At 64.5% G+C, this 56,064-nt stretch carries 45 protein-coding genes; 22 read left to right on the top strand and 23 right to left on the bottom strand.

What is annotated here, in order from left to right:
- Positions 1 to 83: 83 nt before the first annotated feature.
- The 7 genes from JW929_09620 to JW929_09590 form a co-directional block, all read right to left on the bottom strand.
- A complete protein-coding gene (locus JW929_09620; GenBank protein ID MBN1439655.1) occupies positions 84 to 143 on the bottom strand; it encodes a hypothetical protein in 60 nt (19 codons plus the stop codon).
- Between the two features lie 167 nt (positions 144 to 310).
- Complete coding sequence (locus tag JW929_09615; protein MBN1439654.1) at positions 311 to 805, bottom strand: GTP-binding protein; 495 nt, start codon at positions 803 to 805, stop codon at positions 311 to 313.
- A gap of 33 nt (positions 806 to 838) precedes the next feature.
- Complete coding sequence (locus tag JW929_09610) at positions 839 to 1,567, bottom strand: hypothetical protein (GenBank protein ID MBN1439653.1); 729 nt, start codon at positions 1,565 to 1,567, stop codon at positions 839 to 841.
- Positions 1,568 to 1,668: 101 nt separating this feature from the next.
- On the bottom strand, positions 1,669 to 2,172 hold the full coding sequence (locus JW929_09605; GenBank protein MBN1439652.1) for an N-acetyltransferase: 504 nt from the start codon (positions 2,170 to 2,172) through the stop codon (positions 1,669 to 1,671).
- 34 nt (positions 2,173 to 2,206) lie between these two features.
- Positions 2,207 to 2,983, bottom strand: coding sequence for a hypothetical protein (locus tag JW929_09600; protein ID MBN1439651.1), 777 nt, complete (start codon positions 2,981 to 2,983; stop codon positions 2,207 to 2,209).
- Positions 2,980 to 3,594 (bottom strand): sigma-70 family RNA polymerase sigma factor, encoded by a 615-nt coding sequence (locus JW929_09595; GenBank protein MBN1439650.1) that lies wholly within the window; start codon positions 3,592 to 3,594, stop codon positions 2,980 to 2,982. Before JW929_09595 ends, JW929_09600 begins: the two co-directional genes overlap by 4 nt.
- Before the next feature lie 170 nt (positions 3,595 to 3,764).
- On the bottom strand, positions 3,765 to 4,334 hold the full coding sequence (locus JW929_09590) for a hypothetical protein (GenBank protein MBN1439649.1): 570 nt from the start codon (positions 4,332 to 4,334) through the stop codon (positions 3,765 to 3,767).
- Positions 4,335 to 4,850: 516 nt separating this feature from the next.
- Between JW929_09590 and JW929_09585 the strand changes: the two genes are divergently transcribed.
- The 16 genes from JW929_09585 to JW929_09510 all read left to right on the top strand — a co-directional run bounded on the left by JW929_09585 (position 4,851) and on the right by JW929_09510 (position 25,130).
- The gene (locus JW929_09585; protein ID MBN1439648.1) at positions 4,851 to 5,609 is read left to right on the top strand and encodes a YebC/PmpR family DNA-binding transcriptional regulator; all 759 of its coding nucleotides are present in this window, start codon (positions 4,851 to 4,853) and stop codon (positions 5,607 to 5,609) included.
- Positions 5,610 to 5,621: 12 nt separating this feature from the next.
- Positions 5,622 to 6,116 carry a crossover junction endodeoxyribonuclease RuvC gene (gene ruvC / locus JW929_09580; protein ID MBN1439647.1) on the top strand — a complete coding sequence of 165 codons (495 nt, stop codon included), beginning with the start codon at positions 5,622 to 5,624 and terminating at the stop codon, positions 6,114 to 6,116.
- Positions 6,113 to 6,691: a Holliday junction branch migration protein RuvA gene (gene ruvA / locus JW929_09575; GenBank protein ID MBN1439646.1), complete on the top strand. Its 579-nt coding sequence runs from the start codon at positions 6,113 to 6,115 to the stop codon at positions 6,689 to 6,691. The genes ruvC and ruvA overlap by 4 nt, the downstream gene beginning before the upstream one ends.
- Positions 6,692 to 6,942: 251 nt before the next feature.
- On the top strand, positions 6,943 to 8,013 hold the full coding sequence (locus JW929_09570; GenBank protein ID MBN1439645.1) for a M42 family metallopeptidase: 1,071 nt from the start codon (positions 6,943 to 6,945) through the stop codon (positions 8,011 to 8,013).
- Between the two features lie 8 nt (positions 8,014 to 8,021).
- Positions 8,022 to 9,683 (top strand): F0F1 ATP synthase subunit alpha, encoded by a 1,662-nt coding sequence (locus tag JW929_09565; GenBank protein MBN1439644.1) that lies wholly within the window; start codon positions 8,022 to 8,024, stop codon positions 9,681 to 9,683.
- A 4-nt stretch (positions 9,684 to 9,687) separates the two neighbouring features.
- Positions 9,688 to 10,614, top strand: coding sequence for an ATP synthase F1 subunit gamma (gene atpG / locus JW929_09560; protein MBN1439643.1), 927 nt, complete (start codon positions 9,688 to 9,690; stop codon positions 10,612 to 10,614).
- 47 nt (positions 10,615 to 10,661) lie between these two features.
- Positions 10,662 to 12,056: a F0F1 ATP synthase subunit beta gene (atpD, locus tag JW929_09555; protein ID MBN1439642.1), complete on the top strand. Its 1,395-nt coding sequence runs from the start codon at positions 10,662 to 10,664 to the stop codon at positions 12,054 to 12,056.
- 95 nt (positions 12,057 to 12,151) lie between these two features.
- A complete protein-coding gene (gene atpC / locus JW929_09550) occupies positions 12,152 to 12,562 on the top strand; it encodes an ATP synthase F1 subunit epsilon (protein ID MBN1439641.1) in 411 nt (136 codons plus the stop codon).
- Between the two features lie 3,249 nt (positions 12,563 to 15,811).
- On the top strand, positions 15,812 to 16,054 hold the full coding sequence (locus JW929_09545; GenBank protein MBN1439640.1) for a response regulator transcription factor: 243 nt from the start codon (positions 15,812 to 15,814) through the stop codon (positions 16,052 to 16,054).
- A 326-nt stretch (positions 16,055 to 16,380) separates the two neighbouring features.
- Positions 16,381 to 17,325 (top strand): ATP-binding cassette domain-containing protein, encoded by a 945-nt coding sequence (locus JW929_09540; protein ID MBN1439639.1) that lies wholly within the window; start codon positions 16,381 to 16,383, stop codon positions 17,323 to 17,325.
- Between the two features lie 96 nt (positions 17,326 to 17,421).
- Positions 17,422 to 18,672 (top strand): ABC transporter permease, encoded by a 1,251-nt coding sequence (locus JW929_09535; GenBank protein MBN1439638.1) that lies wholly within the window; start codon positions 17,422 to 17,424, stop codon positions 18,670 to 18,672.
- A 193-nt stretch (positions 18,673 to 18,865) separates the two neighbouring features.
- Positions 18,866 to 20,062 (top strand): ABC transporter permease, encoded by a 1,197-nt coding sequence (locus JW929_09530; protein MBN1439637.1) that lies wholly within the window; start codon positions 18,866 to 18,868, stop codon positions 20,060 to 20,062.
- 98 nt (positions 20,063 to 20,160) lie between these two features.
- Positions 20,161 to 20,847 (top strand): diphthine--ammonia ligase, encoded by a 687-nt coding sequence (locus JW929_09525; protein MBN1439636.1) that lies wholly within the window; start codon positions 20,161 to 20,163, stop codon positions 20,845 to 20,847.
- An 817-nt stretch (positions 20,848 to 21,664) separates the two neighbouring features.
- Entirely contained in the window at positions 21,665 to 22,357 is a 693-nt protein-coding gene (locus JW929_09520) for an MBL fold metallo-hydrolase (protein ID MBN1439635.1), read from the top strand.
- 115 nt (positions 22,358 to 22,472) lie between these two features.
- Complete coding sequence (locus JW929_09515) at positions 22,473 to 23,534, top strand: acyltransferase family protein (protein MBN1439634.1); 1,062 nt, start codon at positions 22,473 to 22,475, stop codon at positions 23,532 to 23,534.
- Positions 23,535 to 24,176: 642 nt separating this feature from the next.
- Positions 24,177 to 25,130: a hypothetical protein gene (locus tag JW929_09510; GenBank protein MBN1439633.1), complete on the top strand. Its 954-nt coding sequence runs from the start codon at positions 24,177 to 24,179 to the stop codon at positions 25,128 to 25,130.
- A gap of 24 nt (positions 25,131 to 25,154) precedes the next feature.
- Here the strand turns inward: JW929_09510 and JW929_09505 are convergent, their stop codons facing one another.
- On the bottom strand, positions 25,155 to 26,228 hold the full coding sequence (locus tag JW929_09505) for a C40 family peptidase (GenBank protein MBN1439632.1): 1,074 nt from the start codon (positions 26,226 to 26,228) through the stop codon (positions 25,155 to 25,157).
- Positions 26,229 to 26,659: 431 nt separating this feature from the next.
- On the opposite strand from JW929_09505, the gene JW929_09500 reads away from it, so the two are divergent.
- Entirely contained in the window at positions 26,660 to 28,972 is a 2,313-nt protein-coding gene (locus tag JW929_09500) for a hypothetical protein (GenBank protein ID MBN1439631.1), read from the top strand.
- A gap of 609 nt (positions 28,973 to 29,581) precedes the next feature.
- The gene (locus tag JW929_09495; GenBank protein MBN1439630.1) at positions 29,582 to 30,589 is read left to right on the top strand and encodes a rod shape-determining protein; all 1,008 of its coding nucleotides are present in this window, start codon (positions 29,582 to 29,584) and stop codon (positions 30,587 to 30,589) included.
- A 217-nt stretch (positions 30,590 to 30,806) separates the two neighbouring features.
- On the opposite strand, the gene JW929_09490 is transcribed toward JW929_09495, so the two are convergent.
- Together JW929_09490 and JW929_09485 are read right to left on the bottom strand one after the other, a co-directional pair.
- Positions 30,807 to 31,928: a hypothetical protein gene (locus tag JW929_09490; GenBank protein MBN1439629.1), complete on the bottom strand. Its 1,122-nt coding sequence runs from the start codon at positions 31,926 to 31,928 to the stop codon at positions 30,807 to 30,809.
- A gap of 58 nt (positions 31,929 to 31,986) precedes the next feature.
- On the bottom strand, positions 31,987 to 32,130 hold the full coding sequence (locus tag JW929_09485) for a hypothetical protein (protein MBN1439628.1): 144 nt from the start codon (positions 32,128 to 32,130) through the stop codon (positions 31,987 to 31,989).
- A gap of 40 nt (positions 32,131 to 32,170) precedes the next feature.
- Here JW929_09485 and JW929_09480 point away from each other — a divergent pair, with 40 nt between their 5' ends.
- Both JW929_09480 and JW929_09475 read left to right on the top strand, forming a co-directional pair.
- Positions 32,171 to 32,890, top strand: a complete 720-nt coding sequence (locus JW929_09480) for a response regulator transcription factor (protein MBN1439627.1) — start codon at positions 32,171 to 32,173, stop codon at positions 32,888 to 32,890.
- Positions 32,887 to 33,801, top strand: coding sequence for a HAMP domain-containing histidine kinase (locus JW929_09475; GenBank protein MBN1439626.1), 915 nt, complete (start codon positions 32,887 to 32,889; stop codon positions 33,799 to 33,801). Before JW929_09480 ends, JW929_09475 begins: the two co-directional genes overlap by 4 nt.
- 284 nt (positions 33,802 to 34,085) lie before the next feature.
- Here the strand turns inward: JW929_09475 and JW929_09470 are convergent, their stop codons facing one another.
- The 5 genes from JW929_09470 to JW929_09450 form a co-directional block, all read right to left on the bottom strand.
- Positions 34,086 to 35,555: a hypothetical protein gene (locus JW929_09470; GenBank protein MBN1439625.1), complete on the bottom strand. Its 1,470-nt coding sequence runs from the start codon at positions 35,553 to 35,555 to the stop codon at positions 34,086 to 34,088.
- 206 nt (positions 35,556 to 35,761) lie between these two features.
- The gene (locus JW929_09465) at positions 35,762 to 37,216 is read right to left on the bottom strand and encodes a hypothetical protein (GenBank protein MBN1439624.1); all 1,455 of its coding nucleotides are present in this window, start codon (positions 37,214 to 37,216) and stop codon (positions 35,762 to 35,764) included.
- Positions 37,216 to 39,702 carry a hypothetical protein gene (locus JW929_09460; protein ID MBN1439623.1) on the bottom strand — a complete coding sequence of 829 codons (2,487 nt, stop codon included), beginning with the start codon at positions 39,700 to 39,702 and terminating at the stop codon, positions 37,216 to 37,218. The genes JW929_09465 and JW929_09460 overlap by 1 nt, the downstream gene beginning before the upstream one ends.
- Before the next feature lie 60 nt (positions 39,703 to 39,762).
- Positions 39,763 to 40,884, bottom strand: a complete 1,122-nt coding sequence (locus tag JW929_09455) for an LCP family protein (protein ID MBN1439622.1) — start codon at positions 40,882 to 40,884, stop codon at positions 39,763 to 39,765.
- Positions 40,885 to 41,177: 293 nt separating this feature from the next.
- A complete protein-coding gene (locus JW929_09450; GenBank protein MBN1439621.1) occupies positions 41,178 to 43,586 on the bottom strand; it encodes a hypothetical protein in 2,409 nt (802 codons plus the stop codon).
- A gap of 644 nt (positions 43,587 to 44,230) precedes the next feature.
- Between JW929_09450 and JW929_09445 the strand changes: the two genes are divergently transcribed.
- Together JW929_09445 and JW929_09440 are read left to right on the top strand one after the other, a co-directional pair.
- Positions 44,231 to 45,043, top strand: coding sequence for an extracellular solute-binding protein (locus JW929_09445; protein MBN1439620.1), 813 nt, complete (start codon positions 44,231 to 44,233; stop codon positions 45,041 to 45,043).
- 33 nt (positions 45,044 to 45,076) lie between these two features.
- Positions 45,077 to 45,556, top strand: a complete 480-nt coding sequence (locus tag JW929_09440) for a hypothetical protein (GenBank protein MBN1439619.1) — start codon at positions 45,077 to 45,079, stop codon at positions 45,554 to 45,556.
- Between the two features lie 289 nt (positions 45,557 to 45,845).
- Here JW929_09440 and JW929_09435 read toward each other — a convergent pair whose 3' ends face one another.
- The 8 genes from JW929_09435 to JW929_09400 form a co-directional block, all read right to left on the bottom strand.
- Positions 45,846 to 46,355, bottom strand: a complete 510-nt coding sequence (locus tag JW929_09435) for a hypothetical protein (protein MBN1439618.1) — start codon at positions 46,353 to 46,355, stop codon at positions 45,846 to 45,848.
- Positions 46,352 to 48,109 (bottom strand): hypothetical protein, encoded by a 1,758-nt coding sequence (locus JW929_09430; protein MBN1439617.1) that lies wholly within the window; start codon positions 48,107 to 48,109, stop codon positions 46,352 to 46,354. Before JW929_09430 ends, JW929_09435 begins: the two co-directional genes overlap by 4 nt.
- A gap of 138 nt (positions 48,110 to 48,247) precedes the next feature.
- Positions 48,248 to 50,452 (bottom strand): PD40 domain-containing protein, encoded by a 2,205-nt coding sequence (locus JW929_09425; GenBank protein MBN1439616.1) that lies wholly within the window; start codon positions 50,450 to 50,452, stop codon positions 48,248 to 48,250.
- Positions 50,453 to 50,544: 92 nt separating this feature from the next.
- Positions 50,545 to 50,997 (bottom strand): maleylpyruvate isomerase N-terminal domain-containing protein, encoded by a 453-nt coding sequence (locus tag JW929_09420; protein MBN1439615.1) that lies wholly within the window; start codon positions 50,995 to 50,997, stop codon positions 50,545 to 50,547.
- 299 nt (positions 50,998 to 51,296) lie between these two features.
- Positions 51,297 to 52,481: a PD40 domain-containing protein gene (locus JW929_09415; GenBank protein MBN1439614.1), complete on the bottom strand. Its 1,185-nt coding sequence runs from the start codon at positions 52,479 to 52,481 to the stop codon at positions 51,297 to 51,299.
- Between the two features lie 288 nt (positions 52,482 to 52,769).
- Positions 52,770 to 53,195: a hypothetical protein gene (locus JW929_09410; GenBank protein ID MBN1439613.1), complete on the bottom strand. Its 426-nt coding sequence runs from the start codon at positions 53,193 to 53,195 to the stop codon at positions 52,770 to 52,772.
- A gap of 241 nt (positions 53,196 to 53,436) precedes the next feature.
- The gene (locus JW929_09405; protein ID MBN1439612.1) at positions 53,437 to 54,162 is read right to left on the bottom strand and encodes a hypothetical protein; all 726 of its coding nucleotides are present in this window, start codon (positions 54,160 to 54,162) and stop codon (positions 53,437 to 53,439) included.
- A 588-nt stretch (positions 54,163 to 54,750) separates the two neighbouring features.
- Positions 54,751 to 55,677: a diacylglycerol kinase family lipid kinase gene (locus JW929_09400; GenBank protein ID MBN1439611.1), complete on the bottom strand. Its 927-nt coding sequence runs from the start codon at positions 55,675 to 55,677 to the stop codon at positions 54,751 to 54,753.
- Positions 55,678 to 56,064 lie beyond the last annotated feature (387 nt).

Here is a 56,064-nt window from a genome sequence, read left to right as displayed (position 1 = left end):
TCTCCTGGCATAAGTCAGGAGAGGGGGAAGGGGTTGTGGGGTTGGGGGTGAGGAAAGGGCAGGGACGGGGGGCTGAGGAGATACTAAAAATCAACAATGAACCCGGCAATAATTTGCTGTCTGCGGAAGTGCATTCCGCCAATCCGATTTTTCCTTAATCGGTATCAAAGCAATCTCTCCGCCGGCGTCATGCATCGACGGAGAGATTCGGATTCCCAATATTTCGATGGATAAATTCGCTGACCGGAACACACCCGCTTTGGCATTTCGATCCCCCTTTTCCCCAACCTCATCACTCCCGGTGCAGAGGTCAGCCCACCGCCAGGGTCGCCAAAGTCTCGAACATTTGCGCCACGCCCTCGCCGGATTGGGCGCTGGTTTCCACGTACGGCGCGCCGGCTGAATCCGCGAAGGCCTTTCCGGCGCCGCGCGCCGGCGCCAAGTCCAGCTTGTTTCCGACCACCAAAATTTTCGTGCCCTTGGCGTTGGTCTGGGCTTCGGTCAGCCAGGCGGGCAGGTGTTCCAGGGTCTCCGGATTCGACAGATCGAACACCAGCGCGACGGCGCGGCTGCCGCGGTACATCCCGGTGCGCACGACCTCGAACCGGGCCTGCCCGGCCATGTCCCAGATCGAAAGCTTGACCGCGCCGGAGGGCAGTTCCACGACCTTGGTCTGGAAATCCACGCCGATGGTGGCGACCCGCGATTGCTCGAATTTTCCCTCGCAATAGCGCCGGATCAGCGAGGTCTTGCCGACCGCTTCATCCCCGGCCACCGACACTTTGAACAGAGGAATATCCGACATGCTCGAGGCTCCTTGCGCCGCCCGAGGGCGCGGTTATTGCAGATAGTATTCGTGCGGGAAGACCAGGCCTTCGGCGGAGATGGGCGATTGCTGCAGGCGCGGTTTGTTGGCGCGCTCGAAGAACAGGTGGGTCTCCTCGAGCAGCTGCAACTGGCGCGCGGCCGGCTCGGTGTTGTAAAGCGCGATCAGCGTGGTGAATTGGCCGGATACGAAGCACAGCCAGCGGCCGCTTTCGATCTGGCCCGAGCGCATGCGCGATCCGAAGATCTCGCGCGTGGCCTCGCGGTACTGGGAGAGCATCGGCACCATCAGCGCCGGGTCGAGGTCGAACTTGCCGAGGGTCGAGATCGGCATTCCGCTGGCGCTTTCGTAGATGGAAAACCCGAGCGCCTTGGCGTGGTGTTCGCGGCGGATGGCGATGCTCACTCCCTGGCTGACCGCCTGGCGCCATTTTTCCGGCGAGATCTCGAGCATCCGCTCGATGGCCGAGCGCTGCTGTTGGTAATGCTGGTAGAGGTGGATGAAGGTGGCGCGGTTGACTTCGCCGCGGGCGAAATCCTCCGCCAGCTTGTTGGTTTTCTCCTGCACCTCGCGCAGGTGCTTTTCCGCGTCGATGCGCGAATCCATCACCGCGGAGACGTCGAGCGCACCGGTTCCTCCGGGGCGCGCGGGCGGAGCCGGAGCCTGGGGGCCGGCCGCGGGCTTCCCTTGTTCCGTTCGTGGTTTTTCCGGCTTGGAGAGCAACCGCTGCAGCCAATTCATGGACCGTACACCGCTTCCTCTCGGTGAAAAGATTATATCCTAATCACCGGGCGGAGGAAAAACCGCGCGCGGACGGAGAAGCCGGCGCGTTCCGCGGATGCCTAGCGTCCGGTCACGGCGCTGCGCCTTTCCAGGAGCAGCACATCCCGCCAGCGTCCGTTCATCTTCCCGATCCGTTCGCGCCGGCCGACGATGCGGAAGCCGCACGTTTCGTGCAAGGCCAGGCTGGCAGTATTCTCCGGAAAGATCCCTGACTGCAGGGTCCAGATTCCGTTCCGTTCGGATTCTCCGATCAACGCGGAGAGGAGCGCCCGCCCCTCTCCCATCCCGCGCGCCGCCGCCGCCACATACACGCTGACCTCGGCGACCCCGTCATAGACGCGCCGGCCGGAAACGGAAGCGAGCGCCGCCCAACCCGCCAGGCCGTCGTCCGCTTCAGCGGCCAACCGCCCGGCCGGCAGATGCTTGGAATCCCACTCCTCCCAGCCCGGGGCTTCGGATTCGAACGTGGCCTCTCCCGTAGCGATGCCCTCCAAGTAGATCGCGCGGACGGAGGGCCAATCCCCGGGAAGGAGAGGCCGGATTTTACACGGCGGGTTTTTCATACGAGGCATTTTACCGGAAGGCGGGGAAAGGGGGCTACTTTCTTTTCCGGAGGACCATAGCCAGCGCGCCAAGGATCACCGCCGTCAGGGCGAGGGCTGTTTCCAGGTACGGAGCAATGCTTCGAAAACCCACGCGGGAAAAAGATACCCGCACCGGCGGCGGGGTGAAAGCGACAGTCGGACCGCATGGATCGAGCGCCCCATCGGTTCCGCTTTGCGCCTCGCAAACGTCCAAGGCTTGCGTGGAAGTCGGCGCGGGCGGTTCGGTCCGCTCCGCGGCGGCGCCTATCCCGGCCGATTTCTCCTGAGTGCCGGACCGGGTCGCGGCGGGCGGCGGCGAGGCGCTTTCCTCGGCAGCGGCCGGCGCGGCGTCCTCCCCCGCCCATTCCGCGGCGGCATCGTCGGCGGTGCGGTTTTCCCCGGGGACGGCGAACAGCATCTGCGGAGCCTCCGGGGCGGCGGCATTCAGCGTTGATCGGGTGGAGGACACGTCCGTCAACACAACAACCACTAACGCCAGGGCGGCGAACGCCGAGCCCAGCGACATCCAGCGCGGGGATAAGGAAGCCGTCCGCCGCGGGGCTGTGCCGGCTTGCGCCGGAGAAAGCGTAAGCGGCCGCGGGGGCGCCTGCGGCGGCAGGGACCGTAAAACCTCCCGGACCGCGCGCAAGGATTCGAGCTGTTCGCGGAGGTCCGCGTCCCGCTCCAGCCGTTCCTCCAACGTGGATTGCTCCGCAACCGTCAGTTTTCCATCCAGGAATGCGGAGAGGTGTTCCAGCAAACGGGCGTCCTGCGGCGCGCGGGGATTCATGCTCGGGCCTCACTCTCCAGACGGCGCGCCGCCCGCGGAAGTTCCCCCTTCGACCGCAGGCAATCCCGCAACTGGGCGCGGGCGCGGGCGACCCGGCTCTTGACCGTGCCCAACGCCACCCGCAGGGCGCGGGCCGCTTCGGAGTAATCCTGCGCGTGGACGTCGACCAACAGGATGGTCGCCCGCTGATCCGGCGGAAGCTCGGCGAGGCAGTCCTCAATCGCCCGGCGGAGGTCCGACCGCACGGCGGCCGACTCCGGCCCCTCCGCCGGATCGGCCAGGATCTGGAGCGATTCTCCGCCGCCGTTTTCATCGCCCGCGCTGAGATCCTCGATCGAGACCGCCGGGCGGCGCTTGCGCCGCCGCAGTTCATCGAAGCAGGCGTTGGCGACGATCCGCAGCAGCCAGGCCCGGAAGGATTGTCCGCGCAGCTCGCGCAGATGGCGGTAAGCGGAGAGGAACGCCTGTTGGGCGGCGTCGGCCGCGCTTTCCGATTCGCCCAGCATCCGGTAGGCGAATCCATAGGCGTGGTTCTGGTGCGCCAGCACCAGCCGGTTGAACGCGTCCAGGTCTCCGCCCTGGGCTTCCCGGATCAGTAAACCTTCGTCCATGGCGGGCAATGATACTAGATTCCCGAACGCAGAACACCCGGCCCCTCCCCTCCCTGCCCCATTCCCGCTTCGCGGTAAAACGGGGGAGGATTCCGCCGGGAGGAATCCTCCCCCGATAAGCGGTTTAGGCTTATCGGGGGAGGACAGAGGAGGGGGAAGCCGATTACGGATCACGCGATGAGAGAATCCAAGGGAACCGCGGGGCCTTCCGGAAAATGGAACAGGAATGAAGGTCCCAAACCGGGAATATCAAAAACCCATTCGCCCCAGGAGGCTTCGTCCGGCGAATCATCCGTATGAACCATCGCTCCTGCCCGCCGGTACACCGTTCCCTTTGTGTCGGTCAAAGCCATCTTCCAATCAATGAGGTCGGACATGGAAATGACTCCGGACACAACCTTGACGTACACGACCAGGAAATGGCCCCCATCTTTGGGAGAATAGCCCTCCCAGGAATCGACAACCTCCGCCTTGTATACTTTAAGGGATATCTCTTGGACGACAACCGGGGAGTCGATCCCCGGGACGGGTTCCCTGGACGGAGTCGCGGTCGGGGAAGGAAGCGCCGTTCGGCTGGGCGCGAGGTTCTGCTCGACCTCCGCGGTCCGCTCGATAAGTATCGGAATATCCGAAGGAATAACAGGCGTCCGCGTTGACCTTGACACGTTGGAAACGCCGCTGCAGGCTAATGTCAGAACGACGGCGCCCAGAATGATATTCCGTCCTCCTTTGACGACCATGGCTCCTCCTTCGCTTCGTTTTTATGGTAATAGGAATACCGATCCAATAATACTCAATTTTACCGCTAGGAATTCTGCCACCTCCCCTCCCTCCCCCGTTTCCGCTTCGCGGGAAACGGGGGAGGATTCCGCCGGGAGGACAGAATCGGGGAACCGTGCGCCCCCTCCCCTCCCTCCCCCGTTTCCGCTTCGCGGGAAGCGGGGGGGATTCCGCCGGGAGGACAGAAGTGGGGAACTGTGCGCCCCCTCCCCTCCCTCCCCCGTTTCCGCTTCGCAAGAAACGGGGGAGGATTCCGCCGGGAGGACAGAATCGGGGAACCGTGCGACCCCTCCCCTCCCTCTCCCGTTTCCGCTTCGCAAGAAACGGGGGAGGATTCCGCCGGGAGAAATCCTCCCCCGATAAGCGGTTTAGGCTTATCGGGGGAGGACAGAGGAGGGGGCGGGAATGGTATAATCCGCGCGTTCCACAACCTCACATCCTCCGCGTCCAAACGTTGTTTTCCAGGAGAATCCCCTATGTCCGGCCATTCCAAGTGGGCAACCATCAAACGCAAGAAGGGCGCCGCCGACGCCAAACGCGGCCAACTGTTCACCCGCCTCGCCCGCGAGATCGTCCTCGCGGCGCGCGAGGGCGGCGGCGATCCGGAAAGCAACTTTAAACTGCGTCTGGCGGTGGACAAAGCCCGCTCCAACAACATGCCCAAGGAGAACGTCGAGCGGGCCATCAAACGCGGAACCGGCGAGGACAAGGAAGGCGGCGCGATCGAACAGGTGACCTATGAAGGGTACGCCCCGCACGGAATCGCTCTGCTGATTGAAGTGGTGACCGACAACCGCAACCGTGCGGTGGCCGAGGTGCGGCGGATCCTGACCCGCGCCGGAGGCAGCTTGGGCGAGGGCGGTTCGGTCGCCTGGCAGTTCTCCCGCAAGGCTTACTTCTCCATCCCGGCCGCGGGGCTCAACCCGGATAAGATCTTCGAAGCGGCCGTCGACGCCGGAGCCGAAGACGTGCAAATCGGCAAGGACACGATCGAAATCTTCGCCCCCGTCGACGCCTTCAAAGGCATCAGCGAACGACTGCGGATCGACAAAATCGCCCCGGAAGAATCCACCCTGCGGATGGAGCCCAACCAGCACACCGAGCTGAACGCCGAAAAGGCCGTCCAGGTAATGAAGGTCATCGAACAGCTCGAGGAGCTGGACGACGTGAACACGGTGTATTCCAACCTGCTCGTGACCGACGAAGCGGTGGCGGCGATGGAAACCGCCGCCTAGGCGGGGAGGTGCATGCGCGTCGTCGGAATCGATCCTGGAACCGCCACCACCGGATACGGGGTGATCGAGGAAAACGCCGGCCGGCTGACCCCGATCGCCTTCGGGACGATATGCACGCCGGCCGATATGCCGATGCCGTTGCGCCTGCTGGAACTGCACGACCGCCTGATCCAAATCTTCGCTCTCCATGCGCCCGAATCGGCGGCGGTGGAGAGTCTGTTTTTCCAGAAGAACGTGCGCACCGCCCTCTCGGTCGGCCAGGCGCGCGGCGCCGCGCTGCTGGCCTTGGCCGAAGGGCGCCTGCCGGTGAGTGAGTACACGCCGTTGGAGGTCAAGCAGGCCGTCACCGGCTACGGCGGCGCGGAGAAGCGCCAAGTGCAAACGATGGTCCGAACCCTGCTCCGGTTGGCGGAGATTCCTCGGCCGGACGACGCCGCCGACGCGCTGGCGGTGGCCATCTGCCACGCGCACTCGTATAAGATCGCGCGCATCGCGGAGGCGGGATGATCGCATCCATTCGGGGCGGCGTCCAACAAACCGGGGATTCCTGGATCATCATCGATCTTGGCGGCCTGGGGGTCAGGGTGTCGGTTCCCGCCCCGTTGGCAGCCCGCGCCCGCGCCGGACAGGACCTCGCCTTATTCACCCACCTGCTGGTCCGCGAAGATGCGTTGGCGCTGTTCGGCTTCGACACCCCCGACCAACTCTCCTTCTTCGAACTCCTGCTCGGCATCAGCGGGATCGGTCCGAAAGTCGCGCTTTCGCTGCTTTCGCATTTTTCCACCGACACCCTGCGCCAGGCCGTGGCGCGTGGGGCGCCGGAGCGGCTCTCCGGGATTCCCGGCGTGGGAAAGAAGACCGCCGAAAAAATCATCTTTCATTTAAAGGACCGGCTCGCGGGCGAAGCGGGTGCGGCCGCACCGGGATGGAGCGAGACCGACACCGAGGTGGTCGCCGCGCTGACCTCGCTCGGTTATTCAATCGTCGAGGCCCAGGCGGCGCTGCAGCGCATCCCGGCCGACGCACCCGCCGATGCGGAAACCCGCCTGCGCCTGGCACTGCAATCGCTCGACCGGAAATAAGGCCGCCTCCTTTTCGATGGCCGCCTCCCCATCCGCCTTCCGAACGCCTTTGGTCGTCTTCCTCAACAACGAAATCCTCCCCTACCGCGTTCCGTTGTTCCAAGCCCTGCACAATCGAGCCGATCTGAATACCTTCTTTCAATTTTCCACCGCCCGCCGACGCCAACGCCTGAGGCCGCGCCTTCGAAAACCCATTTGCTAGACAAATCCATCCCGTTCCGGTATGATTTCCCGGATTTTCGGAGACCCCCATGGACGACACAACCCTTCTATTAAAGGAACTCACCGAAGCCAACGGCGTCTCGGGCCACGAGGCGGAAATCCGCGCCGTGGTGGAAAAACGCCTAGCCGGCCTGGGCGCGATCGAAAAGGACAAAATCGGAAGCCTGATCTGCCGCAAACAGGGCGCCGCCAAAAACCCGACGGTGATGATCGCCGGGCACATGGACGAGATCGGATTCATGATCAAGCTGGTCACCAAGGAGGGATTTCTGAAGTTCGTCCCCCTCGGCGGATGGTTCGACCAGGTCTTGCTCGGCCAGCGGGTGACGATCATGACCGCGAAAGGAAAGGTCGCGGGCGTGATCGGCGCCAAGCCGCCGCACCTGCTGCCTCCCGACGAGCGCGAGAAGGTGGTGAAGAAGAAGGACATGTACATCGACATCGGCGCCACCTCCAAGGAGGAAGTCGAACAGGCCGGCGTCCGCGCAGGCGATCCGGCCGTACCCCAAGCCCAGTTCACCGCCTTGGCCGGCGGCCGCACCTACCTGTCCAAGGCCTTCGACGACCGGGTCGGGGTGGCGCTGATGATCCAAGCCCTCGAGGCGCTGAAGGGCGAAAGCCACCCCAACACCGTCTGCGGCGCGGCCACGGTGATGGAGGAAGTCGGCTTGCGCGGCGCGACCACCAGCGTCGAGGCCGTCCATCCCGACGCGGCGATCGTCCTCGAATCCGACATCGCCGGCGACGTGCCGGGGATCACCGAAGACCAGTCGGCGGTCAAACTCGGCCGGGGGCCGACGGTGATGCTGTTCGACGCGCGGATGATCCCCAACCTGCGCCTGCGCGACCTGGTGATGGACACCGCCCAGGAGCTCTCGCTTCCGCTGCAGACCTCGGTGATGGAAGGCGGCGCGACCGACGGCGCGGCGATCCACCTGCACAAGACCGGCGTGCCGACCGTGGTGCTGGGGGTTCCGACGCGCCACATCCACTCGCACAGCGGCATCCTCCACCGCGCGGATTACGATGCGGCGCTCCAGCTGCTCCTGGCCGTCCTGCGCAAGCTGGATTCCGCGGCCGTCGCCGCGCTGACCGCATAGGATCCTACATGCCGGATACCGCCCAGTCGATCACGGAATTCCTCCACAAGCAGATCGCCCTCTTCCAGCCCGATCTCACCGCCCACGAAGTCGGGATTGTGTCCGAGGCCGGCGACGGAATCGCCAGAGTCCGCGGGCTTTCGCACGTGCGCTCGCAGGAGCTGGTTCAATTCGCCGAGGGGACGCTCGGCATCGCCTTCAATTTGGAAGCCGAACGGATCGGCGTGATCATTATGGGGGACTACAGCCAAATCGAGGAAGGCATGGAAGTGCGGGCCACCGGGCGGATCGCCTCGGTGCCGGTCGGCGGCGAACTGATCGGCAGGGTGGTGAACGCGCTGGGGGAGCCGGTCGACGGCAAGGGCCCGATCCACACCCGGCGCTTCCGCCCCGTCGAGCGGATCGCCCCGGGCGTCACCCAGCGCCAGGACGTGGACACCCCTCTGCAGACCGGCCTGAAGGCGATCGACTCGATGATCCCGATCGGCCGCGGCCAGCGTGAGCTGATCATCGGAGACCGGCAGACCGGCAAGAGCGCGATCGCCGTCGACACGATCATCAACCAGAAGGGCAAGGACGTGGTCTGCATCTACGTCGCGATCGGGCAGAAGAAGTCCTCCGTCGCCCGGACCGTGGCGACCTTCGAACGCTTCGGGGCGATGGACCATACGGTGGTGGTGATCGCCTCGGCCGACGAACCGGCGGTGCTGCAGTACATCGCGCCCTACGCCGGCTGCGCAATCGGCGAGGAATTGATGGAAAGCGGCCGCGATGCGCTGATCGTCTACGACGACCTCTCCAAGCACGCCTGGGCCTACCGCCAGGTCTCCCTTCTACTGCGCCGGCCCCCGGGCCGCGAGGCCTATCCCGGCGACGTGTTCTACCTGCACTCGCGCCTGCTGGAACGCGCGGCGCGGCTGGCGGACCGCTATGCGATCGTGCCGGCGTCGTTCGCGGGCGAAGCGGAGGAAAAGGACTCCTCCGACGGAAAAATTTACGGCGGGCCGCGCGGCCGCCGCGAAGCGCAGGCCGCGCTCTCGGCGCGGACGGCGGATTCGGGCAATTACCGGATCTCCAAGGTGAAGGGCTCGGGCGGTTCGCTGACCGCCCTGCCGATCATCGAAACCCTGCTCGGCGACGTCTCGGCCTACATCCCGACCAACGTGATCTCCATCACCGACGGCCAGATCTATCTGGAATCCAGCCTGTTCCACGCCGGGATCCGCCCGGCGGTGAATGTCGGCATCTCCGTCTCGCGCGTCGGCGGCGACGCCCAAACCAAAGCGATGAAGCAGGTGGCCGGCCGCCTGCGGCTGGACATGGCGCAATACCGCGAACTCGCGGCCTTCGCGCAGTTCGGCTCCGACCTCGACAAGGCCACCCAGACCCAGCTCGACCGCGGCCAGCACCTGCAGGAGATCCTCAAGCAGGCCCAGTACGAACCGATGCCGCTGGGGCACCAGGTGGCGGTGCTGTTCGCCGGCGTGCAGGGACTCACAGATGCGATACCGCTCGAACGGATGCGGGATTGGGAGACGGATCTCCACCGGTTCCTGGCGACGGCCCACGGCGAGCTCCTCGGCCGGATCGAGCGCGAGGGCGCGCTTTCGCCCGAAAGCGAGGCCGCGCTCAAGGACGCCGTCCTCTCCTACAACGCTTCGGTGCAATGAGCCGATGCCCTCCCTGCGCGAGATGCGGCTGCACATCCGAAGCGTCGGCAACATCGCCCAAGTGACGCGCGCGTTGCAGACGGTCAGCGCCAGCAAGGTCCGCCGGGCGCAAGCCGCGTTGAACGCCATGCGCCCCTACGCCGACAAGGCGCTGGAAGTGCTCGACCACCTCTCCGACCGGCGAAGGTCGATCCACCATCCGATGGTCAGGCCGAGGCCGCAGCTCCGCAACATCCTGGCGGTCGTAGTCAGCGGGGACCGCGGGCTGGCGGGCGCCTACAACGCCGGCGTGGTGCGCGAAGCGCTGACGCGCTTCGCCGGCTTCGAGACTCCGGTCCACTACGTCGTCGTCGGCCGCAAGGGCCGCGACATGCTGCAGCGGGCGGGGGTTCCGATCGTCGCCGAATTCAGCCGCCTTCCCGCCGCGCCCTCCTACAGCGACGTCTCGCCCATCGGCCGGCTGGTGATCGACGAATATTCCAGCGGCCAAGCGGATCAGGTGCACATCATCTACACCAAATTCGTCAACATGATCCGCCAAGAGCCCCTGGCGCAGCAGCTGCTGCCGATTCCCGACGTCTCCCCCGCCGCGACGGACGAAGCGGAGCCGCCCGTCGAACGGGCGGGCAGGGCGCCCGGCTACCTCTACGAGCCGGGGCAAGCCCAACTGCTCGATACCGTCATCCAACGGCTGGTCTCGCTTGAGATCTACGAATGCCTGCTCGAAAGCCTTGCCAGCGAGCATGCGGCCCGGATGGCGACGATGCGCAGCGCCAGCGACAACGCCGCCGAGCTGATCCACGACCTGCAGCTGATGTACAACAAAGCGCGCCAGCAGGAAATCACCGGAGACCTGCTGGATATCGCCGCCGGCACCGAGGCGCTCGCGGCCCAAACCTCCCCCTCCCTTCGCTCCGCTTCTCCCGGCTGATCCCGGGAGAAAGGGACGGGAGACGGGGCAGGAAGAAGGAACGGACCATGGAGAAAGACCAAGGCAGGATCGTACAAATTCTCGGCGGCGTGGTGGACTGCGAATTCCCCGCGGGGGAGCTTCCGGACATCTTCGAAGCGGTGGAGGTGGTCCGCGAAGACGGCGGGATGCTCGTCCTCGAGGTGCAGAAGCACCTGGGCGGCAACTGGGTGCGCTGCGTGGCGATGGACACGACCGACGGCCTGCGGCGCGGCCTGAGCGCCCGGGCCACCCGCGCCCCGATCCGCGTTCCGGTCGGGCCTTCGTCGCTCGGGCGGATGTTCAACGTCCTCGGCCAGCCGATCGATCAACTGGGGCCGGTCCGCACCGCCGATCAGTATCCGATTCACCGGCCCGCCCCGTCCTTCGACGAGCAATCCACCCGGGTGCAGGTGTTCGAAACCGGGATGAAGGTGATCGATCTGATCGCCCCCTTCACCAAGGGCGGAAAAACGGGCATCTTCGGCGGGGCGGGCGTGGGCAAGACGGTCATCATCCAGGAATTGATCCGCTCGATCGCGACGGTCCATCAAGGCAACTCGGTGTTCGCCGGCGTGGGCGAGCGCACCCGCGAGGGCACCCAGCTCTACCGCGAGATGCTCGAAAGCGGCGTGCTCAAGGATACGGTCTTGGTCTTCGGGCAGATGAATGAACCGCCGGGGGTGCGCCTGCGCGTGGCGCTGACCGGTTTGACCATGGCGGAATATTTCCGCGACCAGGGAAAGGACGTGCTGCTGTTCATCGACAACATCTTCCGCTTCAGCATGTCCGGCTCCGAGGTCAGCGCGCTGCTGGGACGGATGCCCTCGGCCGTCGGCTACCAGCCGACCCTCTCGACCGAAATGGGCGAACTGCAGGAGCGGATCACCTCCACCAAGCGCGGTTCGATCACCTCGATGCAGGCGGTGTACGTCCCGGCCGATGATTACTCCGACCCGGCACCGGTGGCGACCTTCACCCACCTGGATGCGACCATCGCCCTGGAGCGCTCGATCGTCGACAAGGGAATCTACCCGGCGGTGGACCCGCTGGGGAGCACCTCGCGCATCCTGGATCCGAAGATCGTCGGGGCGGACCACTACCAGACGGCGCGCGAAGTCCAGCGCGTGCTGCAGCGCTACAAGGACCTGCAGGACCTGATCGCGATCCTGGGAATCGACGAGTTGAGCGAAACCGACAAGCGGGTCGTCTCGCGCGCGCGCAAGATCGAACGCTTCTTCTCCCAGCCGATGTTCGTGGCCGAGAAGTTCACCGGCCTCAAGGGGGCGTACGTCAAGCTGGCCGACACGATCCGCGGCTTCCGCGAGATCCTCGACGGCAAGCACGACGCTCTGCCGGAAGCCGCCTTCCACATGGTCGGCACGATCGAGGACGCGCGGGCCAAGGCCAAACAACTGGCGTAACCTCACCCCCTACCCCTTCACCCCTTCCCCCTCTCCTGACATAAGTCAGGAGAGGGGGAAGGGGACGGGGGATAGGGATGAGGAAGGATACCTCCGTGCCCATCCGCTGCGACATCGTCACCCAGGACCGGCCGTTGTTTTCGGGGGAGGCGGACATGGTCATCGCCCCCGCAAGCGAGGGCGTGATGGGAATCCTCCCCCATCACACGCCGCTGTTGACCACGCTGTCCTACGGGATCCTGGTCGTCAAGCAGGGCGAAAAGGAGCAGGCGTTTGCGATCGCGGGCGGAATCATGGAAGTCCTGCCGGACGCGGTGACGGTGCTGGCGGACGTGGGCGAGCGCGTGGAAGAGATCGACGTGGCGCGGGCCGAGGCCGCCAAGGCGCGGGCCGAGGAACTGCTAAAGCAGGCGCCCGGAGAACGGACCGACGAATACCTCAAAGCGATGGCCTCCCTGCGGCGCTCGCAGCTGCGCCTCGATGCGGCGCGGAAGTCCCGCAAATAGCCTCCCAACCCTAATCACCGTCAAGACCCTAAAAACGCAGAACACTTCCGTTGGCGAGTCGGGCAGACCGCGCCGGATTCCTTGGCCCTCGGCCGGCCCGGATCCGGAACCAGAACGCCGACGCCCCCGGAAAACCGCGCCGATAATGGCCGGGATCGTCCTTTTCCCCCCGTCGCGGACATGGCAACCCGGCTCCCGATAATCCTTCTTCTCGGTACTCTTGAGGACGAGAATTTGCGGCGCGATGGCAACAAAGCGGAGCAGGTCCGGCACGAGGGGATCACAAACATTAAAGTCCCAGAGAAAAACCGGGCAGAGCAAAAGGACGGACCACAGGCTCGCGTCGTACATTGCGGAATCGGGCGGCAGGAACGCCTTGAACGGCAAGCCGAACAACGGGGAGAGCCTCATCTCCGAGCCGGTGCAATCTTAAACCTTGCCGACGACCGCTTTGGGCAGGCGGCGCATTTAAATCCGCGGGTTCAGCATCTGAGCACCGTTAAGAACGACGGAATGCGACTGCTCAGCCAGCGATCGTCATGCCGGCATCCGCCCTCGGCGCGGTTTCTGCCGATGGTGAATTTGGCCGGCATCCATTGCGCCATCGAAAATCACAAGATCCCGGCTTCGAGCATTCCCGCTGTGCGAGTGCGGGCGCGGCATGACGAATAAAACCAAGAACACCCGTGACGCTTTGCTGAGATGCTCACATGGAACTGGACAACCTGAGCTGTTGCGTGCGAATAGGATTCGCATCCGGACCGGAGCGATGCCCCGGCCCGAAAAATCATTCTATCGGCGCTCCGCCCCGACGCTTATCCCCCATCCGCCTTCACCCCGCCATCCGGCAATCTCCCGCCCGGCGCTCCGGTGCTAAAATCCCCTTATGCCCTTCCCGTTGATCGAAACCAAACTCGCCATTCCCCGGATCCGGTCCGCGTTGGTTTCGCGGGCGCGGCTGAACGACCGGCTCGAGGGCGGGTTTGAGAGCCGCCTGGTCCTCGTCTCGGCCCCCGCGGGCTACGGCAAGACCACCCTGCTCGCGGATTGGGCGCACGGCGGCGGCCATCCTGCGGCCTGGCTGTCCCTCGACGAGGGCGACAACGACCCGGTCCGCTTCTGGTCGTATGTCACCGCGGCACTGCAAACGCTTTGGCCGGCGGCCGGGGCGGACAGCCTGCCGATGCTGAGCGCCGCGCGGCCCGTCCCGCCGCCGGCGTTTCTGACCGTCCTGATTAACGGCATTTCCGCGCCGCGGCCCGAAGGGCCCGCACTGTTCGTCCTCGACGACCTGCACTTGGTGGCGGCTCCGCCGATCTTCGAAGGGTTGGCCTTCTTCGTCGATCACCTGCCGGATTCGCTCAAGCTCGCCATCGGCACGCGCGCCGACCCCGAGAGCCTGCCCCTGGCCCGGCTGAGGGCGCGTTCGCAGTTGTGCGAGATCCGCACTGCGGACCTGCGCTTCACCCCCGCGGAAGCCGCCGAGTTCCTCACCCGCACGATGAATCTGCCGCTCACCGGCGCCGACACGGCGGCGCTCGAGGCGCGCACCGAGGGCTGGATCGCCGGATTGCAAATGGCGGCGCTCTCGATGCAGGGCAATCCGGATCCGGCCGGGTTCATCCGCGCCTTCACCGGCAACAACCGCTTCGTCCTGGACTATCTTCTGGAGGAGGTCCTGCAGCGCGAACCGCCCGGCATGCGCTCCTTCCTGCTGGCCATCTCGATTTTGGAAAAACTGAGCGCCCCGCTCTGCAACCGCCTCACCGGACGGGACGACGGCCAGGCGCTTCTGGAAAAGCTCGAATCGACCAACACCTTCCTCGTCCCGCTGGATTCCGAGCGGCGCTGGTACCGCTGCCACCCTTTGTTCGCCGACCTGCTCCGGCGCCGGCTGGCCGAGGAGAACGCCGAAGCGCTGCCCGGCCTGCACCTGCGGGCGGCGGATTGGTACGCCCGCAACGATGATCCGGCGGGCGAGATCCGCCACGCGCTGGCGGCGCGCGAACCCGGCCGCGCGGCGCAGGCGGTGGAGCGTTGCTTCTTGCAAGTGCTGGCCCGGAGCGAGGTGGGCACGCTCATCGGATGGCTGCGCCTCCTGCCGGAGGAAATTCTCCGCGCGCGCCCCTGGCTGTGCGTGTGGGACGCCTGGATGTTCATCCTCACCGGGCAAGCCGAGGCGATCGAATCGCGTCTGCAGGACGCGGACGCCGCGCTGCAGACGGGGAAGCTGCCGCCAGCCGAAGCCGAACGGATCCGCGGCTACGCCGCCGCGGTCCGCGCGCAGGTGGCTTTCATCCAGGGCGGGATCGCCGAGGCGATCCGCCAAGCCGCCGATACGATGGGCAAGCTCGCGCCGGAGGATTTCGTTATCAACGCCACCACCGCGATGATCCAGGGCGCCGCCTTCGGCTACACCGGAGATTTTTCCGCCGCGGCCGAATCCTTTAAACGCGCCAAGGCGCTCAGCCTGGCCGGCGGCAATCGATTCAACGCCATGCTCGGCAGCGTCGGATTGGCGCAGATCACCGCCGCACGCGGCCGCCTGAACGACGCCTACCGGATCTACAAGGACAGCCTGGGGCTGACGGAGGCTTCGGCCCTGCTCGGCCCGGGGTACGCCTACGCCCACCTGGCCGACATCCTGCGCGAATGGAACCGGCTCGACGAAGCCTTCAGGTACGCGCAGAAGGGCGTGGAGATGTGCGAACTGCTCGGGCAGGCGGAGCTCCTGATGACGGCCTACGTGGTGCTGGCTCGCATCCAGCGCGGGCGCGGCGATTTCGGCGCGGCCGCCGGAACGCTTGATAAAGCCCGCCGGGTGGCGAGCGTGATTTCGGCTTGGTCGCTGGATTCGGTTCTGCTCCAGCAGGCGCGGATCGACCTGGCCGCCGGAAACCTCGAAGCCGCCTCGCGATGGGCGCGGGAGAGCGGTTATTCGGCCGAGGAATCACCGATCTTCCACCGCGAAGTCGGCCTGCTGACACTGGCACGCGTGCTGGCCGGGGAGGGGAAACGCGATTCGGCGGAAAGCCTGTTGGAGCGCATTCAAAGCGGGGCGGCGAAGACCGGCAGCCGCGTGTCGGAGATCGAAGCCGGCTTGCTGAGGGCGATGAATTTTGCCGCGCAACGCCCCGACGACCCGCGGGTGAAGGAACTGCTCGAGGGGGCGCTGGCGTTCTCCGAACCGGAAGGGTTCACCCGCATTTACCTCGACGAGGGCGAACCCGCCGTTGCGCTCGTCCGCCGCTGGCAGGACGGATCGCGGCTCCGGCCCCCGCCGCGGTTTCCGCGCTTGCGGAGCCGCTCAGCGAACGCGAGCTGGATGTGCTGCGGCTCCTGGCGGCCGGGCGCTCGAACCCGGAGATCGCCGAGGCCCTGTACGTCTCGCTCAACACGGTCAAGGCCCACGTAAAAAGCGTCTTCGGCAAATTGGGCGTGCACAACCGCAGCCAGGCGCTGCTCAAGGCGCAGGAACTGAACATTTTATAGGCTTCATAAATCCTTTGTCCGCGTCGTCCACGGGATCCGACAAAATCCTCACCGTCCTCCGGGCGCCTTTCCCGGAAGTAAACCGGAAGCAGTTTCCCAGCCCCACATCCGCGTGGGATCCTCAGCGATTTCCTGAATAATGCTCCGCGCCGAGCAGTGCCGTTATTCATCTGTTTGCCGAATCACCCTCCCCATTCACCCGATCGGGTGAGCACCGGTCACCCTCTTCCTGGCTACGATAGGCCCAATCCGAAAAAAAGCGCCTATCCCTTTCTCCGGTTCCCGGCGATTTGCAGGAGAAAGGCAAAGGCCGGAAGCCGAGAAAAATGACCGAAACCTACGCCATCAAGGTGCAAAATCTGGAAAAACGCTACAACGGCCTCGCCGCCGTGCAGGGACTCGATTTCTCCGTCCGCGAAGGCGAGATCTTCAGCCTGCTCGGGCCCAACGGCGCCGGGAAGAGCACCACCATCTCGATGCTCTCCTGCCTGCTTCCGCCGACCGCCGGCGACGCCCTGGTACTCGGCTATTCCATCACCCGCGCGCCCGGTTGCGTTAAGCAAAACCTCGGCGTCGTCCCGCAGGAGATCGCGCTCTACGACGACCTGAGCGCGCAGGAAAACCTCCTCTTCTGGGGGCGGATGTACGGACTGGGCGGCAAACGGCTCGCCCGCCGCGTCGCCGAGGTGCTCGAGTTGACCGGCCTTACCGACCGCCGCATGAACCGCGCCGGGCATTTTTCCGGCGGGATGCAACGCCGGCTCAACATCGGCATCGCCCTGCTCCACGAGCCGCGGATCGTCATCCTCGACGAGCCGACGGTCGGGATCGATCCGCAATCCCGCCGGCGGATCCTCGACGGAGTGAAGGAGCTCAACGCCCGCGGCACCACCGTGCTCTACACCACCCATTACATGGAGGAGGCGCAGGAGCTCTCGCACCGGATCGCGGTCATGGATCACGGCAAGCTCGTCGCCCAGGGGACGCACGCCGAGCTGATCCGGCTGGTGGGCGGTCTGCACCGAGTCCGCCTCTCGCTCAGCCGCAAGCCCGCGCGGCTGCTCGAGTTGTGGCAGATGCTCGCCGGCGTGCACTCGGTGAGCGAGGAGGAGGAGCAGGTCCGCCTGCTGGTCCGCGACAGCGCCCAGGTCCTGCCTACGCTCTTCGAATCCGCCGCCCGCGAGGAGACGCGCATCACCGCCATGGATGTCCAGGAACCGGACCTGGAGGCAGTATTCCTGCACCTGACCGGCACGGCGCTGAGGGATTGATCCGGCGCGGAGCCCGATTCCCCGCCGCCCCGAGCCGCGCGCCCGCGCCCAGCGGCGGAAAGCGGAGGATCGGCGGCCAATGATCAGGAGACTGCCATGCCCGTTCTGCACATCATCCTGAAAGACCTTGCGCGCGCGTTGCGCAGCCCGCAAGTGCTGGCCTTCATGCTCGTCCTTCCGCTCGCGGAAGCCGGGCTCCCGTACCTCGCCTTTTCCGGCCTCGCCTCCGGGTTCGACGTCCAGCGGACGCGCGTGCTGATCGTCAACCTCGATCTCCCCGTCGCCGAATATCCCGGCTTGCTGGCCGGCGGGATGCTGGCGGATATGTTCCGCGAGGAAAGCTTGCAAGATCTGCTCGAAACGGCGGATGCGGAATCCGAAGCCGCCGCACGGGCCGCGGTGGATGCGCGCGAGGCGGACGCGGCCGTGATCATTCCGGCCGATTTCACCGCCTCCCTCTTCCGGGAGGGCGCCACGACCGAAGTGGAGATTTATCACGATCCGGCGCTCACCCTCGGCCCGGCGATCGTCCACGACGTCGTGACCGGCTTTCTCGACGGATTCACCGGGACGCTGATCGCCGCCGATACCGCCGGGCGCGACGCTCCGCTGGAACCGCCGGCGCGCGAGGAGCTGATGCGGCGTTATGGGGAATGGGCCCGGCGGGTGGGCGAGCGGCTCGAGGGCGGCGGTCATCCGGCCCTCGCCTACCGCCTTCCGTCGGGCGCGCGCGAAACCGGGAGGGTTATGGAGATCAAAATCGGTCCGGTGATGGTCGGCATGCTGGTCTTCTTCGCCTTTTTCGTCGGCGCCGTCTCCGCCCAATCCATCCTGCGCGAACAGGAACAGGGGACTCTCGCGCGGCTGTGCCGGACTCCGCTTTCGCAGGCCGCGATCCTGGCCGGAAAAGCCGCCGCCGTCGCGCTGCTCCTGGCGCTGCAGGCGGGCCTGCTGATCGCCGTCGGCGGCGCGCTGTTCGGGATCGCCTGGGGCGATCCGTTGTCGGTGATGGCCAACGTTCTGGGCCTGATGACCGCCGCCGGCGGGTTCGGGGTGATGCTGATCAGCTTCATGCGCACCACCCGCCAGGCGTTCCTGGTCATGGGCGGCGCGGTGATGCTCACCGGGATGGCCGGCGGGACGATGACCACCACCTTCGCCGACCTGCCCGGCGCCTTCACAACCCTCAACCTGTTGACACCCCAGGGCTGGATCGTCCGCGGGTTCACCGCCGCGATGAACGGCGCAAGCTTCGCCGAGGCGGCCGTCCCCGCCCTCGTCGCGGTGGGGACGGGTGCGGCGTTCTATGCAATCGCGTCGTGGAAGATAAGCAGGCGATGGAAATAGGCGGTAGGGATTGCGAGGCAAAGCGCGGAAGCGATCGGCGGTTTTCGATACGCGAACCAAAATGCTTCGCCTGTTCCGGACCGCAAGACCCATCCGGAACGGAGTGTGCGCTGACATTTTATGGGCAGATTGCTTCGCCCGCCCCGGAATGAATGGGCGGAACGCGCAATTCCCAACCGGAAAGGCACATACCATGCGCATGGTGCATCTGGCACTCAAAGATCTTCATCAAATTCTGCGGCAGAAGAAATCCGCGCTGTTCCTGCTCCTCCTGCCCGCGCTGTTCACCGGGCTGATGGGCACGATGTTCGACCGCAACGGCGATCCCCGCCTGCCGGTGGCCGTCGCGGCGCTCGACGACGGCCCGCTCGGCGGATACTTCGCCGCCCTGCTTGGATACTCCGACACGGTCAAGCCGGCCGATCCCGGGGAGAATGATCCGGCGGCGCTTGCGGAACTGGTCCGCTCACAGAAAGCGGCGGCGGCGGTCGTCATCCCCGAGGGCTTCAGCGAATCGATGCTGGATGGAGACCTCCCGCGCCTTGAGGTGATCCTCGACCGCGGCACGCCTGCCGGCCAGGCGGCCGACCGCGCGATCCAACTCGCCTCCACCCGCCTGCTCGGGGCGGTGGAAGCCGCGCGCCTCGCAACCGAGGCCCGCGGCGGATTTGCAGGCCCGGAGGAGCGGCGGGAATATCTGCTCGAATCGCTCGCCTACGCCGCCGCGGCCTGGGCGGATCCGCGGGCAAGCGTCCGCCTGCGCCCGGCGGGCGCCGCCGCCTCCGGAACGGAAGGCTTCGCCCAATCCTCGCCGGGGATGATGGTCCTGTTCGTCACCATCGGAATGATCACGCCCGGTTCCCTGCTCCTGGCCGAACGCCGCACGCGGACGCTCGCCCGCCTGCTCACCACCGGCATCCGCCGGGCGGAGATCATCGCCGGGCACGCGCTGGCGATGTTCGCGACGTGCTTCGCGCAGATTCTGCTCCTGGCCGCCTTCGGCCAAGCGGCTTTCGGGCTGGGGTACTGGCGCGATCCGGCGGCGCTGATCCTTTTGGCGGGGGCTTTGGCCTGCTTCTCCGCCGGCTTCGGCTTGCTGATCGGGACGGTCGCCGGCGGCGAGAATCAGGTGGTGCTGCTGGTGATGGGCGCGACGCTCGTGTTCGGATTCCTGGGCGGGGCCTTTTTCCCGCTCGACCTGGCCGGCGAATCCTACGCCGCCGTCGGCCGCGCCCTGCCCAGCGCTTGGGCAATCCGGGGTTTTCAGGATATCATCCTGCGTGCGGCGGATTGGAAATCCGCTCTGCTTCCCGCGGGGATTCTGCTGGTGTACGCGCTGGCGGCGTACCTGCTGGCCGTGCGGCGGTTTCAGAAGGAAACGGGGCGGTAGCTCCTTCCTCTGTCCTCCCTTGTTCGCCGCAGTTCAGCTAACGAGAAAGGAAAAAGGAGGGGGTCGAGTCGGGCTTTCCAAATCCGACAGGAGACACTTTGATCCCATCCACTCCTTCGCGGAAATTCTTCTGCTCCTGGAGCGGCGGGAAGGATTCCGCGCTCGCGCTGTTCCATGCCATCCGCGGGGGCGGACGGCCGCTCCGCCTGCTGACGATGATGTCCGAGGACGGGCACGGGTCGCGCTCGCACGGCCTGGCGCGGGAGGTGCTGGAGGAGCAGGCGCGGCGGATCGGCATCCCGATCGTTTTCCGCTCCGCGTCTTGGGCCGCTTACGAAAGCGTTTTTTCCTCCGCGCTGGAGGATTTCCGCGCCGAAGGCATGGCCGCGGGCGTCTTCGGCGACATCGACCTCGAGGAACACCGCGCGTGGTGCGCGCGCGTGTGCGCCGCCAAGGGACTCGCCGCCTGCCACCCGCTGTGGAAACGCCCGCGCCGCGAATTGCTTGAGGACTTCATCGGCCTCGGGTTTGCGGCGACGATCATCGCCGCCCGGGCCGACTGCCTGGGTCCCGAATGGCTGGGGCGCAGGATCGACGCGCAAGCGGTTGCGGAATTGGAAAAGCTGGGAATCGATCCGTCCGGCGAGGCGGGCGAATACCACACGGTCGTGACCGGCGGCCCGATCTTCCACTCCCGAATCCGACTTGCCGCGGGAGACCCGGTCCGGCACGGAGATCATTGGTTCCTCCCGGTGACCGCCGTGCCGTCGGCCATCCCCGAGTGAAATGGAATCGACGAACACGGCGGCTTGAGAACACTGCACCTCGAAGGCGAGCTCCTTCCGGTTCTGCTCGTTCGAATTTGCATTCCGATGGAGGAACAGTTCCCTCGGTCTCCATCCCCCCAATTTCATCTCCCCCCATCCCTATGGGATGGGGGGAGATGAGCCTTTCCCTCAAATGTCGGAACCCAGGGGGGAGGGTAATCGAACCGTGTGCGTAAGGAAGCCTTTTTTCCGGATCCTTCGAGGCGAACACATTGGCTTATTTTTCGTATGTTTTTTCGTTACTACTCAGCTGGCGATCTTCATGCCGGCGCCTGCCCTCGGCGTGTTCTTCGCCGGGGGTAAAATTAGCCGGCATCCAGTAAATCTAAATAAATACTAGCCCCCGGCTTCGAGCCCCGCTTCCCCCGCTCCGCGAGGGCAAGCGCGAGGGCGGGAGCGGAGGCAGACGCGAGGGCGGGCGCGGGGGAGCCACGCCGGGGTGACGGACAAAACCTATAACACTGGTAATGTTATGCTGAGATTATTCAGTCGAAATAAGCTGCCTAAGCAGTTACGTTTTTTCTATCAAGATAAAAATTTTCGCTCCCACGGTAGAACCTTTTCAGGGTACTCACTGCCATAGGCAGTGGCTTTCGAAGCTAGTGAATTGGAATCGACGAATGCGGCGGCTTCACGCAACGCGTAATGAAGGTACAAATCCGCGGCACCCGCTACTCCGGGAGCGTGCCTGATTATCCCCCATTCCGGCTTGCGGATTGGGGGGAAATGCGTTTGGAGGGAAGGGACGTATAATCAACCGCATGCGGGAGGCAGGATGACCGGAGAATCCATGACCGTCGATTTCGAAAAAGACGTTCTTGCCACCGCCGCCGGCGACCTGGCCGTGACCTTCCTCGGCCACGCCAGCCTGCTCTTCGCCTTCGGCGGAAAACAAATCTACATCGACCCGTTCGGCGAGGCGGCGGATTATTCGAAGCTCCCGCCGGCCGACGCGGTCTTGGTCACCCACCACCATTTCGACCATTTCGACCTGCAGGCGCTCGGGCGCATCCGGACGCAAAAAACCCGGGTGGTCTACACCCCGGCCTGCGCCGCCAAGCAGCCCGGCGGCATCGTGATGGGCAACGGCGACGCCCAAATTGTTGAGGGCATCCCGGTCGAGGCGGTGCCGGCCTACAACCTCGTCCACAAACGGCCAAGCGGGGAACCTTACCATATCCGGGGCGAAGGAAACGGATATATCCTCACCTTCGGCGATACCCGTGTCTACGTCGCTGGCGATACCGAAAATGTCCCCGAGATGAAAAATCTCGAACGGATCGCCGTCGCCTTCCTTCCGGTCAACCTGCCCTACACCATGTCACCCGAAATGGCGGCCGACGCCGCGCGGACAATTCGGCCGCGGATCCTCTATCCGTATCACTTCAGCGACACGGACATGGCTAAGCTGGTCGGGCTGCTGAAGAACGAGCAGGATATCGAAGTCCGAATCCGAAATATGGCATAACGCAAGCCGGCGCGGTCCGTCCTCCCCGGGGTTTCGGGCGGAGGAGGCGGCTCAGATACAGGCGGGGTAGTGTCATGGGAAGCTATTTAGAAACTACGAAATTGGATGGAGAAGAATGGATTCGGAAAAGATAATTGCGCCACCCGGATACCAAGAGAATCACCCAATACACTGGCTGACGAACGCACGGATCGTAGCAGTCTTCGCGGTTGTACTCCTACACGTTTCGGGGGAGCTCGTGATCCGCGCCGAGATCGGTTCATTTCCTTGGTGGATTGGCAATGTTTTCGATTCGCTTTCCCGCTGGTGCGTCCCTGTTTTGGTGATGGTTAGCGGAGCACTATTGTTGGACAAAAGCAAGAAAGAAACTGCTTTATCTTTTTACCGGAAACGGCTTTCTCGAGTTTTTTGGCCTATCGTGTTTTGGTCCGCCTTTTTTCTACTCTGGTCCTATGCGAAAGGGGTTCTCCGGAGCGACCCTCCAACCTTCACCGCACTTGGCGAATCCATATTGGCCGGGCGCCCCTACGTGCACTTGTGGTATTTATATATGATTCTCGGGCTTTATTTTTTAACGCCGTTCCTCCGAAAAATATACTTACTCTCATCGGCGCAGGAATTGAAATTGCTTATTGCGATGGCGTTTTTAATTTCCGTTACAAGTGTCGCCTATCGAGCCGCTTTCCCCACCGGAGGTTTCGGCCTTTTTACCGAACTCTTTCTTCCCTATCTGCCCTATTTTCTTCTCGGATACGTCGTTAGCGCAGCTGAACCCCTGCCATGGCAGATTCCGGCGGCGGTTTTCGCCAGCTCCGTTATGCTAACCGCAGTGGGTTGTTTCTTGGTCAGCCAGTTCTCGGATTTAGATGCCGGTCTTTACTTTTATAATTACCTTAGTCTAACTGTAGTCCCGATGTCCGTGAGCGCCATTTTCCTACTTAAACATTGGAACAGACCCTTCGTGAGCGAAGCCTTCGGACAAGGTCTTGCGTCGCTAACTATCGGGGTGTTTCTGATCCATCCAATATTTATCGAGATTTTAAATTATTGGAAACTCGGTGTTTTCGCCTATACCCCATACGCCTCGATTCCTGTTACAGCCGTGTCGGTTTTTATCATTTCGATATTTATGTCTTATTTGATTTCCAGGATCCCGATTATTAAAAGGATCATATAATCTCATCCCGAAGAGCGGCCAGATTCCTGCTGAAGGTATGTTCCACTTTTCTATCGGTAATTCAAATACTACCTCTTGGTATCCACCGGAAGATCTCTGCCTCTCGCTTTCCAATTCCCCGATTGTTGAAATAAAGCGCTCATCCGGCAAGCCCTTGTGATTTTACATGCCAACGGGCAGATGAAGTTGAAGCCTGACGTCGTCGTGAAACTTGGTATCGATGTGGAGGGATGGTTAGTCCGGGAAAGAGTGGAAATTCTGACTATGGCGGTTGGGGCTACCCGTCAGGATGCTACAGCCTTCCTCTTCCGTCAGATGCGCAGGCGACTGGGAGCAAGAACAACAACACATCAATCAGAAGCTGGGATCCAATTCGGACGGCACACAAATCAACATGCTTGAATCCTGGATACTCGTGAATAGATACCGCAATCGGAGCGTGGCGCTCCCGCCGGCCGACGCAGTCTTCGTCAACCACAATCATTCCGAAAAATGGCATAACGCAAGCCGGCGCGGTCCGTCCTCCCCGGGGTTTCGGGCGGAGGAGGCGCGCCTTTTCCGGCAACCCGCCCGGTGCATCCGCCCGGCCGCTGATATAATCGGCCGGTATTTCATCCCCGGCGGGATGCAGGAAAAAAAACGGTGAGAAACATCTCCCTTCCATTCGCCTTATTGCTTTTCTGCGCGGCTGCGGCCGGGTGCGGCGGCTCTCCGTCCGCAACGCCGCCGGCCGGCATCGCGCCGGCCGCGTCCCGGACGGAATCCGGCGGCGGGATTCCGGACCCGACTGAGACGGCGGCCCCCCCGCCGGCGGCGACAAACACGCCGTCGATCACTCCGACCCTCGCCGACGACGACTGGGAAACCATGCCGGTGATTCCCGCCGTCAGCGAAACCGCCCGCCGCATCTACGCCGAAGGGCGGGAACTCGGCAACGACCCGCACGCCTTTTCGATCCTCGGCGACTGCCTCAGCCTGCCAATCAACCTGTTTGGAAATTACGGCAAGCCGGGCAAGTACAACCTGGGGGACTACGCCTACTTGCAGCCGGTGATCGACTGGTTCGTCGATTCGTTCACGCGGACGAGCATCTCGGTCGGGGACGGATTCAACACCGCGGCGGTGCTTTCCCCCTTGCGGGCGGATCCGAAGCAATGCCAAAAAGGCGAATCCCCGATGGCCTGCGAATTCCGCGTGCACCGCCCCAGCTACGCGATCATCAGCCTGGGAACCGACGATTGGACGGTCGAACCGGAGGTTTACGAGGAACGCATGCGCCGGATCGTCGAATCCAGCATCGCCCGCGGGATCGTCCCCATTCTGGCGACCAAAGCCGACAACCGCGAAGGCGGGAACGCCTTCAACAAAATCGTCGCCCGCTTGGCCTACGAATACGACGTCCCGCTGTGGAACTTCTGGCTGGCCGTACAGCCGCTGCCGAAACACGGCGTGGCCAACGAGCAGGGCCACCTGACCTGGGCCGATCCCAACCACCTCGAATACACCTACAGCATGCAGGTCGCCGTGCCGGTGCGCAACGTCACCGCCCTGCAAACCCTCACGGCCGTTTGGCAGGGAATGGGCGGGGGGGATTGAAGTCCCGCCGGGCGGCGGGGCGGGTCAGGGCAAAAACCGGCGGGCGGCGATCCAGAAATAATACTGGAGGAAGAAATCCGGCATGGGGCGCAGCATGACGCCGTGGTGGATATCGACGTCCAGCACCATGTCGTCGCCCCAATACATGACCTCGTGGGCGACCTCCCCGCCGCTGCTTTCGGCGGCGAAGATCAAATCCCCCCGCCGCACCGAAAACCGGTCGACGTACTCGCCTTCCAGCATCTGATCGTCCGCGTCCCGGCTGATCAGGATCCCGTAGGCATGAAAGAGGCGGTAGGGGAAGCCGGCGCAATCCAGCGTATCGGAGGTCGTGCCGCCCCACACGTAGGGAGTTCCGGTCATGGATTCCGCCAGGGCGAAAATCCCATCCGCCGGGACGGGGCGCGCAAGATCGTCCGTCAGGCGCACATCCTTGCGGGGCAGCCATCCCTTGCCGCCGTCCGGCAGGCGCACCACCACCCGGTCTTCCAGCACTTCCTCCGCCGGCAGCCGCGTATCCAGGTAAACCAGCATCCCGTCCCTGTCCGCGGAATCCGATCCGAGATGCGTGCGCGCGGTCATCACCACGGCGTACCGTTCGGCGGCGGGAGAGCTGGGGGTGAGGAATTCCGACCGGACCCAGCCGGGATATCCGCGCGGGTCCTTATGCGAAGGCTGTTCCACGGCCGCGATCCGCGACCATTCGCCGAGGGCTTCGAGGACCAACACCCTTTCCCCGAGGATCAGTTGGGTCTGCAGATCCCAATAGGAATTTTCATTTTCCGGAGCGTTCCACACATCCGCCTTGGTTGTCCGGACGGCGAACTCCGGCAAGTCCGGCGCGGGGGCGGCGGTCGGCGCTTCCGAAGGCAGCACCTCCGCCGAGGGCGTGGCGGCCGCCGGCAGCCTGGGGGAAGGATCCGCCGCAACTGCCGTCGCGCTGAGCTGCGGGGGAGGGCTCGCGTTTTCCCGGCATCCGGACAGCATGCCGATCACGCAAAACGCGGACGCCCACCAAGGCAATCCTCCGGGGAGGGTGTGCGCGGGCGGTTTATGCAAAGCAAACGGGGTGCGGGAGTGTTTCTGCGGCTCGGCCATATGCGGGAAGATTCCGGATTCTCGCGGGAGGATGGCGGATTGACTGCGCAGGAGTATACCAAAGCCGTTGGTTCCTCGCGCCGCGCATGCCGAGGCATGCACCGCCCAGGGCGGCGGGCGCTGGGGATGGAACACCGCGCTTCAAACCGCGAAAAGTTATTTGAGAACCAATCCGCGACCAAGGGCGGGGCAGGCGTTCTTGGTCAAAGGCTCACCGTCGTTTGATCGTCGCGCCCGAGTGATTTTGGCGGCGCTCCCGGGATTTGGCAAGCGGGCGCTCGACGGAAACACTCCCGCCGCCCTCGCTTCCCGGGCGAATCAAGGGCGGGCGCGAGGGATGGATTTCCGATCATGAGGATGGTGTGCGTCGGCGCATGGATGGTTTGAAAAGCGGCATCGATTACAATTATCCTCACGGAGCCGCATCGGCGATGAAAATGAAAATCTTTGGGACAATCCTGCTCCTCCTCCTCGCAATCCTTGGCGCCTCCTGCGGGCCCGCGGAAGCGGACAGCGCGACGGCCACGCCCGAAAAGGAAAGATTCACGCCGACCGTCCGCATCGTGGTTCCCTCGCCGACGGCCCCGGCGGTGGAATCCGGCTCCACGTCCCCCCTGGCGCTCGGCGGCAACTACACCTGTGCCATCACCCCCGCCGGCGGAATCGCCTGTTGGGGCAACAACCGCTACGGTCAATTGGGGAATGGAACAGTGATCAACAGCGCCCTTCCCGCGCCGATCGGCCGGCTGAGCTCTGGGGTCGTCGCCGTTGCGGCCGGATGGTCCCACAATTGCGCGCTGCGCGCGGGCGGCGGATTGGAATGCTGGGGGGCCAACGCCAAGGGCCAGTTGGGGGATGGGACGAATACCGACAGCCGGGCCCCGGTGGCGGTCTCCGGCCTTTCCACGGGGGTGGAATCGGTCGCGGCCGGGCATCGCCATACCTGTGTCGTGATGGAAACGGGGGCCGTGAAATGCTGGGGCGAGAACGCCTCCGGATGCGTGGGCGACGGGACGGGCGTGAACCGCAATCTCCCGGTCGACGTTCCGGGGATGGAGGTTGGCGCGGCGGGGCTGGATGCCGGCGCCGGGCATACCTGCGCGGTGATGGACGACGGCGCAGTGAAGTGCTGGGGATGGAATCCCTCCGGACAATTGGGGAACGGAACCGCCACCGACAGCCGGGTTCCGGCGGACGTGGCAAGCCTGCCCGGACCCGCGCTGGCCGTCGCGGCGGGCGATCAGCATACCTGCGCTTTGCTTGCGGACGGGACCGTCGCCTGTTGGGGCGCGAACGCCAGCGGCCAATTGGGAAACGGCACCCGGACCCGAAGCGGCATTCCGGTCGCGGTCGCCGGGCTTTCCGGAGTTGTGGAAATTGCCGCCGGGGGCGCGCACACCTGCGCGCGTCTGGAAGACGGGGGGGTTAAATGCTGGGGGGACGACCAATCCGGCCAATTGGGCGACGGGGGGTATGGGAATCAAACCGCTCCGGTGGACGTGGACGGATTGGCGGGCGGGGCGGTGCGGATTGCGTCGGGGTTCGGTCACACCTGCGCGGTTCTTGCCGACGGGCGCATCCAATGCTGGGGTTGGAACAACGAGGGCCAACTCGGGGATGGGACGCCCGCCGGCCGGCGGATCCCGGGCGATGTTGTGGGGATGGGCGCGGGGCCGGCGCAGGTGTCGGTCGGCTGGTCGAACGCCTGCGCCTTGATCCAACCCGGCGGAGGAATCCGCTGTTGGGGATTGAACGGAGGAGGCCAGTTGGGCGATGGAACGTATTCCGACAGCGGCCAACCGGTCCGGGTGAAAGGGTTGGATGCGGAGCGGATCGCCGTGGCGGTCGGCGGCGGACACGTCTGCGCCCTGTCCGCCAAGGGCGGCGTGAAATGCTGGGGGCGCAACGACTACGGCCAGCTGGGGAGCGGAGCGAATTCGGATCAGAACACGCCGGTGGACGTCGTCGGTTTGCCGGAAGCGGCGATCGCTCTGGCGGCGGGCAAGGACCACACTTGCGCCCTCACCGCCGCCGGAGGCGTAAAATGCTGGGGGGCGAACGCCTTCGGCCAGTTGGGAAACGGCGCCGTGGTGAACAGCGCGCGGCCGGTGGACGTCGCTGGGCTTTCCGAGGGAGTGGCCGCGATCGCCGCCGGCGGGAACCATACCTGCGCCCTGACCCGCGGCGGAGCCGTGAAGTGCTGGGGATCCAATCGATACGGACAGCTCGGCGACGGTTCCGTGGAAGACCGTCCCGCGCCGGTCGGCGTCGAGGGATTGGCGGCCGGGGTCGATTCGATCGCCGCCGGCGGATTCCACTCCTGCGCGATCGTCGCCGGAACGGCGCTCAAGTGCTGGGGAGGGAACGCCTTCGGCCAGGTGGGAGACAGTACGGCCACCGACCGTCCCCTGCCGGCGGACGTCAAGTGGCTGGCGGGCACTCCGGCGTCCGTCTCGGCCGGTTACGATTTTTCCTGCGCGATTATGCGCGCGGGCAACCTGCGCTGCTGGGGTAACAACGAATTCGGCCAGCTGGGAGACGGCACCAACGCGGTCCATCACACGCCGGTCAGCGTGCTGGGGTTGGAATCCAAAGCGCTTTTACTGGCGGCCGGCTACTACACCGCCTGCGCCGTAACGGCCGACGGAAGGATGAAATGCTGGGGGAACAACCTCTACGGCCAGCTTGGCGACGGCTCGACGGTGAACAGCACTCTGCCGGTGGAGGTGGTCGGATTGGAATAAGGACGGCCTGACGGAGACAATCCGGTGCGGATGGTTTCGTTATGTCGTGTATCTCAGCCTGTTCAGTAGGAAAAAGAAATCCCGTTACTGCCTGGGTAGAAAATTCCGACAGAATAATCTCAGCATAACATCACCGGCGCTATTGGTATTGACCGTCACCCCGGCGCCCGCCCCCGCGCCCGCCCTGGCTTCGCAAGGTAAGCGAGGGTGCTCGAAGCCGGGGTCTAGTATTTTTCGAAGGTTTACCGGATGCCGGCTGAGATCGCGCCGGCATGACGATCGCCGGCTGAGGCAGAAAATTCCGACAGAATAATCTCAGCATAACATCACCGGCGCTGTTGGTATTGACCGTCACCCCGGCGTCCGCCCTCGCGCCCGCCCTGGCTTCGCAAGAGAAGCGGGGGAAACGGGGGTGTCCCACGCGGGGAACCATGCCGCGCGATCTCGATTTCCCGCAAAAAACCGAGCGGGGAAGACGACCGAACCGTTCTGCGGATTTACCTACAAACGCCGTCCTCCCGATTTTTTTACCTCCCTCAGATAAGGTACAATTGCTTCCGGCATGCAATAAAATCTTGGATTTCCGCCGGGAGCGCGGACTGAAACCTTATGGCGTTATTCTACAAGGAACTCGGAATCGATCTGGGAACGGTCAACACCATCATCGCCGAAGGCGGTCAAATCGTCCTCAGCGAACCGACGATGGTGGTGATCGACGTCGACGAACAGAAGGTCGTGGAAGTGGGCGAGCAGGCCCGGCACATGTACGGCCGGGTGCCCGAAGGGTACGAAGTCGTCCATCCCCTGCAAGCCGGGGCGATTGCGGATTTCGAAGTCGCGCAGGTGCTGTTGACGTGGTTCATCCGCAAAGTCTGCGGTCCGGTCAGTCCGTTCAAACCGCGGGCGATGGTGACCATCCCGCACGGCATCACCAGCGTGGAACGCCGCGCCGCCAGCGAAGCGGTGTTGCGCGCCGGATGCCGCGAGGTGTTCCTGGTCACGCGGACCCTCGCCGCCGCCGTCGGCGCCGGCCTGCCGATTTCCACCCCTTCGGGCAACATGGTCGTCTACCTGGGCGGGGGCGTGGCCGAGGCGGCGGTGATCACCATGAACGGCCCGGTGGTGGCCAATACCATCCGCATGGGCGGAAGGCGGCTGGACGAGTTGTTGGCCGCCTATATCCGCCGTAAATACGGCGTGGTCATCAGCGAAATGGTCTCGGAAGAAGTCAAGCTGCGGATCGGCGCCGCCATGCCGGTCGAACCCAACGAAACCCTTGAAATCCAAGGCCGCGACCAGGTCAACAACCTTCCCCGCACCGTCACCGTGTCCACCGCGGACCTGGTGGAAGCGCTCGAGGAACCGCTGGAGGAGATCGTCGGCTGCGTCCGAACCACCCTCGAGCGGACCCCCCCGGAACTTACCTCAGACATCATCGACCGCGGGATTATGCTCTGCGGAGGCGGCGCCCTGCTGCGCGGCGTAGACCGCTACCTGACCGAGGCCACCGGGATCCCGACCTACCTGGCCGAGGAACCGGTCGGCTGTCTGGCCATCGGAGCCGAGCTCGTCCTGCACCAGTTGGAGCAGTTCAAGCGTTACCTGCCGCAAGCCTGAGGGAGCGGAGAAAGGTGCTCCCTGCGGCGTTTGGAAATCGTCTTGGCGAGCGGGTCCTGCTGAACCTTGGCGTGTCCTGAAAAGTGTAAAAAAGGATGGTTTCGCCCGGCCGGGCTGGGCCAGGGATTCGCCCGCAGGAAGCGCGGGCTACCCCGGCCCCGCTCGAGGAAGCGGAGCGGGGCACGCCACGACTACCCCAAGCCCCTTGCGGCCCCTTTCAGCCCGCCGGGAAGGCCACGTTGACCGGGGTGTTGCTGTTGGCGTTGCCCCCGTTCCCCAACTGGCCGTCGTCGTTCAATCCCCAACACTTCACCGAACCGTTATCGAGCAGGGCGCAGGTGTGGCTTCCGCCCGCGGCGATGGCGGCCACGCCGCTCGAGAGCCCGGATACGGTCGCGGGGGCGTTGCGATCGGTCGTCGAGCCGTCGCCCAGCTGCCCGGAGGAGTTGCCGCCCCAGCAATTCACACCGCCGGTCTTGGTCAACGCGCAGGTATGGCTGCCGCCGACCGCCACCGCCTTCGCCCCCTCCTCCAGGCCGATCACCCGGACCGGGAAGGGGCTGTTGGTCCCGCTTCCGTCGCCCAGTTCCCCGATCAGATTGTCCCCCCAGCACCAGACTTCGCCGGAAGTTTTCCAGGCGCAGGCGTGAAACACGCCGGCCGCTATGCCGGCCACGTCCGATTGCAGCCCGGACGCATCCGACGGGATGATGCTTCCGGAATACGATCCGTTGCCGAGCTGGCCGGTGTCGTTGGACCCCCAGCATTTCACGCCGCGGTTGTGCACCGCGCAGGAGAAATCCACGCCGACGGCGATGGCGCTCACCCCGCGTCCCAATCCCGAGACTTCGACGGGGACCGGCCGGTCCTCGGTGCTGCCGTCCCCCAGGGCGCCGAAAGCGTTGCTGCCCCAGCATTTCACCCCGCCCGAGGTCGTCAGACCGCAGATATGGGTGGTTCCGGCGGCCACCGCCCGATATCCGTCGAATTGTCCGCCATCCGGAGAATCCAAGACCATGCTGCCCCAGCAAAAGATCCCGCCGGACGCGGTGAGGGCACAGGCGTAGGTGTACCCGACGGCGATGGCGGTTGGCTTTTCGCTCAGGATGGTGACCGGCGTGGGAACGTTGCGGTTCTCCATCGTCCCGTCGCCGAGCTGTCCGACGCGGTTGTCGCCCCAGCACTTCGCGCCGCCGGCCGCAATCAGGCAGGTCTGGTTCCCTCCGGCGGAGAGGGCGGAGGAGCCTGACGCCCCGCCTCCCATGGATAGGCCGCAGGCGGAGGCGAACGCGATCAGCGGCAGGGATAATCCGGCGGCGATTGCTGGTGAACGGCGCATGGTGCCCACCTCCAGAGGGATTCTTCCGTCAGGCAGCCTGCGTGCGATCCGTTCCGGATCACGCCGAAAAAACCTGCCCGGGTACGTTGATTGTATCCCAAATCCGGCCGCCGCTCTCGGCGTTGGGCGTGACCGTCGTCGGCGGTCGGCGCAGGATCCGGGCGGCGGCGCGATACCGCTCCGCCGGAAAACACAGTATCATATACCCCATTCCCCGGCGGAATCCGCCAAGGCAGACGCCCATGACCCAACCGGCCGCGAACATCCTTCTGGTCGACGACGAACCCTCGATCACCGAGCACCTGAGCGCGTTCCTGCAGCGCGCGGGATACGGCGTGCGTTGCGCGGCCGACGGCAAAGCCGCCCTGCAGGAAGTGGAGAAGCAGGCGCCGGACCTGATGATCCTCGATGTATTGATGCCGAAGATGGACGGGCGGGCGGTGCTGCGGACCCTGCGCTCGCAGGGCAGCCGTCTGCCGGTGATCCTGCTGACCCAGGTGGGGGAGGCCGGCGAACGCGCGATGGCGCTCGAGGAGGGGGCGGACGATTACCTCAACAAGCCGTTCGATCCGCGCGAACTGCTGGCCCGGGCGCGGGCGGTCCTTCGCCGGGCGCAAAGCTCGCCGGTCCCGCTGTCCTCGGCCTGGAAGATCACCTCCGCCGGATTGGTCCTCGACCGGCGCGCGCGGCGGGCGGCGCTGAACGGGAAAGTCATCAACCTCACACCCAAGGCGCTCTCGCTGTTGGAATACCTGATGACCCACCCGGACGAGCTGATCACCCGCGAGCGGCTGCTGGATGCGGTCTGGGGCTGGGATTACCCCGCCGGAACCCGCGCGGTGGACACCCGCATCGCCGAACTGCGCCGCGCGCTGGGGGATGAGGCCGAGGAGCCGCGCTACATCGAGACGGTCACCGGCGAAGGGTACCGCTACCGCGCGGCGGTGGAAGGCGAGCAATGAAACTGCGCATCGCGGCGGCCTGCGCGCCGGCGCTCCTGGGCGCGGCGGCCATGGTCCTGCTTCAGCGTCTCTGGCAACCCGTCCCGCTGCTCAGCGTTAAGATCGACTTCGGCCTGCTGGCGTTCTTCGGCGGCCTGCTCCTCAGCGCCGTATGGCTGTCCGCCGTGCTGAGCCGGCGGGCTTTCGTCCGCCAGCGCAGCTTCCTTACCGCCCGCGAACGGATGAAGCACGCGGAAGCCCAGCGGCGCTTCATCCGCCGGCTGGACCACGAGCTTAAGAATCCGCTGACGGGGATCCGCGCCGCGCTGGCCAACCTGGAAGGCGCCGGAACGCCGGGGGCGGCGGCTTCCGCCATCCCCGACATCCAGCATCAAGTGGAACGGTTGGCGCGTCTGACCTCGGGCTTGCGCAAGCTGGCGGACTTGGAGGAGATCCCTCTGGAAAATGCCAAGGTCGACCTCGGCGAACTTCTGCGGGAGACGGTCGACGCCATGCGGGCGCATCCGTCGGGGGCCGGTCGGGATTTGCGGCTGGTGGTGCCGAGCGTCCCCTGGCCGCTGCCCCAGATCACCGGCGACCGCGACCTGCTCAGCCTGATGTTCTTCAACCTGGTCGAGAACGCGATGAAGTACAGCGGCCGCGGGGACGCGGTGGAGGTGCGGGCGATCGAGCAAGCCCGCCATGTGTTGGTGGAAATCGCCGACACCGGCCCGGGAATTCCCGCGGACGAGATTCCGCGCCTGTTCGAGGAGCTGTACCGCGGCTCGAACGCGCGCGGATGCGAGGGCAGCGGGTTGGGGTTGGCGCTGGTCCGGCGCGTCGCGGACCGGCACGCGGGGAGCGTGACGGTCCGCAGCCGGCGGGACGGCAGGCGCGGGACGATCTTCGCCGTCTCATTGCCGGTGGCGTGAGCCCAATAGGAAACCTTCAGAAGGTATCTGCCACACCCCAATGAAGGAATTTTATAAACGGCCGGGGAAAAACCTTTTTTGTTCCCCCTCATCCCCTCCTTCCATCACTGCGTTCCAAAGCAAATTCTCCCAGCCCATCTCTAAAGAATGATGGCTTTGGAAAATGTTTCTTCTCGGCCGGCGATCGTCACGCCGGCGCCTGCCCCCGGCGAAGAACACGCCGAGGGCTGGCGCCGGCATGACAATCGCCAGCCGAGGAGTAACGAAAAACCGGCTTAATCCTTCTACCGCTTCGGGGTGGGCGTGTGCGTCGCCATCTTCATCCCCGGGGGCGGCACGTTGTCCGTCGGAAGGACCGCCGTCGATGTCATCGTCGGGGTGGCCGGCGTGACGGTTGCCGTCGGAACGCCCGTTTCGGCGGGCGGTTCCGCCGGCGAGGTCCGATCCCCCAATCCGAAAACCCGCACCGGGACCTGGCTGTCCTCGTAGGTGCCGTCGCCGAGTTGGCCGACGTCGTTCAGCCCCCAGCATTTCACTCCGCCCGATTCCGCCGCCGCGCAGGTGTAAGCCCGGCCGACGGCGACGGCCGCCGTTCCCTCGGTTAACCCGTACACTCCGGAAGGTTTGGACCGGGTCGCCTTCGTTCCGTCGCCCAACTGTCCGAAATTGTTCCATCCCCAGCACAGCACGGCGCCGTTCCGGTCGATGCCGCAGGTGTGGTTCCAGCCGGCTTCCGCCCAGCGCATCCCCTGCGCCAAACCTCCGACCGCAACCGGGGCGCTGCGGTTTACCACCGTCCCGTCGCCCAGCTGTCCGTATTCATTGTTGCCCCAGCATCGGATTCCGCCGTAGATCGTAAGCGCACAGGCCTGGCCGCCGTCGGCCGAGATCTGTTCGGCGCTCCGCGCCAATCCTTTCACGTTCATCGGGGTGAATCGGTACTCCTCCGTTTCGCCGTACCCCAGCTGGCCATACTCGTTGTTGCCCCAGCACTGGACGCTCTTTTCCGCCGTGAGGATGCAGGTGTGCCCCCACCCGGCCGTCACCGCGCGGACTCCGCCGGCCAAGCCGTTCGCCGGGACGGGAACGCTGCGGTTGGCCGTTGTCCCGTCGCCCAGCTGGCCGTAGGGGTTGTATCCCCAGCATTTCACGCCGCCGGCGGCGGTCACCGCGCAGGTGTGGTCGTCCCCGGCTTCGATCGCGACCACGCCCGAAGTCAGGCCGACGACCTGCACCGGTACGTGGCTGTCGGCGTTTCCGCCGTTGCCGAGTTCGCCGTTCCTGCCGTATCCCCAGCATTTCACGCCGCCGGAACGGGTCAGGGCGCAGGTGTGAGCCCAACCCGCCGCGAGCGCCCGTGCGTCCGCCAACCCCGCCACCGCAACCGGGACGTTGCTGTCGACCGCCCCGCCGTTCCCCAATTGTCCATGCTCGTTCAACCCCCAGCATTTCACAACGCCGTCGTCGAATGCGGCGCAGGTATGCGCCTTGCCGGCCGCGACGGCGATGGCGCCCGAAAAAGCCAGGCCGTGGACCGTCGGCGTCGGCGTGGCTTCCCGGGTCGGCGAGGGGCTGGGAGATATGCGCGTTTGCGCAAACACCAGCGGTGGAAGGGACGTGGAGGAAGGGAAAGCCGTGGCGGTGCCCCCGGTATTCGATGCCAGATCCACGTCGACCCGGAGAGTCCCGCAGCCCACCAGCAAGGCTGTCAGCCCGGCGGCCGCAAGCGGCACCGCCCCATTCGTTATCCGCATCGCCTTTTCCGCTCCAAAAAATCCGTGGTCGCAACGATCATTTTGCCGCTCCCGCGCGGGCCCGCGCGCCCTCCTCCCCGGGTTCCATATAGGTTATGGATGAATTCCTCAGCCCCCCATTCCAAAAGCATGGGGGGAAGTGCTCTTGGGGGGAGTTTTTTATGGAGATCACAATTTCTTCCCGGAGACTCCCGGGGATGGGCTTTTTATTCTCCGGGGGTTGCCGTGTAGGTTACGGCCCGCGTGCCGGTCAACGTCGGCCTGAATTCCGACGTCGGGGTCAAACCGGAGGTCCCGGATAATCCGACGACGGCCAGCGGGACCGGGCTGTCGATGGTTGTCCCGTCGCCGAGCTGGCCGGAATCGTTCCGCCCCCAGCATTTCACGCTGCCTCCGGCCGTGATGGCGCAGGTATGCGCCCAGCCGAGGGCGGCCTCGACCGCGTCCTCCATCAAACGGCGCACGTTTACCGGCCGGGTCTGCAGGATTTTGGTTTCATCGCCCAACTGCCCGTAGTAATTCCAGCCCCAGCATTTCAATTCGCCGTTGCCCATCACGGCGCAGGTGTGGTTCCACCCCGCCGCTACCCGGGCGGCCCCCTGCCCGAGCCCCGCGACCGCCGCCGGGCCGAGGCGGATCTCCGTCGTCCCGTCTCCGAGCTGGCCGTATTTGTTATTCCCCCAGCAGCGGACCGCGCCGCCGTTAAGGAGCGCGCAGGTCTGGGCGCCGGCGGCGCTGATGCCGATCACCCCGCTTTGCAGGCCGAGGACATCCACCGGAGCAAGCCGCAGGGTCGCCTCCTGGCCGTACCCCAATTGTCCGTACTCGTTGTTCCCCCAGCACCGCACCGCTCCGTCCTCGGAAAGGATGCACGTGTGCCCCCACCCGGTCACCACTTCCCAGACCACAGCCGCCAATCCCGGAACATCAACCGGCACGCTGCGGCTGGTCCGGGTCCCGTCGCCCAACTGGCCGAATTCGTTGTACCCCCAGCACTGCACGCCGCCTTCGATCGACGCGGTGCAGGTATGGTCTTCCTTGGTGCCGATCGTCCGGATCCCGGAAGCCAGGCCGCCGACCTCCACCGGAAGGCTGCTGTCGACAGTCTTGCCGTTGCCAAGTTCGCCGTTCCTGTTGTAGCCCCAGCATAGCACCTTCCCCTCCCAGGTAAGGGCGCAGGTGTGCTTCCAGCCCGCGGCCACCGCCATGGCGTTCTCCACCCCGGCCGCCGCGACAGGGACGGCACGGTTGACCATCGTTCCATCGCCGAGCTGGCCGTGCTCGTTGTTGCCCCAGCACAATACCCGGCCGGAGTCGGTGACGATGCAGGTGTGGTTTTCGCCGGAGGTAATTGCGGCGGCGCGGAGGATGGACGGAGCCCCCGGGGCCGGGGTGTCGGTCTCCAGCCGGGCGGGGGTTTGGCTCCAGGTCCGCGACGGAGTGGGGGGGAGCGGCGACAGCGTTTGCGTCGCGGAGAGGGTGGCGGTTTGCGAACCCGCGGAAGCCGGGGTCCATCCGTAGTCGATATCGATCTGCAGGGTGCCGCAGCCGGCCAGGAGGAGGCACAACGTCACCGCCGGCAAGCGTTCCGCTTTCGCCGTCCGCCGCAAGCGCCTCGCCCTTGCCCATGACCGAACAAGAAAATCAAGCGACAGTTTCATCACAGCTCCACCACGACGCCGGGGGCCATGCGGTCCGTATGGGTGCCGTCTCCCAATTGCCCGTCCCGGTTGGATCCCCAGCACATAACGTCGCCGTCGGTTGTGATCACACACGCGTATCCCCAACCCACGTCCAGGGAGGCGACGCCCCCGGAGAGTCCGCCAACCTCCAGCGGCAGGGGCTGATCGGTGAACGAGGGCGCTTCAAAAAGGCGGGCCTCGTTGACCGATCCCCAGCATTTCACGCCCCGCGCCTTGGTCCGGGCGCAAGTAAACGCGTTGCCGACCCGGATGTCCAGGAAATCATCCGCCGGCTCCACGACGTCCGCCGGGAATTCCCATAGCGACTTCGTTCCGATTCCCAACTGGCCGTAATTGTTGCCCCCCCAGCATTTGGCGCCGCCCCCGGCCGTCAGCGCGCAGGCATGAAACCAGCCCGCGGAGATGCTTGTCATCCCGGAAGACAATCCTTTAATTGGAAGAGGCACGTTGCTGTCCGCAGGCGCGCCGTCGCCCGACGGTTCGCCGACCATCCCGCCCCAGCATTCCACCGATCCGCCCTCGAGCAATGCGCAGGTGGTGGACAGCCTCGCCGAGACGGCGATCACGCCGCCGGAAAGGCCGACGACGTCGACCGGCGTTCGGCTTTCGACATTGGTTCCATCGCCTAATTGGCCGGAGTGGTTCCAGCCCCAGCATTTCACCCCGCCGGCGGCGGTCAACACGCAGGTATAGTCCGAACCCAGAGCCATGGCGTTGATTTCCCCGTCGAGGACAACGACATCCACCGGGGTATTGCTGCCGTTGGAAACAAATCCTCCCCCCAATTGGCCGGACGTGTTTTTCCCCCAGCACTGCATGGCGCCGTCGGTCCGCAGCGCGCAGGCGTGGGCGGAGCCGACGGCGATCGCGGCGATGTCGCCGCGGAGTCCCTGGACCGCCACCGGCAGAGCGCTGTCGTGCACGGTGCCGTCGCCCAACCCTCCGTAGGTGTTGTCTCCCCAGCAATTAACCGCACCACAGCTCATCAAGGCGCAAGTGAACGTGCTGTTGACGGAGACGGCCAAGGCCCGCGAAACCTCCGGCGGCGGGGTGTGGGTCGCGGTGGCGGCGGGGGTCGGCCGTTCCGTCTCCCGGCCGGTCGGTGAGGGCGCGACGGTCCGCTCCGAAGCCGATCCTCCCGCCCCGGGCAGGCCGACGACCGCAAGCGGAACCGCGCTGTCCTTCACGGTTCCGTCGCCCAGCTGTCCGGAGGAGTTCGCCCCCCAGCATTTCACCGCGCCGAGTTCGGACAGCACGCAGGTGTGGGCCCAACCCAGGGCGATCTCCACCACCCCGTCCGTCAGGTGACGGACGCGCGCCGGCGTATTCCGGTTGAGCGTCGTCCCGTCGCCCAGCTGGCCGAAGTAGTTCCAGCCCCAGCACAACAGCTCGCCTCCGCCGGCCGAGGCACAGGTGTGGTTCCAACCGGCTTCGATGCGCCCGACGCCCGACGCCAACCCCTGCACCGGAACGGGTTCATACTTCTTTTGATTTGCGCCGTCCCCCAGCTGTCCGTAGCGGTTGTTCCCCCAGCATTGCGCTCCGCCTCCGGCGGTAAGGGCGCAGGTCTGGCCGCCGTCCGCCGTGACTTGCAACACCCTGCCGCTCAAGTTGACCACATCCGCCGCCGGGAGGTGGATATCGGTCGTCTTGCCGAATCCCAATTGCCCGTATTCGTTGTTCCCCCAGCACTTCGCCCAGCCTTCGGCCGTCCGGACGCAGGTATGGCCCCAGCCCGCGGCCACGTCCGCCACCCCGCCCCCGAAGAACGGCGAAGCGACCGGGATGCTGCGCGCGTCCTTCGTCCAATCGCCGAGCTGGCCGTAGTCGTTCCACCCCCAGCATTTTAATCCGCCGTCTTCCGTCACCGCGCAAGTGTGATCGTCGCCCGCGTCGACGGCGACCGCCCCCGATTCCAATCCCTGGACGTCCACCGGCACGGCGCTGTCCGCGGTTCGTCCGTTGCCCAATTCGCCGTTGGCGTTGTAGCCCCAGCATTTCACCCCGCCGCCGGCGGTGAGCGCGCAGGCGTGCCCCCAACCGGCCGTGACCGCCACGGTGTCCGTCACCCCGGACACATCTACCGGGAGGCTGCTGCTGACTATCGTCCCGTTTCCCAACTGGCCGTGTTCGTTGTTTCCCCAGCATTTCACCCCGCCCGCATCGGTCACCGCGCAGGTATGATCCCGATTGGCCGCCAGATCGACCACTTGGATCCCCTGCGGGATTTGACCTTCGTCCGTGGGAGAATTAAAAGGAGGTCCGCCAGGTTCGGGCGTTTTCGAAGGCGTCGCACTCGGGGCGGGAGTTGCGCCGGCGGCTTCCAAGGAAGCCGGAGTCGGAGAGGACACCGGAGTATCTCCGAGTTCGATATGCACGTTCAGCGTGCCGCAACCGGCCAGGAAGAACGCGAAGCTGAAGGCAATCAAGATTTTCCTCGGCACAATTCCTCGCTTGAGGGAATCCGTCCGCACCGGCCGCGGGTCCCCGCCCTGCCCGCACGGTCACCCGGGCGGGCTTAACGCCTCCCTCAGCATCGCGCGAATCGCGTCGTACTTCGGAAGCAGGACCATCCCCCCCTCGGGTGTCTTCCAATTGCTGCAGCCCTCCGGGGAGGTGATCCGGTAGCGGCCGAGGGAGGAGAGCGAGACCGATCCCGCCATTTCCGCGAAGGGGGAAATGATGTCGAGCGTCAGGTCGCTTTCGAAATACTCCATGAAGATATTAAAAAAGCCCGGGAGGTTCGGGATCGCGCGCAGGTCCAGGAGGCGGTTGGCGATCGCCACGATCACTTCCTGCTGGCGGCGGGTGCGGTCGAAATCGCTGGTGGTCTGGCGGGCGCGCACATACCAGAGCGCCGTCGATCCGTCCATGTGCCGCATCCCGGCTTCGATCGTGTAGCGGCTGCCGTACCCGTGCCGGTAGTCGATGAGTGTCCGCTCCACGTTCACGTCGATTCCGTCGAGCCGGTCGATCATGTCCTTGAAGCCCTGGAAGTTCATCAGCGCGTAATGATCGACCCGCAAGCCGAAGTTGTAGAGCAGGGTGTCGCGGAAAAGGGCGAAGCTCCCGCCCGGATAGTGGAGTTCCTTCCCCTGCTGGAAGGCGATGTTGATGCGCTGCATCCCATAGGCGGGGATGTAGACGTACAGGTCGCGCGGGAAGGAAATCAGCGAGCCGAAGGAATGCTCCTTATCGAGGTGGAGGACCATGATCGCGTCGGTGCGGTACGCGCCGGCGGTTTCGCTTTTATCGATTCCAAGCAGGGCGACGGTCATCGAATCCGCGCCGGTTTCGATCTCCGCGGCCGGGGTGGGGATTTGGGTCGAGGCGGGGTGGACCGGGCCGGCGAAGGGCGACCACGGCGGCGCGATGCCGGATGGAGTCGGCGTGGCGAGCGGGCGGGGAGTGGCGACGGTTTCGGTCGGCCCTCCGCGGGTCGGGAGGCTTGCGGGAGCGTCCGGCGTATCGGTGGCGGGCTGAAAAGGGGTCCAGGTGGGGGTCAGATCCTCGCGCGGGGCGGCCGGCGCCCAATGGCGGAATCCGCCGTAGGCCGCCAGGCAGGCCGCGATCAGGACGACCGGCGCCACAAGCAGAAGATTGCGGGGTTTGAACAGAGAGCGCATGCTATTTCCTTCGCAATTCCCCGCGGAGAGGGGCAAAGAATACCGCCATCAAGCGAAATTCTATCAGAATCGGGTGACGGGATTCCGGCAGAGGTGTGTCAAAACCGACATAGGTCCCGCCCCAAAATACAGGGGAATCACCCGGAATTCTCCTACGGCGGGGAGGAACGCATTTCTTGGAAAAGGCGCCGGGCGTATGGGGGGAGGAAGGACAACCGTCCGCAGCTGCAACATCCGCGGCCGGTTGTTTTTCGGAATCTTGCCCATGCGAAGAATCCGCCCGGGCATCCCTGCTACAAGCCGGAAAGACCGAGCACATCGATGGGCAGGTAGGAATCCGCGGTCGAACCGTCCCCCACCTGCCCGAACTCATTCAATCCCCAGCACTGCGCGCCGCCGCCGTCGGCGATCGAGCACACGTGGCCCCAGCCGAGGGCGATCCGCACGATCCCGCCCATCATCGCGTCGGCGCGGAGAGGCACGGTGCTCGTGGTGCGCATGCCGTTCCCCAGCTGGCCGTAGTAGTTCCAACCCCAGCAGGCCATCTCGCCCTCGGCGTCGACGACGCAAGTGTGATTCCAGCCCACGCCGATCGCCGCCGGTTTGAGGGTCAGACCGACGACGACGACCGGGAGCTTGCGGACTTCCGCCGTGCCGTCTCCCAGCTGGCCGTACTTGTTGTTGCCCCAGCACATCACCAGGTTTCGATCGGTGATCACGCAGGTCTGCCCGCCGTCGGCCGCGAGCGCCGTGGCGCCGTAGGCCAACCCGCTGGCGGTGACCGGCTCGTGGATGTTCTCCTTCTCGGCCTCGATGCCCAGCTGGCCGTAATGGTTGTTGCCCCAGCATTTCACGCCGCCCGTTTCGTAGAGCGCGCAGGTATGGCCCCAGCCGGCGGCGACGGCCTTCACCGCGCCGTGCAAGCCGGCGACCTCCACCGGCGCACTTCGGTTTTCGGCCGTGCCGTCGCCCAGCTGGCCGTAGAGGTTGAAGCCCCAGCACTTCACCCGGCCGTCGGAAAGAAGCGCGCAAGTATGGTCGTCGCCGGCCTCCAGGGCCGCCACTCCACCGGACAACCCGCGCACATCCACCGGCCGGTTAAGGTCTTCGCCGGACCTGTTCCCGAGCTCGCCGTTTTTATTGTATCCCCAGCACTTTACGCCGCCGTTCGCCATCAAGGCGCAGGAATGCCCCCAACCGACCGCCACCTCCGCCGCGCCGGAGGACAGCCCGATCACGTCCACCGGGATGATGCTGTCGGTGAAGGTCCCGTTGCCGAGTTCGCCATGCTCGTTTTTGCCCCAGCAGCGCACGCCTCCCGCCGTGGTCACGGCGCAGGAGTGGCTGCGTCCGGCGGCGATGGAAACAGCCCGGTTCGCCGGTTCCGGGGTCGGAGACGGGGTGGATGTCGGCGGCGCCTTGGTCTCTCCGCGGGTGGGCTCCGCCGTCGGTTCGGTCAGCGGAACGGCCGTGTTCTCCCCCAACTGGCCGTATTTGTTGTTTCCCCAACACAGCACCGCGCCGTCCGCCGTCAGCGCGCAGGAATGGTATCCGCCGGCGGCGACCGCGCGGTAGTCCCCGGGGATGGTTCCGATCTCGCCGAAATCCAGCTTCAACGGGAACACCTGGCGATGGCGGTTGTCGCCCCAGCACTTAACGGTTCCCCCCGAGTCGGTTGCGCAGGCATGATAGGCGCCCGCCGAAATCGCCAAGGCGGATTGGATCCCCGGCACTTTCATCGGGATTGTCACCACGCTGGCGGATGCGTACAGTTCGCCCGTTTGGCCGTAGCGGTCGTATCCCCAGCAAGCCGCCGTTCCATCCGATTGGACGACGCACGTGTGGTATCCCCCCACCGCCAAGCTTTTCACCGGCCGTTTCAATCCGTCGACGCGCACGGGAGTGTTGCTGGAGAAGGAAACCCGCCCTTGCCCCAACTGGCCGAGATCGTTGCGCCCCCAGCAATACACCTCGCCTGCGGCGGTGAGCAGGCAATCGTGGTTCGCTCCGGAGCGGATCTCCGCGATCTGCGTCCCGAGCGGGAGGCAGCCGAGATCGATCTGCGCGGGCTTGAAGGATATCTCGACAACGTACTCCCCCTGCATCAAGCGGTGTTCCACGATCCCCCAGCAATAGACCGAACGGCCGTCGGTCGCACAGGAGTGCATGGTGCCGGAGGAGATCGACATGGCCAGTATCGGAAGGCGGGCTTGCTGGGGAGGGGTACGGCTGGTCTGGGTGCCGTCGCCCAGTTGACCGTAGGCGTTGTTCCCCCAGCAATACACGCCGCCGTCGGCCGTCCGGGCGCAGGTGTGGTTGAATCCGGCGGCCACCTCCGAGATTTCCGACAGACCGGACACATCCGCGGCGGCGGTCCTGCGGATCGTGGTTCCGTCGCCCAGCTGCCCGTCCTCGTTCTCGCCCCAGCACATCACCGTTCCCCCCGGAGTGAGGACGCAGGTATGCCGGCGGCCCGCCGAAATCGCGGCGGCTTCGATGCCAAGTGCAGGGGTAAAAGAAGGCGTGGACGTTGAGGACGGGGTCGGTGTGGATTCAAATAATTCGGTCGGCGGGGACGTCCAGGTCGCCGGCGGGGGAAATCCCCCGCCGCCCTCAACCGTTCCGCCCGGCGCGCAGCCCGCCAGTGCCAGGAAAACCAGAGTGAGAATTCCCTTAGCCGCCGACTCGGTTCGAATGTTCATGCCGCCTCCTCGCAGAAAGGTATTCCCTTCCATTCTATAGGCGATCCGTTTTTCGAGGCGTTACGGACTTGTGGCAATTTTGCATCTCCGGAACGGCCGTTTCGCCGGACATTTTTCTCCCAGACCATGCGCCTTCCATGCGGATCGGAGCGGGACAGAGCGGGGAATGAGAGAAAAGGCGGGGGCGACTTCGGCCGGCCTTCAGCCTCGCGATCGATGCCGGACAGGCGATCTACGGAGAGAGGTGTTAAAATCCCGGTCTGTTTCGGCTGTTGATTTCCAGGAAATCATCTCAACCTGGCGCTGCCGCGTTCCAGGTTTTTTCCGTCACCCCGGCTTCGAGCACCCACGCTCCGCGTGGGTGCTCGAAGCCGGGGTCCGCCGACATTCGACGATCCCACGGATGCCGGCCACGCAATTACGAATTCCGCCGATTCGCCCGAGTAAAAGAAATTGCAAGGGGAAAAACCGGAAGCCTCAAGAGAAAAGCCCTGACCCTGCTCGCCGTAGGTTTTGGATTCTTATCCATCTCCTGCAGCACATTCTCCGCCCTGACGCCGACGTACGCCCCTGTCATCCCCTCCGCCACGGAGCAGGAAACCGCCGCCGCCTCGCCCGCCCCCAGCGCGACGCCGAGCGGGCCGGTGACGATCCGCTGGTTCATTGGCCTGCACACCGGCAACGAGCCGGAACGGCTTGAAAACCTGAGGGCATTCGTGGAACGGTTCAACCGTGATCAACAGGGGAAGTTCGTTCTCGTCCCTGAAATTTACACCAACGCGGTCGCAGCGGAGGTTCTGCAATCGGAGATCGCCTCCGGCGATCCCCCCGACATCGTCGGGCCGATGGGAGTAGACCGCTTATGGGGCATGGAAAACGCGTGGCTCGACCTCGACCCGCTGGTCGCGGAAACCGGGTACGACTTGAGCGATTTCCACCCCGCGTTGATCGATACGCTGCGCAGCCCCGGCCGCGGGCTGGAAGCCCTGCCGATCGTCGAGTTTCCTTCCGCGCTTTTTTACAACAAGGCATTGTTCGACGCCGCCGGAATTCCCTATCCCCCCCACAGCTGGGAATCGGATTACCAGGGCAAACCGTGGACCTTCGACGCATTGCGCAGGATCGGGATGCAGATGACGCTCGACGCCTCCGGAAGGAACGCCGCGGATCCGGGTTTTAACCCAGCCGAAACCGTACAGTGGGGGTATTACTCGCAATGGCCCAATGATATCCGCGGGCAATGGATTTTTTTGGGAGCGGCGAGCATGGTCGGCGGGGATGGAAGCGCCGTCATACCGGACATCTGGCGCCGGGCTGCGGAGTGGCACTACCGCGGGATGTGGAACGACCATTTCCTCCCCACGGGAACGGAGAACACCTCATTGGATAACCTGTATGGGGCTCACCTGGCCAGCGGGATGGTCGCGATGGTGCCCCAGAACACCTGGTTGACATGATGTTTCTGGCGGGAAAAGCCGATCGACTGGGATGTGGCCGCCATCCCCTCCTTTCCGGGCAACCGCCCGGTCGCCCGGCTGCAGGCCGACGTGTTCGGCGTTCTGCGGCTGGCGAAAAACCCGCAGGCTTCCTTCGATGCGTTGGCGTTGCTTCTGGGAGAGTACGCGCAAGACTTGCTGGATGTGATATTCCTCTGGGACCATCCCGACGATTTCGTGGACGAATTGTTTTATTACGGCCTCCCGGCGCGGACAAGCCTGCAACCGGCGGCGATCGAACGGAACCGGGGGGCTTTTCCGGACGCGGATTACCAGGTGTTTCTGGACGCGATGGGGTACGTCGACAAACCCCATCACCAGGAGCGGCTCCCCAACCCGGATGCGTCCGGGGAAATCCTCGGAGCGTTCCGGGATCTGTACGAATCCACGCCGGGTTTGGACTTGGACCGCGAATTGGACCTGCTGCAGGATCGGCTTCAGCAGGCGTTCGACGGGATCATTTCGCTTTGGTGAAAGCCCGGCGGCCGACGGCCGACGGTCCGAATACTGACTGTCGGCCGGCGGTTTTTTTATCCGCGTTGCCTCCCGGAATGGCGGGCGGCAAAATCGCCTCATTGTACGGCTCCGAGAACCGCCTTTGCGTTAACCCGCACCGACGCGGCCGACCGTGAGCACGGGATCCACCCTTCCCGGGGAAAGATCCTCAACCGCCCGGTTGACCGGGTAATATTTTCGAACAGCGAGGCAAGCCGCCGCGATTAATTTGAAGGCGATCTTCCGCGCACCGTATTCCGCCACACGATTAATTCGGACTCCCCCACAGCATGTATCCGGTCGCCTCTATGGAAACCATCCACCGTCCATCCGGAGAAACGACCAAATTGCGAACCCATCCCCGCATGCCGATCGCATGGATCATTTTCGAAGTTCCCACATTCCAAAACGTCACGCCCTGCGGTCCTCCGACGGCCAGCAAACCGCCGCCCGGGAGGAAGAACAGAAAGGAAAAAGAATACCCGGAATCTTCCGCCTGCGGAATGGTGCGAAGGAGCTGGCCGGTCTCGGGATCCACAAAATCGACGCGCTCCGGCGGATCGGATTCCGGCACGTAGGCATAGCTCTTCCCGTCCGGAGAAAACGCTCCGAAGATCGCGCTATGGTAACCGCTGTTTTTCGACTTCAGTTTTACCAAGAGGTTTCCGGTGCCGAGATCCCATACGCGCAACCATCTGCAATTGCCGGCGAGCTTCTTGCCGTCCGGCGAGAACGAGACCGAGTCGCACGTTTCGTAAGAATTTTCTTTCAGCTTCAAGGTGATTTCCTTTTCCCCGGAGGTTCGATTCCATACCTCGATGCAATAGGAGGAGAGACCGCAGGTTTCCGAACAGACCGCGATCCGATTTCCGTCCGGGGAGAAAGCCACCGGCTGCATTCCGGGGAAGGATGCCAATTCTCGATCCGTCTCCAGATCCCACAGAATAATCCGATGGTCAGGATTCGCGATCCACGAAAAATAAAGGATGCCAGCAAAAGCGTTCTCCCGTCGGGAGAAAACCCGATCGCGTTTAAGCCGCCGCGGTCAACGAAGATCCTCCTCTCCTCCTGCCACGGCGAAAGCCGCCACACGACAACCTCCTGGGAATCGGCAATGCATGCCAGGTGTCCGCTGTCCGGCGAAAACGCCGCCAGCGGCAGAGAATCGTTGCCTTCACACTCGGAAAGAGCTTGGATTTCCGACATCCGCAGGGGATCGTGGAGCGTGGGCACGTCGACCGGCGAAGCGCTGTCGAAGGTTGTCCCATCCCCCAGTTGGCCGGAGACATTTCTGCCCCAACAGAGAACGCCCCCGCGCCCCGTCACCGCACAAGTGTGATCCCCGGCGGCGATCGAGGAAACATCCGCGGGCACGGCTTTCGCGGACACCGGATAATTCTGGGTCATTTTCGTCCCGTCGCCCAATTGTCCGTAGTAATTCCACCCCCAGCATTTCACCGTTCCTCCGAGGACGGCGCAGGTATGGGTCGTTCCGACAGCCACCGCGGATACGCCGCGGCCCAGCGCCAGCAGGACGACCGGGACATAGCGGTTGGTGCGCGTGCCGTCGCCGAGCTGGCCGTACCGGTTGTCGCCCCAGCATTTCACGCCGCCGGTTGCCATGAGCGCGCAGGTATGCTCGCCCCCGGCAGCGACCGCGGATACACCGCCGGCCAATCCAACGACATCCACCGGCAAAGCGCGGGATTCCACCCCCTTGCCGTCGCCGAGCTGACCGCTTTGATTGGCGCCCCAGCACTTCACGCCGTCGGCGGTGGTCAGAAAGCAATTGTGCCCCCGGCCTGCCGCGACTCCCTTCCATGCATCCGCTTCAGGGCCGACCCGAACAGGGATGAGGCGATCGGCCGTCGTCCCGTCACCGAGTTGGCCGCTTTCGTTGGCGCCCCAGCAGAACCCGCCGCCGCCGACCGTCACCGCGCACGTGTGACTCCCGCCGGCGGCGATCGCGGATACGCGTTCGCTCAGACCTTGCACCTCCGCCGGCAGGCTGCTGTCAGCGGTGGTGCCGATTCCCAATTGCCCCCGGTCATTCGCCCCCCAGCACATCACCCTGCCGGAATCCGACAACGCGCACGTATGCGCCCCGCCCACCGAGATCGCCTTGACCCCGCCGGCGAATCCCTTTACATCGACCGGCTTGTTGCTGTCGGCGGTCGTCCCGTCGCCCAATTGCCCGCGGTCGTTCTTCCCCCAGCATTTCACCCCCCCGGCCGTCGTCGTGACGCAAGTGTGATCCGGGCCGGCGGCGGCGAGAACGGCGGCGACATCCAAACCGAAAGCCGTCGGGGGAGTGGCGGACGGAACAGCGATTGTGGGAATAAGGACCGTCGGAGCGGATATCGGAGAGGAACCCACCGTCGGGCTGGGCGTCAGAGTCATCGACGGGGTATTCGTGTGCCCAGGGAGCCCCGGGGAGGCAATGGACGGAGTGGAATCCGAAACGGCGCCGGAAGATCCGCATCCGGCGAGCAGGAGAAAAATCCATCCGGACAGGAACGTTTTGGGGTTCATATTCGACTCCTTAAAGCGCCGAGGAAGTTCGATTCATTTTCCCCTCAAGATCACGTCCCCCCATTCCTTCGGAATTGAGGGATAACGGGATGACCGGGATCTTTTTCCACGGCCCTAGCCTGAGCAGAGTTCAAATTTTCAACTCGCCGGCGGCGTAGAAATCCGCCACCAGCGGACGGATCCGTTTATCAGGCCCGCAGCCAACAGCTCGCCGTCGGCCGACAGGGCGAGCGAGGCAATCCCCTCGGAGGACCATCCGTACGCATCCCTCTCCGTAGTTTGCCTCAGTGTGCGCAGCAACCGCCCGGTCGCGGCATCCCAGAATTTCAGCATACCGTCATACGACCCGGAAATCAGGATATTCCCGTCACCGGAAAAAATGACGCTGCTCACCCGCCCTTGGAGGACGAGGACTTCCTTACCCTGTTCGACGCTCCACAACCCGAACCCACCACCTTGCGAATTCCGGTCCGTGGCCGCGGCGATCCATTTCCCGTCCGGCGAAAACGAAAGCGGGCCGGAATAGCCCATCTCCCCCGTCAGCGAGCTTAACAGGCCGCCGGTGGCGGTATCCCATAATCTGATATTCCCGGCGACAACTCCGCAAGCCAGCATTTTGCCATCCGGGGAAAACGCAAGCCACTCGCGACAGGCGCCGAGATCGTACCGATCCTTTCCCTCGGCGAGGTCAAACAACCGGAGGGAAAAGTCCCCGCAATCATCCCGGAGTACGTAGGCGACGGTCTTCCAATCCGGCGACACCACTCCCCAATACAATCCATCCAAGCTTCGAATCATCCGCCCGTCGGACGAATTCAGAAAGATAATTTTTCCATCCGCTCTCACCGAGGCGAGCATGGATCCGTCCGGCGAAAAGGAGAGGTGGATGATTTCGACCAAGTCGTACTGCACGGCGAAAAGCCGTTCTCCCGCGGCGGTATCCCACATGAGCAGTTTTCCATCGGTCCCGCCCGAGGCCAACAGCTTTCCATCCGGGGAAAATGCCAGGGCCGTCACTATGCCGGTTTGCGCGTCCAGCCCGCCGAGCTCCAGGATCCATTCATCCCAGCCGACCGCATAGACGGGCGCGTTCCGGTTGCTTGTCGTCCCGTCTCCCAATTGCCCGGCGGAATTGCTCCCCCAGCATCGCACGCCTCCCCCGGCGGTGACGGCGCAGGTGTGCGCGCCGCCGGCCGCGATCGCGATCAGATCCTCTGCAACTGGCACCGGCTCCGGATGGGTGGTTTGCGTCCCGTCTCCCAGTTGCCCGGTAAAGTTGTCCCCCCAGCACGCGGCTATGTCGCGGGCGAGCGCGCAGGTATGGTTCGATCCCAGCGCTACGGCCACAACCTGGCCGATCCTATTCACCGCCGCCGGAAGATTGCGATTCTCCGACGTGCCGTCGCCGAGCTGGCCGTATTTGTTATACCCCCAGCACTTCAGACCGCCTTCGGCGGTCATCGCGCAGGTATGGCCTCCGTGGGCGGCGATCGCCGATACGCCGGCGGTTAATCCGCTGACGTCCGCGATCTTGAATCGCATCGGCTCCGGACGCCCGTTTCCCAGTTGCCCGCCCTCGTTGTTACCCCAGCACATCACGCCGCCCCGGATGGTGAGCAGGCAGGTGTGACCCCATCCCGCCGCGACGGCGGTCGCGCCGCCGGTGACGCCCGCGACATCGACCGGAAAGGCGCGGCTTTCGGTCGTGCCGTCGCCCAATTGGCCGTAGGCGTTGTATCCCCAGCACTTCACCCCGCCCCCGCCGGTCACCGCGCAGGTGTGGTCGTCGCCGGCCGCGATCGCCGTCACGCCCGACCCCAGACTTTCCACATCCACGGGCGTTGCGCTGTCGGCGGTCAAGCCGTTCCCCAGCTCGCCGTTCTTGTTGTACCCCCAGCATTTCACGGCGCCCTTGAGAGTGACCGCGCACGTATGCCCCCATCCCAACGCAACCGCTTTCACTCCGCCGGACAAACCGGCGACTTCCACCGGCCTGCTGCTGTCCGTCACCGTGCCGTCTCCGAGCTGGCCGTGCTCGTTGTTCCCCCAGCAACTCAGCCCGTTTCGTTTTGTGATCGCGCAAGTATGGCTGCCGCCTGCCGCCACCGACAACGCGAGGTTGGCCAGCTTTTCAGGGGTCGCCGTCGGCGGAATCGGAGTGAAAGTCAGAGTCGGAGTCAAGATCGGGGCGAAGCCCGGTTCCGGGGGTTCCGAAACCGCGGCGGGCGTCGGCGAAGCCGGGACACCCGCGGTGTCGGCCGGATCGGTTGCCGTCTGCCCCGCGGAGCAACCGGTAAGAAACAAGACTATCAGCATGAAAACCGCCGTTGTTGCGTTTTTCATCCGCCCCCCTCCCCATCAACAGAAGTATAGGTAATTATGGTCTTGGGATTGTGACAGGATTGTTCCAATTTGGTAACGCAATGGCGGATCCGCTAATGCCTGTTCCCCAACGCCCGTTCGATGTCCGCCAAATGGATCCGTTTGTGTTCATACCGCCTCAGGTGAACCGCCGTTCCGCGGGTTTGGATCGCTTCGGCGGTTTCCGTGGAGAGCGACTCGATCATCCGGTTGACCTCGAGCGATTTCCGCACGGCCAGCTCGGCCGCCGCGCGCGGCGGAATCGCCAGGCACAGTTCCTTGACCGCATCGTTGATCACGTCGACGTCCGCCGGCGAAGGCCCGATCCCCGTGCGCCGCCACTTTTCCATCAGCACCACCGCCCGCGCGTCCCAAAAGGCCAGATGGGCCAGCAGCGCGGCGACCGTCCAGCCGGAATCCAACGGCCGGGAGAGTTGCTCATCGGTCAAGTCGGCGATGCATTTCACCAAGCGTCGGTGTTCGGCGGCATTCTCCTCGAAGATGGATTGGATGTCCGGAAGTTCCATGGCAACCCTCCTTTCCCAAACCCGGGGTGTTGAAAAAACCTTTCCCGGCGCCGCTGGGAATTTGTCATGGCACAGCGGGGCGCGGATCGCGCTGACGCCTCAGGGCTTTTTCAACGCCCCCCTCTCTGGATGGCCTGAAGGCGGACCGGTGCGGCGGAGCGGGATTTGGCAAAATCCATCCACCCGCCCCATTCCTTCTCACCGATTTCCGAAGAACCCCAGGCGGAAAGACCCGGCAGGGAAAAACGCGGCCTCAGCGAAAAACGGACAGACCGGGATCCCGTCTGCACGGTTGCAGATCACTCCGCCGGGAGCAGAGTGAAATCGAAATCGTTGATCAGCAGGCCGTCGTCGATCAGCAGGCTCGGCTTGCCCACCTCTTGCAAACGGAGCTCGGCGCTTTCCATGCTGTACAGCACGCGGTCGTCGTCCACCCAGTAGGCCGGGTAGGCCGTCGGCGTGTCGGTCAGGCGCAGGGGATCCTCCCCCGGCGCGCACACGTAGGGCACGCTGATCATCTCCGGCGAATCCTCGCGGTATTGAAAGTAGACCAGAAGGAAGCGCCGGGAAGAAGGCGCCCAATCCATGATGAGGACGGATTGGCCGAGCGAGGCGTACAGCCGGTCCGTTCCGGAGGAATCCGCGTAGTGGACGTCGGTCGTCCCGTCGTGGCGGTTGAGATACACCGCCCGTCCGCCGTCGGGTGAAAGCCTCACGGTCAGATATCCCTGAAAGCTCCAGCGCCGCTCGGGTTCTCCCCGTACCGGCACGAACCAGACGGTGATCGGCTGCGGTTTTGTGTTCGACTTCTCGCCATAGGAAAGGATGGAAAATCCCGAGGAATCCCGAGCCCATACGACCTGCGGTCCGTCGGTGCCGATGGGCGCGTTTTCGTAGGTGAACGCCGTCCGCGTTGCGCTCCCGTCCGGCCGCGCCAGCACGATCTCGCCGGCATGGAAGACCGTCATCCACTCTCCGTCCGGCGAAAAGGTGAAATTCCCGCCCTCGCCCGGAGCGAAGAGGCGTTCCGGCGCGGGACCTTCGATGTCCACGCGGTACAGGTCATACTGCTGGCCTGCGGGTATTTTGGTATTGAAGTACAGGTGTTGACTGCCAGCGCCGAAGCCGAATTGGTTGACGGTGACGAACCCGCCGCTTTCGAGTCCCAGGGCGTCCAGATATGCGCGGTCGATCAACAAGACCGGTTCGCCTCCTTCAACCCGGACGGCGTGCAGCCCGAAATCACTGCGGTAGGCTACCGTCGAGCCGTCGTCGGAAATGCAGATCTCCTCCGTGTTTGCGCCTTCGGCGAGGTTCCGCGGCTGCCCGCCCTCGGTCCAAACGTACGGGCCGTCCGGCTTTTGATACACCGCGCGCACGACGCTTGCCTCCGCCCGAATTTCGGAAGCAGGCGCCTCCGTCCGGCGGCACGCCGCCAGAAGCGCCGCGCCGCAAAAAAACGCCGCCATCATTCGTCGGTTCATCCGTTTTCCTCCATCGACCATGGTACGAACCTCGCCGTCGGATTTGGAGAACGGGACCGTCCCATCCCACAGGCAGGGATTGGAGCCGGTCCCCGGGAGCGCCTCAGCGCCGGCAATATCCGTCCCCCTCGCCGTAGGCCAGGATGCGCCTCCGCATCGCCTCCACCAACCCGGCCCCGCTCCGGATACCCTCCGGAAGCTTCCCGGCATCCGGAACGCGCTCATGCCATGTATGAACGGAGCGTCGGCTGCGATACATTCCGCGCCGCAGCGGGCGATACGCCCCGCTCACGGGCGGTCTTCCACGCGCAATTCCCAAACCACATGCCCCCATCCGCCGCATCGCAGCCCGACGTCGACGCAACCGGTGCGCTTGAAGCGCATTTCGTTCGGGTCGACGCCGGCGTAGATCATCTCGTTCGCGGCGTAGATCAACAGCAGGGCGTTGCTCAGCGCATAGACGCAGATCCTCTTCGGGCTTAGTTCCGAAAGCAGATTCCCCGCCCCGTCGAAGTAGATCCGATCGCCCGTCTTGTGGCGGCTGTTGCACCCGCGGGCATCGACCGCCTCCAAAATGATGTATTTTTTCGCCAGCACATCGGCTTTGGAAAGCACGTCCTCGTTGCGCGGATCCTTGCGGAACTCGGCCAACTCTCCGTCCGAATAGCCCAGCCGCTTTTGCATGATTTTCCACAACCGTTCGTCGACCGCCATCCTCCGCCTCCCGTTTTTTTCTTCCGGCCGAGCCGATGCCCCATGGATAGACGGCCGGAAGCCGCTGGATTATGCCCAGCCGATTCGGCTTGCCTCTTCTTGGACGTCCCCTCCGAGGCGGAATCGCGAAGGAAACTGGCCATGCCCGCGACTGCTCCGGCATGCCCGGTCAATCGGCGTTCGTCAATCCCGATCCCGCTCGGCCGCCGCCTCCCTGCAGGATCCGCAGCCCCGCCGCCGGTCATTCTGCCAAAAACAGAATAACCTCATAGAAGGTAAACGACGCCTGTCCCGCGAATTCTATGTTTCCAAAGTAGGGTATGCTGCAGGAATACCCTTCCGGGCAGGTGAATTGCATGTAGAGAAGTGAAAAGCGGACCCAATAGGCGTCGATCTCCTGTTCGGACACGTTGTAGTAGGCATATTGAAATTGCAGGAAATCCCCGGGGTCGGGTCCATACTTTTCTACGGGCTGCCCGGTTACCCCGGCGCCGACCGTTTCCGCATAGGCTTCGTTTGCCGCGCGAAACTCGGCCATGAAATCCGCCGCGAACAAGCCGTCCATGACCGCGAATTTTTTCTCCATGTGGTCGAGGCGCGTGGACACGTTGTTTAATACCTGCATTGACACACTGCCGCTCGCGGAGGTAACGGTGAGTTCGAGCCAATTATCCATCACCCAGGTCGTCGAGCCGCCGTCGGGCGAGGGATGCGCCGTATAGCCGGCGTCTTCCAAGGCCTCTTCAAATTCGCCGACGGTGACTTTCGGCTCCGCGGTCGGCATTGGGGTGTTGGTCGGCCGCGGAGTGGAAGTGGGCGGGACAGCCGTGGCGGTGGCCGAAGGCTCCGCCGTCGCCGTCGGCTGTGGAGTCGGGGTGGGAGGCTCGCCGCCTAACATCGGAAGAGCGCAACCTAAAGACACCAACACCGGGGCGATCGACGCCCAGCGCAAAGCGTGTTTCTTCATCATTCCTCCTTTTGAATGTTTTTCCTCGGCAGGCTGCCTTCCGCCAACCCATCCGGGCGTGAACGGGGAACCCGGGAAACTCCGGATCCCGCGGTTGGGGCATGAACCGCCGGCGAGGTATGCGCCCGAATTCCCTGCAAATGCACGGAAGAAGGCGCGGAGTCCGCTTCTGAATGGTTGCCGGCCGCGTCGGATCATCCGTGTCCGCCCTCCAAATCAACGGGTTACGCCATCGAGGGTTGTGATCCCGGGCACCACTATTCGGATGGATGAGATTCCATTATATGTTCCTGCCGAATCCTCCGCAAGCAACCTGACCGCCAAAACCCTTCCCGCACGGATCCCTTGAAAAAACCATGGAAGACCCCGGTAGTTCAAAGAGTCAAAAAAAAAAACGCCTGGGAGTCAGCGACTGCCGCGGAGCTATCCGTCGGCGTCATGCCCGCAGACCGTTAACCGCTTGCGCATTCGGACCGGTGCCGGGAGAAGCCTGTTTTTTACCTCGCGCCATCCGCCCTCCGGACGGAATTCGCGGCCATCTCCGGCAAAGGCGGTCCGGCCCATTCGCTGGCGGGAGGAGGATTTGCTTCATCCCGCAAAGGCGCGCGCCTTGGGAACAACCACCCGTACCGCCTTGGGGATGATATGGACTTCCACCGGCGTCATGCCGATCGGATCGCCGTCCGCCTGAACCGGCAGTTCCCTCGCGCCGGAATCGATGCGGATCATGTTCCGCACGGGGAGATGCCGCAAACCGGGTTGCGATTTCCCGCGCCGGAATAGCATATTCCACACCACCGCGAGGTAATCCATGGCGGATCGGGCCCTCACGATGTAGGCTTCCAATTGTCCGTCGCAAAACGTGCACGGCGGTCCGACGGGGACAGAGAGTCCGCGCAGCACTTCCCCGCTGGAAACCAGGATTTCCGAAGCCCGGACTCGCCGTTCCTTTCCGTCCACCACCATCTCGAACCTCCGCGGCTGCCAGCCAAACCATTGCAGCGCGGCGAAGAGGTACGCCAACACGCCCAATTGACGCTTTTGTTCGGGAACGACGCTCCGCAAGGCGTTGGAGGTGAGGCCGACGCTGACATTGAGCACGTACCATTGTCCGCCGATCGCCAGGACGTCCAGATCCATCAAATCGTGTTCGCCCGCCAGCAGGCGCATCGCGGCGTCGATGCCCAACGGGAGCCCAAGCCCGCGCGCCAAAATATTCCCCGTTCCAGCCGGAAGAATTCCCAGCGGAATGTTCGTCCCCCGCAATCCGTTGGCGGCCCTCGAAATGGTGCCGTCCCCGCCCGCGGCGATCACCAGGTATACGCCTTTTTGGACGGCCTCTCGGACTCCGGCTTCGATGGATTCGGCGCCGGTCGTTTCGAGAATATCCACCTGCCACTCGCCGGCGGGGAAGAAAAGCGCGAAGGCACGGCGGATATTGTCCGAATATGCCTGGCCCGCAACGGGATTCAATACCAGGAACACCTTGCGTGGGTGTGGCGCAAAACCGCTCATCAACGGGACTTTCCAAACGCAAAGTATACAATGATCGGCGGTATCTCAGAATCCCACCCTTTCAATATCCTATTCTCCGATTCCCACACTCTCCCCCTCTTTTTCTCGCCACGCTCAGGACAGGCCGCTCGAGGACCGGCTTCCCCCTCCCCCGGCGCCCGCCCGTCGAGCGATGACCATCGACCCGTTTCTGCCGCGAAGATCTCGCGAGCGTCTTGTATCCGGAGATGGGGAAGAAACCCGTCGCAACCGCTCGCCATCCAATCCCCATTGCGCTATCGTACATTTCTCGCACCTACCCACCCTCCCCCTCATCCGCCCTTCGGGCACCTTCTCCCAGCCCCATAACAGCGGAAAAAAAGGATGTAATTATTTGAAACCATCAAT

It is taken from the genome of Anaerolineales bacterium, from assembly GCA_016928575.1.
GTDB lineage: Bacteria > Chloroflexota > Anaerolineae > Anaerolineales > RBG-16-64-43 > JAFGKK01.
The sequence above is the reverse complement of the archived record's forward strand: the minus strand, read 5'-3'. Positions and strand labels throughout refer to the sequence as shown.

Excerpts from the sequence above, each read along its gene's own strand:
- JW929_09485 (MBN1439628.1), bottom strand. The coding sequence starts at position 32,130 with ATGATACTGTGTTTTCCGGCGGAGCGGTATCGCGCCGCCGCCCGGATC.
- JW929_09540 (MBN1439639.1), top strand. The coding sequence starts at position 16,381 with ATGACCGAAACCTACGCCATCAAGGTGCAAAATCTGGAAAAACGCTAC.
- JW929_09495 (MBN1439630.1), top strand. The coding sequence starts at position 29,582 with ATGGCGTTATTCTACAAGGAACTCGGAATCGATCTGGGAACGGTCAAC.
- JW929_09425 (MBN1439616.1), bottom strand. The coding sequence starts at position 50,452 with ATGAAAAACGCAACAACGGCGGTTTTCATGCTGATAGTCTTGTTTCTT.
- JW929_09430 (MBN1439617.1), bottom strand. The coding sequence starts at position 48,109 with ATGAACCCCAAAACGTTCCTGTCCGGATGGATTTTTCTCCTGCTCGCC.
- JW929_09455 (MBN1439622.1), bottom strand. The coding sequence starts at position 40,884 with ATGCGCTCTCTGTTCAAACCCCGCAATCTTCTGCTTGTGGCGCCGGTC.
- atpG (MBN1439643.1), top strand. The coding sequence starts at position 9,688 with ATGCCCTCCCTGCGCGAGATGCGGCTGCACATCCGAAGCGTCGGCAAC.
- JW929_09490 (MBN1439629.1), bottom strand. The coding sequence starts at position 31,928 with ATGCGCCGTTCACCAGCAATCGCCGCCGGATTATCCCTGCCGCTGATC.
- JW929_09595 (MBN1439650.1), bottom strand. The coding sequence starts at position 3,594 with ATGGACGAAGGTTTACTGATCCGGGAAGCCCAGGGCGGAGACCTGGAC.
- JW929_09600 (MBN1439651.1), bottom strand. The coding sequence starts at position 2,983 with ATGAATCCCCGCGCGCCGCAGGACGCCCGTTTGCTGGAACACCTCTCC.
- JW929_09465 (MBN1439624.1), bottom strand. The coding sequence starts at position 37,216 with ATGAAACTGTCGCTTGATTTTCTTGTTCGGTCATGGGCAAGGGCGAGG.
- JW929_09585 (MBN1439648.1), top strand. The coding sequence starts at position 4,851 with ATGTCCGGCCATTCCAAGTGGGCAACCATCAAACGCAAGAAGGGCGCC.
- JW929_09535 (MBN1439638.1), top strand. The coding sequence starts at position 17,422 with ATGCCCGTTCTGCACATCATCCTGAAAGACCTTGCGCGCGCGTTGCGC.
- JW929_09450 (MBN1439621.1), bottom strand. The coding sequence starts at position 43,586 with ATGAACATTCGAACCGAGTCGGCGGCTAAGGGAATTCTCACTCTGGTT.
- JW929_09565 (MBN1439644.1), top strand. The coding sequence starts at position 8,022 with ATGCCGGATACCGCCCAGTCGATCACGGAATTCCTCCACAAGCAGATC.
- JW929_09480 (MBN1439627.1), top strand. The coding sequence starts at position 32,171 with ATGACCCAACCGGCCGCGAACATCCTTCTGGTCGACGACGAACCCTCG.
- JW929_09520 (MBN1439635.1), top strand. The coding sequence starts at position 21,665 with ATGACCGGAGAATCCATGACCGTCGATTTCGAAAAAGACGTTCTTGCC.
- JW929_09470 (MBN1439625.1), bottom strand. The coding sequence starts at position 35,555 with ATGCGGATAACGAATGGGGCGGTGCCGCTTGCGGCCGCCGGGCTGACA.
- JW929_09530 (MBN1439637.1), top strand. The coding sequence starts at position 18,866 with ATGCGCATGGTGCATCTGGCACTCAAAGATCTTCATCAAATTCTGCGG.
- JW929_09405 (MBN1439612.1), bottom strand. The coding sequence starts at position 54,162 with ATGAAGAAACACGCTTTGCGCTGGGCGTCGATCGCCCCGGTGTTGGTG.
- JW929_09570 (MBN1439645.1), top strand. The coding sequence starts at position 6,943 with ATGGACGACACAACCCTTCTATTAAAGGAACTCACCGAAGCCAACGGC.
- JW929_09415 (MBN1439614.1), bottom strand. The coding sequence starts at position 52,481 with ATGAACCGACGAATGATGGCGGCGTTTTTTTGCGGCGCGGCGCTTCTG.
- ruvA (MBN1439646.1), top strand. The coding sequence starts at position 6,113 with ATGATCGCATCCATTCGGGGCGGCGTCCAACAAACCGGGGATTCCTGG.
- atpD (MBN1439642.1), top strand. The coding sequence starts at position 10,662 with ATGGAGAAAGACCAAGGCAGGATCGTACAAATTCTCGGCGGCGTGGTG.
- JW929_09500 (MBN1439631.1), top strand. The coding sequence starts at position 26,660 with ATGAAAATGAAAATCTTTGGGACAATCCTGCTCCTCCTCCTCGCAATC.
- JW929_09615 (MBN1439654.1), bottom strand. The coding sequence starts at position 805 with ATGTCGGATATTCCTCTGTTCAAAGTGTCGGTGGCCGGGGATGAAGCG.
- JW929_09420 (MBN1439615.1), bottom strand. The coding sequence starts at position 50,997 with ATGGAACTTCCGGACATCCAATCCATCTTCGAGGAGAATGCCGCCGAA.
- JW929_09410 (MBN1439613.1), bottom strand. The coding sequence starts at position 53,195 with ATGGCGGTCGACGAACGGTTGTGGAAAATCATGCAAAAGCGGCTGGGC.
- JW929_09400 (MBN1439611.1), bottom strand. The coding sequence starts at position 55,677 with ATGAGCGGTTTTGCGCCACACCCACGCAAGGTGTTCCTGGTATTGAAT.
- JW929_09515 (MBN1439634.1), top strand. The coding sequence starts at position 22,473 with ATGGATTCGGAAAAGATAATTGCGCCACCCGGATACCAAGAGAATCAC.
- JW929_09605 (MBN1439652.1), bottom strand. The coding sequence starts at position 2,172 with ATGAAAAACCCGCCGTGTAAAATCCGGCCTCTCCTTCCCGGGGATTGG.
- JW929_09475 (MBN1439626.1), top strand. The coding sequence starts at position 32,887 with ATGAAACTGCGCATCGCGGCGGCCTGCGCGCCGGCGCTCCTGGGCGCG.
- JW929_09590 (MBN1439649.1), bottom strand. The coding sequence starts at position 4,334 with ATGGTCGTCAAAGGAGGACGGAATATCATTCTGGGCGCCGTCGTTCTG.
- JW929_09505 (MBN1439632.1), bottom strand. The coding sequence starts at position 26,228 with ATGGCCGAGCCGCAGAAACACTCCCGCACCCCGTTTGCTTTGCATAAA.
- ruvC (MBN1439647.1), top strand. The coding sequence starts at position 5,622 with ATGCGCGTCGTCGGAATCGATCCTGGAACCGCCACCACCGGATACGGG.
- JW929_09610 (MBN1439653.1), bottom strand. The coding sequence starts at position 1,567 with ATGAATTGGCTGCAGCGGTTGCTCTCCAAGCCGGAAAAACCACGAACG.